The following is a 57,671-nucleotide window of genomic DNA, read 5'->3' as shown; positions in this document are numbered from 1 at the left end:
AGGGAAATGTGATATAAATGTAGAAAAGGAAACAAAGAACCTTGGATATTCTACATCCATATACGGGTAGTCATAGATGGAGGGATCCTATGCTGATTCAGTGCACGAAAGCGCTGCGTGAAGAAATGGAGATCAAGGATAAAGACTTGACTGCGGCGGACAGACCCCGGGACCGTTCCGACCTTCTTACGGGGTGGCATGCGAATGTGATCATGATAGAGGACCGTCCTGCTGTTTTGTTAATGAATGATGAATCGAGATATCCGATTGTTATCGGCGAGGTGGAAGAGGAAGATTTTTCGGAAATGCCGGACCTGATGGCTGAAGCGATACGAGAGGTTCTGCGGATGGAAGGAGTCCGGGAAGACGTGCTGGAGCGCTATATGTCAGAGGGCGGCGGCTTAGTTATCTCGAAAGCATCGGATCAACGTTGGATTGGGAAAATGAATCGTGCGGCGGTGGATGTGGAATTTGAGGGGTCTTTTATCGAAGAAGATCGAAAAATCCAGTGTCCTCTCAGCATGAAGGCACCCCGGATGATACAATCGGAAGGAGAACAGGACGTATTTTTCCCGGCGGAGCGGATGGTGGAGTGCCTTGGCCGTGTGTATGACACGGCGGAGGTGCTCGATGTGGAGCTGTATCAGCTGCATATCGAGCTGCCATTGGAGAAACATAACGTTTGGAGACGGGTGTATGTTCCTGCCACGTTTACGTTTGAACATCTCCATCAGGTCATCCAGGTCGTATTTGAATGGAAGGACTCGCACCTTCATCAATTTTTTGTACGAAGAGACGGTCAAAAGCCTATGACCATTGTCATGGACGGCGCGCTGGATATGCTGGATGTTATGGATACCGGCAAATCGGAAGTACGACTGGAACATATCACTCCACTGAAAGACATACTGCCGGATTACACAGACATCACCTACCAGTATGATTTCGGAGATGACTGGCAGCACACCATTACATTCGAAAAGACGCTTTCTTCCGCTGCACGGCGTGCCGTGTACGTGGAAGGGCAGGGGGACAGCCCGCCCGAAGACATAGAAGCAGAACGGGGATTGGAAAGCTATGTTATGGCAATGATAAAGGAACAGGAACCGGACGCCCCCCGTGCCTTCATCAATGAACGTCTCAGAAAAATACCCACATCATACACGCTGGCTTTGCTTTAAATAAAAAAGGGAGGGACGCCCCTATGTATGAACAGGAATTGACCGTAGATGGATTTATTCATGGAGAAAAAATAAAAGCCGAAACGTATGAAACGCGGGAAAATCCCGCTCATCCACAGCAGACGGCCGGCTTTTCCCCCGTCAATACAGAAGAGGATGCCGTTCGTGCGATTGACGCGGCGGATAACGCGTTTCTTGATTGGACAAACCGGCCGCTTGAGGACCGGATCGAGCGGATGAGAAAAGCGATTCAGAAAATAAAAGATGCCACGCCGGCGATCAAGGAGCTGTTATCGAGAGAACACGGCAAGCCGTTGTATGATGCGGAAGGCGAAATCGGCGTGTCACTCGCGTGGATGGAATTCGCGTGTGACAACGTAGAAGACGTACTGAAAAGTGAAGTGAACGAAGACGAAAACGGTAGAACCATCATCGCCCGCGACGGCATCGGTGTCGTTTCTGCCATTTCGCCGTGGAACTATCCGCTGTCCCTCTCTACCATAAAAATCGCACCGGCTTTGCTCGCCGGCAACACGATGGTACTTAAGCCAAGTCCTTACGCACCGCTTGCGGTGACAAAGGTCGCGGAAATGATCGCTGAAGAAATGCCGGACGGGGTGCTGAACCTTGTTCACGGGGATGCCGATGTTGGGAAGGAATTAACCTCCAATCCCAAAGTCGCAAAAATTGCGTTCACAGGAGGTACTGAAACAGCAAAACACATCATGAAAGCGGCGGCCGATACCATCAAAAATCTGACACTGGAACTTGGCGGAAATGATGCCGCGGTGGTGCTGAGCGACTTTGATGTGAACGATGAGCGGGCGATGCGGCGCATGGTCATTTCCAATTTTCTCACCGCCGGTCAGATCTGCATGATTGCTAAGCGGATCTATGTGGACCGCTCGATTTACGATCAATTTGTCAAAAAGTACAAAGAAGCGGCGGATCAGTGGATCAGAGTCGGCGATCCGTTTAACGAAAACGTCACGATCGGACCGATCAATAACAAGCAGCAGGTCGATCACGTGCAGAACCTGCTGGATCAGGCGGAAAATAACGGAGCCGAGGTCATAAAGCTCGGCACCATTCTGGATGAAGATGTATTCCATGAAGGGTATTTTATGCAGCCGACGATGGTACTCGGCGTTGATCACGAGGATCCGATTGTGGAAAAAGAACAGTTCGGACCGACCGTACCCATCCTGCCGTTTGACGGAGACGAACACGGTATTGAACTTGCCAACAGCAGTATCTACGGGTTGACGAGCTCGGTATGGGGGGAAGAAGAACATGCAGTGAAAGTCGCGCGCCGCATCCAGGCCGGCACGACCATGATCAACACCGCCGCCGTTCAGGGGCTTGATGTCCGGTACCCCTTCGGCGGTGTAAAACAGTCCGGCATCGGGCGCGAATACGGCAAAGAAGGCCTGCTCGCCTACACCGACACCCACGTCATCAATATCCCAAACAACGGCGACCTGCCGTATATCCCGGAATAACCGGTAACGCTCCTGTGCTGAGTAAGCACAGGAGTTTTTTTAAAAGGAAGAATGCCTCCGGCGTCCTGCAGAGACAGCTGAACGACAGAGCCAGCTTAGTTATGAATCGATTCCAGCGAAAAAGCGGCTGGATCGAGCGAATTCCTGTCGAAATCGGGCGAAACCATGTCGAAAACGGGCGCAAACCTTACGTTTTCGAGCGGAAAACAGCATGCTCATCTCCATCCTTTTTATGTATCACACCGGGCCCTCTTTGATTGTGCTGTCCTTATTCTTTGCTTTTTTTTCTCTGTACAAGAACCAGACTAATCAGCACAAAAATAATAGCAGAAACAATGCTGCCTCTAAGCAGAAGTAAGATATATTCCCCGAGGTTGGAGGTGGTCGTTTCCGTTACGGTTACGCCAGGAGACGGGGCCTTTCTTTCCACTTGCTTATAAGGCGTGAAGAGAATCATGACACATAAGCCGATGACAAACCCGTAAAGACTGCTTTTTAGTACTGTCCGCTCCAACATATCCACACACTCCTCTAAAAAAAAGAAAATAGTCTCTGGAAAAATTATCATAGGGATGATTGAATGTAAATGTGAGGTGATAGCGGTGTACATAAAGGGTCTGAATCATTTATTGTTTTCGGTGTCTGATCTGGAGAGGTCCATTCGTTTTTATCAAAACGTGTTTGAAGCAGTATTGCTGGTGAAAGGCAGGCACACTGCTTATTTCGACTTGAACGGAATGTGGCTCGCACTGAATGTGGAAGAAAATATCCCCCGCGGTGACATTCACGCCTCTTACACTCATACCGCCTTCTCCATTGAAGAGGCCGATTTTGACAAGGTGTACAAAAAGCTTCTGGATCTGGATGTCACGATGTTACCGGGGCGCGAACGAGATGATAGGGATAAGAAATCCATCTACTTTACGGATCCGGATGGGCATAAGTTTGAATTTCATACCGGAGCCCTGCAGGATAGATTGGATTATTATAAAGAAGAAAAGCCACATATGGAATTTTACATATAACCCGCGAGGAGGGAAGCATAATGTTATGTGCTGGACAATCCAGGTTTTTACTCTGTACTGTGTTTACGTTAGTTCTATTCGGAACTTTTAGCGGCGGTGCGTCAGCACAGGATTTGTACGAAGTGGATCTGCCTGAGGATGAATTTAAAAAAGTAGCTGTTGAACAATTACAGCTGTCTCATGTCCGAAAGGATTCTTTCTCCTTTTCGTCAGACTATACCTTTATCCATAACAACGGTGACAAAATCGACCCGCAAACAGCCAGTGCTTTAATAGAAGGCAGAGTGGGTTATAAAGAGGACGGAAATTTGATTGGTATCGGTATATCATACGACGGCAGAAAAACGGACTTTTTCTTCTCCAATGTTTCGGAGAATGAATATAATAAAGCTGCTCAAAAAAGCTTGACCGGGGAGAGCAGTGACAGCCCGCTGAACCATGCTTTAAAGGAAGCAGAAACATTCGCTGAACGTTCGAACGACCATTCAAATTTTGATGAAAAACAAGGGATTCAAGCAGCGGATAAACCATGTTGGAATGGTTGTGAATACAATGACAGCGATATGTTAGACGAGATCTTGAATTCGACCGGGCCACTTGGCTTGAGAGATTTTCCCCTGGTGAAATAGAAATTGGGAGGATAGCTTGAAAGCACACTCCTAAAGAAGGGTGTGCTTCATTTGTTACTGGAAAAGGATGTTATTCTGTTTGAGGGTTCTTTGTACTATGCATGTTTTTCTTGGTTTCAGGGGAGGAAACTGGATTGGGCTGGGGTAAAAAGTAATGCAGTACGGCCATGACAGGCAGTGATATATAAGCATTTCTAAACAGATGGATGGTTTCTGACAGTCCTAAATAAGAAATCACTATATTGTAATCGTGCACGGACAAAAGAGCAAGAGATGTCACGGTAAAGAATATACTTTGAAAAAGCTTACTCTTCTTTATCGTAAAAGCATACATTGAAAATGGTACGATAAAAAAGAGATAAGCCAGCAACACATGTGGAAGTTCCGTATAATAAATATCAAATCCGCTAGGAAATCCTTCAGGTACAAATTCAGCACCGTGATACATGGTGGTATAGTATTCATGCAGAAAAGGCATAACATGATCGAGAATCACCTGGATGCCGCAAGCAATAACTGTCAGACAAAAGATTCTCGCAACATTGGTGCCGGGGTATTCATAGGGCTTCCATTCATGCCGGTTCATTTTGATGCTCCTTTTCATACATACTGTTATTCCTCGTTTAAAACAAAGAAGCACTATACTCTTATTCCTATCTGAAAAGCAAATAATCTCTGGAAAAATTATCATAGGGATGATTGAATGTAAAGGTGGGGGAGTACTGCTGGATACAGGGGCTGAATCACTTTTTTGAGTTGAGTGTAACAAGCTCGGACGTTTGCAAGCGGTAAAGCATCTGTTTCGAGCGGATTCTTGTCGAAAACGAGCGAAACCATGTCGAAATCGGGCGGAAACTCAACGTTTTCGAGCGGAACACGAACACAACCGGCAAAGGAGTTCGAGCTATGGATACAACAGAAGAATCCACCGTCACAGCAGAGGGAAGGCTTGGCCTTCACGATGCGCTGGAGCATTTTCGTCTTCATACGATGAGAAAAATGGTGGTCATCGGCGTCATTGCTTTGATTCCTATTTATATCCTATTCCACCTGCAGTTTGCGATGGGGGTGATTGGTACGGCCGCCATCACCCTGTTGATTGAAGCGGCGGGTATGCTTGCAGGGTGGATGATCATAAAATATAAATTCAAAAAACAGAATCAAAGGAACTCCATGATGGAGGACGGAGTGACGTACATATTCCAGCAGGACGGCTTTCATGAAAAGAGAACAAAGGAACAGGCCTTCATGGAATGGCACCGGCTTCACGGGGTACGTGAGCGCCGTGACTTTTTTCAGTTATATCTCACGAAGGAGCGGGCTGTTGTCGTGCCGAAACATTTCTTCAAAGGCGAAACCGATATACAGCAATTGCGCGGCATCCTCCGTCACCAAAATGATTTGAAGAATATCAGGCTGCGCTGACATGCCTCCCCTGCGCCGCCTGTTACTCTCCAAGCTGCCTCTGCCGTATGATATCCATGCTTTCCATTAACCAGTGAATATAATTTTCTTCGCGGGACAAAGCTTTGGTTAAAACAAAATAATGCCCGAGTTCATCGGCATCCAAATCCTCAGCAGGGTTCTCCTCTCCGAAGTAATAAGCAAACTGTTCTTGCAGCATGTTTAATTTATCGGTGCGCAGGTTTAATTGATTTTCAAACAACGCAAGAAGATCTGCAGAGGGGATGTCTTTTAGAAAATAAAGCCGCAGCGCGAACACATCTTTCTCCGTTTCGAGATGATCATCCTGGGTTAAAAGCCACGTGTGCAGATCTTCTTTTCCTTTCTCTGTCAGGGTATACATCTTCTTCTCCAGCTTCTCCCCCGATAGCTCTATGTACGAAGAAATCAGCTCTTCCTCCAGCAGCTTCTTCAATTCCGTGTAGATCTGGCTGTGTTTGGCACTCCAGAACTGTCCGATCGCCTGTTTAAAGTCGGACGTCATATCATATCCACTTTTATCATCTTTTCTCAAAAGGCCTAAAATAGCATACTTCAGCACTCTTCGCGCTACCATGACTATTCCTCCGTTTCTACCTGCATTGACGGCATTATATCATAGGTGTAGAATAAATTATATAAAATCAAACATGTAAACAATGACATGTTTGATAATGAAAAGGAGGGCGCAGACAATGAAAGATCTTAACGAATTTCTTGGCAGTCATCTCATTTATACGTACGAAAACGGCTGGGAATATGAAATGTACATTAAAAATGAAGACACGATCGATTACCGCATACACAGCGGTATGGTGGGCGGACGCTGGGTCCGCGACCAGAAAGTCGATCTCGTAAAAATCGTCGACGGCGTGTTTAAAGTATCATGGACTGAGCCGACCGGCACCGACGTTTCCCTGAACTTCATGCCAAATGACAAACGCATGCACGGCATTATTTTCTTCCCGAAATGGGTGCATGAACATCCGGAGATCACCACGTGCTATCAAAATGATTACATTGATGTTATGAAAGAATCCCGTGAGAAATACGATACGTATCCAAAACACGTCGTACCGGAATTCGCCGACATCACATTTTTCCAAAACGAAGGCGTCAACAATGAAATTGTTGTTGCAGAAGCACCGTATGAGGGCATGACTGATGATATGCGCTCCGGCAGATTAACCTTCAAATAATAAATAACCGAATCAAAAAGGCTGTTCCATGTGTTTACCACAAAAGGAACAGCCTTTTTTTACAGATGAATTCCCTGCGGCAGCAGGATTCCGGTGAGAACGGTCAGCGCGAGGATAATGATGACAACCATCAGAAAAGGTTTCGGGGCATCGTCTTTTTTATAATGACTAAAATAAATTTCAATCAGCCCGATACTGATAATGCCGAGCGCAAGTTTGCCCAGCCCCCCGACGTTGACAGAAACCTGACCGAGCAGTATAAACCCTGTCATAATAGCTGCGAGATAAAGGACCCGGAGCAGGTTATGGACAATCAAAGCAATGTTGTTCATCTGCCGGCTGTACAGGTAATGGACGGCAGCGAAGAGCAAAATAACAACAGTAACCGCGCCCAGGTGGTAATGAATAATCATAGCGACCTCCGTATCGGCTCAGGATAACTCCATTGTAACGCGCCTGCGGAATGAAAAACATGAAATGCAATGAAAAAAGAACCAAAGACGACACGACGTACAAAAGGGCTCGATTGTTTTTATTGATTCTATTTTATCATCTACATAGGTAAAAAGAATGGCAGCCCTTTCATAAAATTAGAGATACAAGCACATATAGAGACTATGAAGAAGATATTCATAGATATACTATGAACAATTTGTAAAGTCTGCATGAAGAGATTTATGTGTACGAAAATTATGATATATGCCGTTTGAGGATAAACAAGCAATCGAGTAGAATGAAATCGGTTGTTAACAGAGATAGTAAAAAGGTCGATTATTTATAACTTCAAAAGTTAAAACAGCTTAGAAGGAGTGGAAGGACAAGATGTTTAAGAAAAATTGGAAGAAAATTGCCTTATCAGCAGGTTTATCGTTAACGATGTTGACGGCTGCATGTGGTCAGGATGAATCAGGAGAAAACGGCAGTGAAGGTTCAGGAGAAGGAAACGGCAGTTCAGGAGAAGAATCCGGCGAAAGTTCTGGTGATCAGACAGAATCTTCTGTAAATGTAGGAGAAGCCGTGGATTACACGATTACCGGTATCGAGCCGGGAGCCGGAATTACAGAATCGACAAGCAATGCCATCTCCGAGTATGACAGTCTTTCCGGCTGGGAGCAGAACTCTTCTTCCACGGCGGCCATGCTGTCAGAACTCAGAACAAGATACGAAAATGAAGAGCCAATTGTTATTACCGGCTGGAACCCGCACTACAAGTTCGCCCAGTTTGATCTGAAGTACCTGGAAGATCCGCAGAACGTGTACGGAGAAGCCGAAGAAATCAGAACGATAGCAAGAATGGGGCTGGAAGAAGACATGCCGGGAGCCTACAAAATCCTGGACCGTTTCCAATGGACACTGGAAGACTCTGAATCCTTCCTTCTTGAAGCACAGGAGAAGGATATCGAGACAGTGGCCCAGGAGTGGGTCGATAACAACCAGGGTAAAGTAGATGAATGGATCAACGGTGTAGAATCCGTAGACGGTAAGGAAATTGAACTGGCCCTTACTCCGTGGGATTCCGAACGCGCCTCCTCAGCCGTTGTTAAACTGGCACTGGAGCAGAAAGGGTATGACGTAACGCTCACACCAGTAGATCCATCTGTTGTGTTTGAGGCCGTTGCCAACGGAGATGCGGATGGTTCCACAGCACCCTGGATGCCGAAAACGCATGGCAGTTTCTATGAAGAACACGAAGATAATATTGTAGATCTCGGTCCTAACCTTGAAGGTGCTTTGACTGGATTAGCCGTTCCGACGTACATGGATATTGAATCCATTGAGGACCTGCAGCCGGCAGAGTAATAGAATAAGCAAAAGGCTCCATCCGTTTCAGCACGGATGGAGTTTTTTTAACCTGGATAGCACCTACTTTAGAGAGCGGCCGGTGCTGATTCAGCAAAGTCGGCAAGTGTACGCTGTTTCAGTTCTTCTTCCATTTTATCTTCGGCTGATACCATCACCTGCTTTACCATGCATTCCGGATTATCATTCAGGCAGCCGTCAAAAAGCGAGACAGGTCCTTCCACGGCATGAATGATATCAAGAAACGATATACTTTCCCATCCGCGCGGCAGACGGTATCCCCCTTTGGCTCCGGACGCCGATTCCACCAAACCCGCTTTAACGAGCTGGGTTAAAATCTTAGACAGATACGTCGGCGAAATCTCCATTTTCTCCGCCAGCGGCTGTACACCCAGCTGCTGTTTTGGGTCGGTCACCACAAAATACAGCATCGTATGCAGCGCATAATTGGTCGCTTTGGAAAACTTCATTTTCCCCACCCCTATAAAAGAGTTATTATATCTATAATAGATATAGATTTATTAAAAGTCAAATTCCAGATACGCTCAGTATTGTGATAAAATAGTATGTAACTGGAAAAAAGGGAGGCAGACGTTGAACATCTTACGGCAGGGTTTTATGATGTGGATTCCTTTTGCACTGCTTTGTCTTGGAGCAGGCTTTGCTGTTGAGCTGGCAGAAGGTTCGAAAATAGGAAATTCGGCTTATCCCGGCAGCGGCTTTATTGTAATGATCTGGTTCGCCGCCGTTCTTGGATATGCTTTCACCTTTCTGCCGCTTACGCTTATGGTTAACAGGACTATGAACCGTGTGATACCGCGGATGTTGATGTACACGGCTGCCGGAGCATTGGGAGGATATTGGTATTTTACCGGCGCCTACGCCCCTTATATCGATGCTTATGACCTGAGAAGCATGACCGCGGTTCTGTCCTTTGGAGCAGCAGGTATCCTGTACGCGCTTTTTGATCATTACCTTTTCAACCACCCGAAGGCGTTTCAGCAAAACCCGGATGTAAAAGAGGAGGAAAGAAATAGTGGCACGTAAGTCGAATCGCAGCATAATCATTCTGGAGCTTCTGCATCACGAGGATATGCAGAGCAGGGAACTGGCCAGGCGTCTCCGGTTGAAATCGATGAACCGGTTTAACGAAAGAAACCTGGATCGTAAGCTGCAAAAGCTTGAAGAAAAAAATCAGGTACGTTCCTATTGGTATGACGATCAGAAGCAGACCAGCGGAGCGGTGTATTACATGATAACGGTGGAGGGGCAGAAGACCCTCCGCAAAGAGGGGGAGAGAGGATCTCTGGTTATGGAAGTGATAGGGTACATACTGGAGGGATTAAGGGTCTGGCTGTAAGCGGATTACGGATTAAAAGATTCCGGAAGCATTTTTAATCCGTCGACTTCCGCGTCTTCTTCCACTTCAATCATAATACAGCGTTTCCCGTTGTAATTTACCTGCCGGACGTATTCGAGATCCTGCGGGCTGATAGAGATATTGGCGATTTTAGTGTTAATCTTGATCGACTTCGAATTGTATTTCGGGACGACACTGCTTGCTTTCAATTCGTGGCTGTCGTTATCCACAGCCCGCTGAAACGCTGTCTTCACCTGTTCGGGGTCAACATCTTCGCCGCTTTGTTTCAACACTTGTCCGACGTCTTTGTAGTCGAGAGTCGGCGCGGTTTCTTCTTCATTTTCTTCCACGACGCGGTGGATTTCCCCGTACACATTCGCGAGGGTGGAAGGGCTGACCTGTCCGCCTGTGACGTCTTTGATCACTTCTTCGAACACGGCTTTATCTTCTTTAGCCGTTACGATTGTTTCTCCATTTAACACCTCTTCGGTGAACCGGTAATCAGGGTCGTTGGCTTTTCCTGCCGCATAGAGAACACGGTTCACATCAGCCGCCCCGTCTGTGATGGATGGAAAAAGAAATCCCGACATCGGATGCTCCAGATCAATCACCGGATCGGTCGCAACGTTATACTTGAATTCTTTTTCAATATAATCGAACTGCATTTCCCGCTTCGGCTCTTCGGTCTGGTTGATGCTGCATAGAATAAAAGGGTTGGAATACATCGCATGCGTTCCGCCTTCTTCGCTGCCTTCGCTGCGGCGCCCCGCCGGGATGGCGTATTCCGCACGGATGAAGGTAATGACGATATCCTTGTCATACGTGTGGTTGTCCATCATCTTCTGCGTCATAAGAAGCATCTGTTCTTTCCAGTCTTCGGTCTCGGTGCTTAAGAGCCCTTTGTGCAGAATCAACTGGCTGGAATTCTCCACATCCCGCTGAAACTTCAACTCGAACAATTTTTCATCGAGCTGTCCGGTCAGGACTTTCTTGAAATTGTTCATGAAAAGTTCCTGCTGCTCACGGTCGAGCATCTCAAACGGCTGACTTTGGTGATGATAGATCTCGGACGTGTCTCTCATAATATAAACATGAAAAATCTCGGAAATTGTTAATGTATCATTGTCCACTTTGAACTGCCGGCGCAGGCCTGCTACGTCTTTTTTCTCCATTACGGTTCACTCCTCGGCTGCGTTGTCGTTCGCTGATGTTTTATTTTAACATAGAAGTAAAGCACACTGAATGCGGGCGCAATGAGGCAGGTTACGAGCGAATGTATGTTGATTGCGGGCGAATCCGTGTCGAAAGCAGGCGAAACGTTGTCGAAATCGAGCGAAATCGTTTATTCTACTACGGAAGAAAAGGAGAAAATCAATGACGGGAACGATCATACAATTATTTATTATCCAGCTTCTGCTGCCGGCGTTGTTTATCATATCGCTGTGGCGGGCGAAAATAACCAGCAAGTTGGAGTGGATCATACAGGGACTATTCATGACAACGTTTATCAGCTGGATCTTTTTGTCATCACCATGGTACTGGTCCGGTTACTACCTCCGTTTTGTCTGGCTGCTTCTACTGGTGCTGGCGCTTTTCTTTTCGTGGAAAAAAATCAGGACTATGCCGTTTCGTGCTGCATACTCCCGCAGTCAGAAAGGATCGCTTGTCGTCTACGTTCTGCTGCTGATTATTTTTGGTATGTATCACATCGGTATTATAAACGGATACAGTGCGGAAGAAGAAGCGGTGGAACTCGCCTTTCCGCTGCAGAATGGCACATATTACGTGAGTCACGGAGGCGCGGATACACAGATTAACTACCACAACGCACATCCGGCGCAGGAATTCGCCGTCGATGTCGTGGCTTTGAATACGCTGGGATCACGAGCGGCAGGATTGTATCCGGAAAATCTGGATAAATACACGATATACGGCAAAGAACTGCACAGTCCATGCAGCGGTGAAGTGACCGCAAGCCGCAGCACCCTGCCGGATCTCACACCCCCTGAGACCAACACCGATCAGCCGAGAGGCAATTTTGTGGAAATCGAGTGTACGGATCAAAATGCCGATATCCACATGGCCCACATGCAGGAAGGAAGTGTGCAGGTGGAAGAAGGGGAGACTGTGCAGGAAGGCGATCCAATCGGAGTCACCGGCAACTCCGGCAACACGAGCGAACCACATCTGCATATACACGCGGAACGAAACGGCGAAGGGGTGCCGATGACCTTCAACGGCCGCTTTCTCGTGAGAAACGATATAGTGTGGCTGCGATGAACCTGCTTTAGGTGTTTGCGGGCGGAATATTGTCGATTGCGAGCGAAATTGCGTGCTTTACGAGCGAAACCATGTCGATTGCGGGCGAAAATGGAGATGTTGCGAGCGTTCCGCTGATATATATAAACGCCGCCCCTCGTAAAAGGGACGGCGTTCTAAACCAATTTTATGCTTCCACCAGTCCATCTACGGCCTGCTGCAGGGAATTCTCTGCAGCATGGACTTCAATCAGGGTGGAGTTCGGATTTTTCAGTATCTGCTTTGCGTTCTGCCTGGTTTTATGGAACGTTTTCCAACTGTCTTTTGTATAGTCTTTATGGTTTCTGTCCTGCTGGGCGTCAAACAATTCCTGCAGTGAGGATTTATCGACGCTGATGTTATTTTCTCCAGTGATCACATCCATGCCGTCCAGCACAAAGCTGCCGCCTTTCACGACGATTTCGGCGCTGTGGGTTTTGTTTTCGAGTCCCCGCAGCACGTAGGACGTCTGTCTCGCGCCGGTAGCATGAATCCGGTGATCTTCCTCCATCAGGGTGCCATCCACGTACACGTCAATTAACGCATCCGGCGTGGCACCGAACAGGTTAAAGCCTGTACCTTCAAAATCAAACACCATGCTGTTTGTTTGTTCTTCCGTATCCGGGGTGCTGTAAATATTGACGCCGCGGTAATCCATATACGTTTCTTTGGCTTCATTGTCTCCAAGCGACACCTTCAACGTGTGTTGTCCTTCTTCGAGGTTGCGTACGGAATAGCGGATGCCGGTGTCGGAGTCGACAGTGTGACTCCCCATATCTTCGCCGTCGAGCTCCACCTGATAGGCGGTTTCTTCGCCGGTGCCTGCTAAATAGTCAATGCCGGTGCCGGTGAAATGGACAAGAATGTACGGATTGTCGTCAAAGTTTGCCCACGCATTGGTACTGTTGGCGCCCCAGTCGTTTTCCCCTTCACGGTAGGCATATACGGTGTTATCATTCCCGTCAATCGCTGATTCTTCCGATACGGCCGTGAAATCATCGGGAGCCAGGGTGTCCTTTGTCGTAAGCGGATGCTCCTCCGATGTTTCCACCTCAGCGTGGGTGAAGCTCGCATACCCGTCGTTTGCAACAACTTTCAACGTATGCTCGGTTTCTTCCAGGTTTTCAGCGGACCAGACCATCTGCTCTCTTTCGCTGTTATTCAGGTAGTCTGCCTCTCCGGCTGGTTCGCCGTCAAGGTAGACATCGGCGGTCCCGTTGGATGGATTCGTGATGCCGTACAACCTGATTTCATTTCCTTCAAATGTAATTTCAAATGATTCGCCGCCGGATCCCCAGGCATTTGTTCCATTGGAGGACCAATCGCCGGAATAGTAGACTTTATTTAATGTGCCCTGGGTGTCGGTCGTGTCCTGGTGGTCGATGTCCACGCCGTTCCAGACAGGTACATCGGTTTCTGTGGTCATCAATGTCCGGTTGAAATGATCATACCCGGTACGGCTGTAGGTCCAGTCGCCCACGTAACCGATTGGATTCACGTCGTCTTCGTTACTTTGGGCTTCCTCTTTCGAATCGTAGACATGCCCCTGTGCGTTATCTATCTTGTCTGATTCGTAGGCATAGTCGTCCAGCGCTTCGACTTTCAGGTTGTCAAAGAGTGTTTCATAATAACCGGAGCCAAGCGATACCCGTCCGGCCATGACCGTTTTTTCTTCATCGGTGTAGCTTGCGATTTCTTCTTCATCGAGATACAGCGTAAACGTATTTTCTTTTGCTTCCAGCGCTATATTGTGCCACTTGCTGCTATCAAAGCCTTCCACCGTTCCTTCTTTAACGACGCTTCCCATTTTCAGTATTTCATAGCTTCCATCCTCATACACTTTCGCGTTATAAGGAGCCTGGGAATCACCGCCGCCCGCTTTCACCTGACGGACGCCGATCAAGGCATAATTGCTTCTGTCCTCCGCTTTCGGGGTGTGGGTGTCGAGCAGAAAATCATATGATGCTTTGTAGTTCGCCCAGCGGTGGTCCCCGATATTGGTTGTCGGATTGCGATCGGTCTTTGCGCCGTCTGTGCCACCCCAGACCGCCCATTCCGCACCGATAATGTCAGGTGTTATCTTCTGCTGCAGCATGCTGCCGTGCTCGTCCGCCTGCGGAATCGTACGCTCCACCCGCTCAGCGCTGCCCTGTTCTTTTGGTTTTGTCGCTTCTTTTACGACCTCAAATGCGCCGGTTTGATCGGTGGTATAACGCGGGGTGCCGCCGCGCCGCTCCATGTAGTCTCTTCCTTCTTCATCGGTGCCGTATTCGTCATATTCAAAATCATCCTCGTAGGGAAGAGAAAGAATCGTGTTTTCAGAGGTATCAACCGGATCCGATTCATATTCGAAACCTTCTACCTCGGCCTGCTTGTCCAATGTTGAAATGGTTACGATCGAGTAGGGACTCACTTCCACATTGTACTGTCCATTTTCCGGGGTGACAGTCCCGGTATGCTGAAACCAGTTTTCATCAATCGCTTTGCCATCCTCTGACCCTTTTGTTTCCCAGACATGAACCGGGGCATTTTCCTTTCCATTTAACTGTTCTGCCTGAATCGTGTAGCGCCGGGTATCTTCTGTATTGTTGGCGAAAATAGTGGAGTAGTCGCCGGTTTCCGGGTCTTTGAGCGTCATATGATTACGCGTGGCCGTATCGACTTCGATACCACCGTCAAAAAATTCTCCGTTACTTGTCGTCGCGCCCTGGACGTACTGCCAGCGCTCATTTTTCTCTGTGGAGCGGTCGTCATGCTCGACAAAGTTCATAACATGGCGCACGCCCTGCAGACCACCGTCTGTTTCATAAAAACCGGACCAGGGGTCTTTCGCGCTGATTAAATGTTTTGGATTGTACGAAGCACCTTCGTAAAAAGCACTTACGGAAGGCTGAAAGTCAAAAGATACCGCATTCAGAGGGTTCTCACCGGCTCCTTCCCAGGAATAGGCGGAAATAATGCGGGACGTGACATCCACGATACCGTACTGTCCGCCGAGCCCGTTGTACTGCGGCTCCATGTTTTCCCGGTAGCGTGCGTTCACCATCGGGGCAACACCTTCGGAGATCCAGATGTCTTTTGGTTCTTTCCCGTTATCTTTCAGGGTGTTCTGAAGTTCTGTTAATGCATCCGAACCGGAAATTTCATAGTGGGTACTGATTACATCGATATCTTCCCGGAGGTCTTCATGATCGAGCAGTACCTGGCTGATAGAGGATGTATCCCGGTACCCGTCGGCGGCGACAAGTTTGATGTCCTCGTAATCCTCCTCATAATTGGGTTCCTCTTTTAAAGAAGAAGTGAAATACTGCAGCCATTCCTCGTCAATTCTTCCGTTGCCGTTCTGGGCCCGTTCATTCTGCGTCACACCGACATAATCGAGTTTGAACCCGTATTCTTCTTCCACGGCATCCATCGTGTCTTTATACCATTGGTATCTTTTTTCATAATTTTGATTGGCCACGCCTTCCCATGTCCACCGCGGTTCTCCCCAACGCAGGATTTCGGTTGTAATATTTTCATTGATCGATTTCGCATCGGCGGCGAACTGAAATCCAGCTCCGCGCAGGACATTGGCCGGTTCATCCTCATAACGTTTGGTGGCAGGCTCTGTTCCGGACGAAGAGTTCACATCCGCCCCCAGTTCCACTTTTACATGGGCAAGCCCCGCGCCGGTTTCGGGATCAAACAATTGGTGCATAATCTCCCAGTATGCTTCCGGATTTTCTTCCTTGTAGTCCATCAACAACCGTGTCGTGTTATTGGCAGAAACCGTGCCGAATCCTTTAAACCGGTGATCTTCATCGACATCATTCCCATTGATGGTAATGGTTTCCCTTTCTTCATCCGCCAGCGCTTCGTCACCTGTTGTCATGGTGGCGAGTCCCGGTAAAACGAAAAGAAGAGCCGCGGATGCCAGCTGTTTTTTTCCAATCATTAAATTCAAAACCCCTTTTTTCATTATTCTGCTGCGTTGACGTACGATCCTCCTTTCTACAGGTGTCCATATCGGTTATCATTGTACGTTGTTTTGTATGCGCTTTCATATAATTATTTTGCTTATTCTGAAAATAATTTGACTGTCTCGGCGGAGAACGACTACGTGAGATGGAGGAGAGTATCACGCCCGCGCTAATGTAAAATTCTGCTAAAAAGCAGTGCGCGGGAACGGTCGTGGTATTCCTGATGGTATGCTATACTATAGGAAAAAAAGAGGGGGGGCACGGTATGTATTGGGCGATACTTGCGGTGGTCGGGACTTCTTTCTTCTTTTCGTTTTTCTTCGGGGAATCGTCATGGACCGACTATTACCTACTGGCGGTATTTCTTTTCATGCTGATTATCTTTATCGCCACCTATATAAAAAGGAATAGAAAAAAACAGGCAGCAAAGACAGATCCAGATATCCGCAAATAAAACGCCGGCCCGCGCCGCCATACCGGGCCGGTTTTTATGGTTGGTGCAGAACAATACAATCCACTACGGTTATGGACACTGGTTATGTGAAAGAAAATGATAGTGTCCAATAAGGAAGGTTTACCGGACACTAAGATATAAAAAAACAGGAATAGTGGTTCCCGGGGGCAGGTGTGTAACCACTAATCACGCGAAAAAATGCGATAGTGTCCATTAAATGAATACCCTTCAGAAAAACACCTTTTCCACAGAAAGCAAAATTCTTTTCATTTCAGTCAAATCTGTTCCATGTGCTCATCGTTGAAACCGCATACAATATACCTATAGTTGAAACCGCTTACTAAAGCATGGGGGGGTGATGGATGTGGCAGAGAATGAAGCTACCACAGCATATCAGAGTAATACGCACAAACAGCAGTTGGGCCGCTTCAAAAGCACGAAGTTCAAAGAAAACTTCGCAGGCTATATGTTCGTGGCACCGATGTTAATCGGTACAACTGTTTTAATCATTATTCCTATTTTTATCGCGCTTGCTGTCAGTTTTACGGACTGGGTCTTTATCAGTGGGTTTCAGAGCGCGAACTTCGTAGGATTGGAGAATTTCAAGACGATGGCGCAGGACGCGCCGTTCATCCAGTCGGTGGTGAACAACATCTGGTTGATTCTGGCCGTGCCGCTGACGATGGCGCTGTCGCTGGTGCTCGCTGTCGTTATTAATAAAAACGTCTACTTTAAGGGATTTTTCAAGGTTATTTATTTTATGCCTTATATCTCCAGTATCGTAGCAATCGCCATTGTATTCCAGCTTTTGTTCCACCCGTCTTACGGACCGATTAATGAGTTTCTCATGTCGATCGGTATTGATAATCCGCCGAAGTGGCTGGCAGATTCCGACTGGGCGCTCGTATCAGTTATTATTATCACGGTGTGGACGTCGATCGGGTTTAACCTCATTATTTATCTTGCCGGACTGCAAAATATCCCCGCGGATTTATACGAAGCGGCGGAAATGGATGGCGCGTCGGCCTGGGTGAAATTCAAAAATATCACGGTACCGATGCTGTCGCCGACAACATTTTTCCTTTTAATCACAGGAATCATTTACAGTTTCAAATCGTTTGAACTGATTGTTGTTCTGACCGAAGGCGGTCCGGGGTATTCTACATCGGTGATTGTGTATTATCTGTATGAGCAGGCCTTTGAAAATCTGAAATCGGGCTACGCCTCAGCAATTGCGATTACACTGCTCGGCATGCTGCTTGTGATCACAGCCATTCAGTGGATCGGGCAGAAAAAATGGGTGAACTATTAAGGGGGTGAAAGGTATTGAATCGTCTGCGGAGACTGAATGCGAAAAAAGTTATTATTACCATTATCATGTTCGCGATCGGGCTGTTGTTTCTGATGCCGTTCATCTGGATGTTGTCCGCGTCGCTGAAGGCAGAAACCAACGTGTTCTCGTATCCGATTGAATGGATTCCTTCGGACTGGAAGTGGGACAATTACCGCCGCGTGTGGTTTGGGGAACAGCCTTTCATTCTGTACTACTGGAATTCCATCAAAGTAACGGTACTTACCACGCTGCTTTCTGTAACCGTTTCCGCGATGGCGGCGTACGGATTTTCCAAAATCCATTTTAAAGGAAGAAATGCGCTGTTTCTGATTGTGCTTGCCACCTTTTTGATTCCTGCGCAGGCCATCCTTGTGCCGCAGTTCATGATGTACCGGGTGCTCAACCTGTTCGATACGCACCTTGGGTTGATTTTGCTGAACAGTTTCAGCGTTCTTGGAACGTTTTTATTAAGGCAGTTTTTCTCCAGTATTCAGGATGATTATATTGATGCGGCGAAAATGGATGGAGCATCCCACTTCACGATCTTTTACAAAGTTGTTGTGCCGATGATGATTCCAGCTATTTCGACCTACGCCATTCTCCGGTTTATCTGGACGTGGAACGACTACCAGGGACCGCTCATCTTTTTGCGGTCGGACCATTTGTCGACGATTCAGCTCGCGATTGAGCGTTTCTCGACGAGCAGCGGGGAGTTGTACAGTTTAATTATGGCAGGGTCGGTGTCGGCCATTCTGCCGCTGATCATTATTTTCATCATCGGACAGAAATACGTTATTGAAGGAATCGCACGAGGGGGAGTAAAAGGGTAACCTTTTAACTATAATGAAGGAGGGAATTATAATGAAAAAATCACTGTTAACACTATCGGGGACGTTTCTACTTGCGGCACTTGCAGCATGTTCCGGAGGAGGAGATCAGGAAGCTTCTGATTCAACAGATGGCGGGGACGGTGGATCTTCCGGGGAGGAAGTCACCATCCGTCTCCACCATTGGTACAATGAAGAACAGGACAATTGGAATGAGGTCATTTCTTCATTCGAGGAGTCTCATCCAAATATTAACGTAGAATCGGTGACGCCGGAAAACAACGACGCCAACGAAACGATGCAGCAGATTGACTTGGCTGCGGCCTCAGGGGACCAACTCGATGTCATCATGGTCAACGATGCATCCAACTACGCCCAGCGGGTGAGTCAGGGCATGTTTGAACCGCTGAACAGTTATATTGATGAAGCAGGCTTTGATTTTGATGAAGAATACCGCGTCAATACTGCTGTGGACGGAGAGCGTTATGCGCTGCCGGGGAAATATAATATGCACTTTGTCATGATGAACCAGGATAAACTGGACGAAAATAACCTGGAACTTCCGACCGAATGGACGTGGAACGACTTCATGGATTATGCCGACCAGTTATCTGAAGGTGAAGGCGCCAATAAGATGTATGGCACGTACTTCCATACGTGGGTCGATTACGTCAAACTGGCAGCGTTTAACCAGCCGGAAAACAGCAATCTTGTAAAAGATGACGGCACAACGTCCAATATCGACAGCGAAAAAATCAGACAGTCGCTTGAAATAAGGCAGCGCGGTCATGAAGATGGATCTGCCGTACCGTACGACAACACGATTTCCCAGGAACTGTCGTACCGGGATCAGTTTTTCAACGAGTCCGCAGCAACCATTTTGACAGGCAGCTGGATGATCAGTGAAGCAGGCGGTATCGACGGCAGTCCGTCGCCGTTTGATGTATCATTTGCACCTTATCCAAAAGCTGAAGAAGGGGATCCGGTGACAACACCGGCCGGCGCGGACTTCCTATCCGTATATTCCGGTTCCAACAACAAGGACGCAGCGTTTGAATTCATCCGCTGGTACACGACAGAAGGTATCCAGGAACAGGGAAGATACCTGCCGGCCTATAAGAACGCGGATCTGCAGGAAGTCGTCGATAACCTTGTTCAGGCAAGTGCCGCTCCGGACAAAGTGGACACGGAATCTCTCATCAACGTTCTCGAAACGTCTGAAGCCGCACCGCTTAATATCCCTCCAACCTATATCGGAGAGGTGGAAGATGCCTACATGAGTGAAACGGATGCTTTCCTTCTCGGGGAACAGGATCTGGAGACAACGATACAAAATGCGGATGAAGCAGCACAGAAGATTATCGATAATAACGCGGAATAACAAAACGAAGGATGAGGGTCCATACGACCCTGATCCTTCCTCCTGTTTAGAGAGAAGGTGAACCATGCTGTTTTCACGAAAAAAAGGAGAACGGCTGCTGCCGTCTAAAGTCATGGATAGAAACTGGTGGAATAAGCGCCCGTCTCATCCGGCCTGGCAGGCACCTGCCGCAGAAGTGGCAAGTGAAGCCGGACAACTCATTAACCGCGGCACGCCACCGTTAACCGATGATTTATTCCGGTTGTTTGAAGAGACCGGGTCCCGGCAGGAATATGAAGCCGTTTATTTTCATAGAAGGCACCGGTTGAACACGTTTGCCTTCATGACGCTCCTCCATCCAGAAAAAAAACAGTACAAACAGGCTCTCCGGGAGGAAGTGGAAGACGTTTGTTCGGAATATTCGTGGTGTCTGCCTGCACACATCAAAGATGATGATCCGAATACGATTGATCTGTTTGCTGCGGAAACCAGTTTTGCGCTGAGTGAGATGAAAAGCATCCTCGGCACCGAACTTGGAGAGAGGCTCTGCCGGCGTATAGAGGAAGAAGTGCGTGGGCGTGTACTGCAGCCCTTTCTCAACCACACGTATCACTGGGAAACGGCAGATCATAACTGGGCGGCTGTGTGTGCCGGATCAGTCGGAGCGGCTGCGATGCACCTGCTTGAAAAAGGAGAGGTACTGGATGCGGTTCTTGAGCGGAATATGCGGACGATGGACTATTTTCTGAGCGGATTCAACGAAGACGGCGTGTGCCTGGAAGGCTGCCAATACTGGCAGTACGGCTTTGTATTTTTCGTGTATTTTGCCGATCTGCTGCTTGCAGAAACGAAAGGGCGGATCGACCTGTTCCAAAAGGAGAAAGTCCATCAGATTGCGCGTTTTCAGCAGAACGCGTTTTTATACCGTAATAAGGTGATTCCTTTTTCGGACTGCGTGCCGGAGCAGTCGGTACCTCTTGGATTGAGCCATTACCTGCACCAATGCTTCTGTGATGTAACGGTTCCCGATTACCATCTCCGAAAACCCTATACGGCTGATCACTGCGCGCGGTGGGCGCCGCTTCTGCGCGAGTGGATATGGCTGGATGAAACGCTCGAGGGCAGGGAGTGGGAAGAAAAAGACGAAGTGATGGATGCTTCCCAGTGGGTGGTGTCCCGCTTTCGTTCCGGAGAAGATCACTATGCATTCGCGGCAAAAGGCGGACATAACGATGAACCGCATAACCACAATGACGTCGGCCACATGATCATGATGAAAAACGGGGAGATGTTTCTGAAAGATCTGGGAGCGGGGTTATACCAAAAAGGATATTTTGACGAGAAAAGGTATACGTTTATCACGAATCACGCCCTTGGCCACTCCCTTCCGGTAATAAATGGAAGCTGGCAGACACAAGGGGCGGATAGAAAGGCTGTGCAGACAAAGACGGTGCAGGATGAATCACATCTTGTTTACGGGCTCGAGCTGAAAGATACGTACCCCGTTTCGGGTTTGACCTCCTTTCACCGGACATTCACCTGGTACAAAAAAGAGAAACCTATGCTTGAAATCCTGGATGCCTATGAACTTGAAACCCCTCCGAACGGTTTCACGGAACAGTTCATTCTTGGGGATCTTCCCTGGAAAGAAGAGGAAGAGGGAGTGATTGCTGCAGATGGCATGCAGATCCGCTATGACCCTGTTCAGCTGCGCCCGGTGATGACAAGGGAGCATTTCACTAATCACAGCGGCCGGAAAGAATTCTATCAATTATTGAAATTATATGTCCATTACCCTCCGCAAACAGGTATAATAAAGATAACGTTTTCATTTTCCTGAACAGGAGGCAGAGGGGTATCCGTATGAAAAGGGTCGTGAGTTGGTTCCGCAGCAGTTTTTCTTTTAAGCAGAAACTGTTCATCTGGGTTGTCATCTGTATGCTGCTGCCGATGGTATTCAGTGTTATCAACCTGAATATCTCCAGCTCCCAGATTTTACGGGAGCGTCTGATTCAAAGTGAGGAGAATGCATCCGAGCTGACGGAGGCGAATGTGTCCAATATGATGGATAACGTCATTCAGACGATGAACGACGCCACGTTCAATAACGATATCCAGCCGATGATCTCAAGTCTCCGCAATGAACCGCTGGGAGCAAGACAGATTCTTGAGATTAATAACCGCCTCAGTTCGTTGTCAAGAAATCATAATATTTCGCTCTCAATTGTAAGTGCGGATGAACAGCAGGTGATGTCAGGATCCGGCTGGAAACCGGCTTTTACGGAGGAGAAGCCGCTGTATAAAGATTTTCAAAGCCGGATGGAGGAATTCTCATCCTTTCAGGTGCGCTGGCTCGGACCTGCCGCTCTGCTCGGAGAGAGTACGTTTTCCGAAGAGTCTGTGAATTCTCCGCTGCTGCTTGCGCGCCGGTTGACGGACTATAACGGTGAGACGACGGCTTATTTGTTCGCGCGTATCAGTCGTACCGAGCTGGACCGGGCGCTTTTGGCAGATGAAGACGTGGGACGCCGTAATCTTCTTTTGGACCGTGAAGGAAGAGTGTTGTACGGAAATGAAGACTACGTGCCGGGGCAGGAATTTCCTTATGGAGATCAAGAGCACAACGGAGAAGAAACCTTCATCACATCTATGGAAGAAGGGAAAGACCACGTGCTCGTCAGACAGGGATTCGAGCAGCGTGACTGGAGTCTTGTCAGTTACGTGCCGTACCAGCAGGCCGCAAGCAGTCTCGACCGGGCTTACCAGCAGAATTTCTTCATCCAGGCAGGAGCGTTTCTGCTGTTTATCCTGATTATGCTGTTTGTGATCCACCGCTTTTTCCGGCCGATCCAGCGTCTTGTGTACACGGCGGAAAAAGTAGAGCAGGGGCATCTTGACATGCGCAACGAATTGCAGCGAAACGATGAAATCGGGAGGCTGTCGACGTCGTTTGACCATATGCTGGACCGGATCCAGGAAACCATCCAGGAGACCAAAACCGAGCAGGCGATGAAGCGCAAAGCGGAAATGGAAGTGCTGCAGTCCAAGATTCAGCCGCATTTTTTATTTAATATTTTAAATACGATCCGGATTCAGATGCTCAAAGACGGCAGCACCGAAAACGCGAAGCTGATCACCTCGCTCAGCACCCTGCTCCGCGCGATTTACCGCGGATCGGAATGGGTGACGCTCGAGGAAGAGTCCAAACAGCTGGAGGAGTACGTAAAGCTGATTAATCCAATGAGAAAGTATCCGGTGGAGCTTGAGCAGGAGCTGGATGCCGACACCTTGGGAGAAAAAGTCCCGCAGTTCATCCTGCAGCCTGTCATTGAGAATGCGTGTTATCACGGTCTTCCCGCCGCGCCGGGACGTATCAGAATACGGGCGTGGACCGAAGACACCATGCTCTGCATCGAGGTGACCGACAACGGCAAAGGACTCGAACCGGAAAAACTGGCAGGAATCAAGCGGGCGCTGTTTGTAAACAAAGAGGATATCGTCCGCGATTATATGAATCAGAAAAACAGCATGTTCGGCATTGGGTTGAAAAATGTATATGATCGAATGAAGTTAACGTATGGAACTGCCCTGTTTATGGACCTCGACAGTAAAGAGAGGGAAGGAACAACGGTATTCATGCGGTTTCCAAGAAGTCAAAGGGGGTTGATGGGTGATGAAAGTACTGCTGGCAGAAGATAATTACCAGATGCTTGAGTTTATGTATCAATGCGTGCCCTGGGAGGAACACGGACTGGAGGTAACGGCCCGATGTGCCACAGGGATGGAAGCATGGACATCGGCCCGTGAAGATATGCCGGATATGGTCATCACCGATATCAGCATGCCCGGGATGGATGGTCTCGAGCTGATCGAAAAGGTGCGCGCCGTCAATCCGGCACTCGAATCCATCATCATTACGTGCCACGATGATTTCGAGTATGCGAGAAAGGCGCTGCGGCTGTACGTTGGGGATTACATTTTAAAAGAAACCCTGGAACCCGGCATGCTGCTTGAAACCGTGCAGCAGCTGAAAAAGAAGCTGGAAGAACAGCAGGCGGACCGGACGCATATCGATGCGCTCCAGACGTTCGTGGAGTATTCAAAAAAGCCTCTGAAAAAGGAATGGATCCATTCGTTCCTGCACGGTACCGAAGAGCGTTCGGATGTATTGTCCCTATCGTTTGACACCTCCCGTTATGTCCCGGCGGCCGGACGGTTTATCGATGCGCAGGAGGAGGGAGCAGAATCCATCGTCGAGGCGGCCAGCCGTTTGGCGTTGGAGGAAGAGAACGGCGATTACGTCATCGCTTCTCCCGGTGAGATGTATTGGTTTTTCCCTTATAACCGCGCCATGACGGCAGAGGAAGTCTCGATGCAGCTGACGAAGATACAACGGTACGTCCAGCGCGAAACCGGGCAGTCGCTTGTCTTTGTGACAGGAGAGCACGCCGGCAGCTGGGAGGAGCTGCGGACGTCGCTTGAGCAGATGACCCCGTCGGTCGGCGGATGGTTTTACATTACGGAACCAGGTGTTTTCACCATGGATCAACTGACATTGAAATCCGGTCATGAAGATATTTTCATGCATTATACGACAGCATTATATGACCTGAAGAAAGTTATTACCGAAGAAGACGCGCAGGCTGCAGAGAACTGGCTGCAGTCATGGATGAACGAGATAAGGGATAAGGCATGGCATCCCGAACAGGTGAAAAGCTGGATTCATAAAATCCTGATCGATATCGATCTCAAATATCAGTCGCTGCAGCACTACAGTGACAAGCCGTCGTCCGTGCTGTACAGCGAGATCCATGCGCTGCGTCATATTGGCGAACTGGAGGCGTACCTGCGGGCGTATGTGCAGCAGAAAATGACGCTCGCAGCGCATCTCAGGGAAAGCTCGGACCGCCGGGAAATCTGGGAAGCGAAAAAGTACGTGGAAACGCATCTCGGCCAAAAAATCACGATGGAAGGGGCGGCCAACCATCTTCATCTCAATCCAAGCCACTTCAGCCGGATTTTTAAACAGGAAACCGGGGAGACGTTCGTCGAATATACGACGAAGAAAAAGATGGAACAGGCCGCGCACGATCTGTTGTATACGAATCATACGGTAGATGATATCGCCCTGTCCATCGGGTATGACAATACGAGTTATTTTGCCAAATTGTTCAGGAAATTCAGCGGAGTTCCGCCGAAACAATACCGAAAAGACAAATGAGGTGACGCATATGGAAGAAAATCAAATACAGTCGCGCCGGGATATGGAGGAGCTTCTGGAGCGTATTCTTGAACCGCTCGACTCTTATTTCAGCGAAGGAAAAGCAAGAATTCCTCTTGGTGCGACGAGTGCCCATTTCGGCTATGATATCGCAGAAATGGAAGCGTTCTCCCGGGTGCTGTGGGGACTTGTTCCGGCTGCAGCCGGCGGTGCGTGGGACGGCCGCTGGGAGTGCCACCTGGAAGGAATCAAAAACGGAACCAATCCGGAGCACCCTGAATTCTGGGGCTGGGTGCACGGCATTGATCAGCGGCTGGTGGAGATGGCGGCAATCGGGTTTGGTCTTGCCATGATTCCGGGAAAACTATGGACACCGCTTACGGAAACGGAGCGGCATCATCTTTATCAGTGGCTCGACCAGATTAATCAATACGATGTAGTGGACAATAACTGGCATTTTTTCCGTGTTCTTGTGAATACCGGATTTGACGCGGTCGGCATGCCGGTCGATGAGGAGAAACAGCAGGAATCATTCGACTTCATCGAGTCCTGTTATCAGGGAGACGGCTGGTATGCGGATGGACCGGTGGAGCAGTGGGACTATTATATATCGTTTGGCTTCCACTTTTACGGATTGTTGTATGCGGCGCTGCAGAAAGACAAGGATCCGGAGCGGGCAGAACTGTATAAAAAGCGCGCAGCGCGTTTTGCCGATGATTTTATTTATTGGTTTTCGGATGATGGCTCGGCACTGCCGTTTGGGCGCAGCTTGACGTATCGTTTTGCGCAGGTGTCGTTTTGGAGTGCGTGTGTGTATGCGGAGCTTCCGGAGGTGGACGTTGGTGTGGCAAAAGGGCTTATCATGCGGCACATCCGGTGGTGGATGGAGCAGCCGGTTTTCTCTGGCGATGGGCTGCTCACGATTGGGTACGCGTATCCGAACCTGATTATGGCTGAAAATTATAATTCCCCCGGGTCGCCGTACTGGGCGCTGAAAACATTTCTTGTGCTGGCGCTCCCGGAAGAGCATGCGTTCTGGCAGGTGGAGGAAAAGCCGATGCCGCAGCTTGAGCGGGTGAAAAAGCTTGCTGCGCCGCGGATGACGATGATGAGGGAAGGCAGTCATGTGTTCAGTCTTGTGTCGGGGCAGTATTTGTCCACCGAACACTCGCATAATGACAGCAAGTACGCGAAGTTCGCCTACTCGACCCGGTTTGGATTTCACGTGCCTAAGGGAGTGTTCGGCCCGGAGCAGGGAGCGTTTGATTCAATGCTTGCCTTCAGCGAAGAGGATGGGTATTACCGCGGACGGCGGCGGACCGAGGTGACCGATTGGGAGGACGGCGTGCTGTATTCGCACTGGAAGCCGTGGCGTGATGTTGATGTGGAAACGTGGCTGCTGCCGGCGTGGCCGTGGCAGGTGCGGGTGCACCGGATTCATGCCCGGCGGCCGCTTGATGCCAGAGATGGGGGCTTTTCGGTGCCGATCGATGTGGACGGACAAAAGCCGCTGCCGGATATACAACCGGACATAGAAGAGAACGATCACGTACTGTCTGTGGAGCTGCCCGCGGGAATCAGTGTGGTCGCGGACTTAAGTGGGGAACGTCTTCTGGAAGCGGGCCGGACCGAGCCGAATACGAACCTGCTGTATGCCGCACCGGCCGTACTGCCTGCCGCCGTGTCACGTCTCTCCGGAGAGGACGGCCCGGTCTGGTACGGCACCGCCGTGTATGCCGGCAGCCGCATGCCCGGCAGCGTTCCGGAAATGATCCGCCCATCCGGCGAATCAGCGGAGGTTGTGTTTAACGGGAAGACAGAAGCGACACTGAGATCGAGATTGGAGGAGTAAGGCAATGTGGAAAACAGGAGTGTGTTCCGTGACGTTTCGGGAGAAGTCGGTGGATGAGATCATAGAGCTGGCCTCGCAGGCCGACCTTCACAGTATCGAATGGGGCGGCGATGTGCACGTTCCGCCTGGTGACACGTCGGCTGCCGCCCGCACGGCCGAGAAAACGAAGGATGCGGGTCTGGACGTTTCCTCTTACGGATCCTACTACAAGGCTGGTGTAGAACAGGATACCCCGTTTCGTACTGTGCTGGACACTGCCTCTGCTCTCGGTGCTCCGTCCATCCGGATCTGGGCAGGCGTTAAAGGCTCAAACGACATAGAGCCGGAGGAGCGGCAGCAGGTCATCCGCGATATCCAGGACGCTGCTTCGCTTGCGAAGGATAAAGGGATCGGCGTGCATCTTGAGTATCACGGAGGAACGCTTACTGATACTGCGGAGAGCGCCCGGCATCTGATGGAAGAGCTTCATCATCCGAACGTTCAGCTCTACTGGCAGCCGGCGGTCGGACTGTCGCTTGAAGAAAGGCTCGATTCCATTGAAACGGTGAAACCGTGGATCAGACACGTCCACGTTTTCTTCTGGCGCGGCACGACCCGCTACCCGCTTGAGGACGGGCAGGAGGAATGGAACGCTTATTTTCAGCAGATTCCAGACAGCGGGGACCGCTATGCCATGCTCGAATTCGTGCAGGACGACGACCCGGAGCAGTTTCTGCGCGATGCCGCCGTCCTGCACAAACTGCTTACACCGGACCGGCCCTGATATTGGCAGAGAGCTGTTACCGGATGAGTGCCGATAAAATCGAAATGCCGCCGATGGTTTGAAAAAATACCGATATTCCGGCAGGAACCGCCGATATAGCTAAAAACCGGCTGACTCGATCAGCCGGTTTTTTTGATGAGAGAGCCGTTTTTTTCAGCTTTCCAGTGAGGAAGCGGATATTCCTTTGCCGCCCAGGGGAGTGAACGGGCCTGTTTTCTCGACTCCGGCCAGGATCGGCCGGGCTTTTTTGATTAACGTTTGGCTGACGTCCATTGATAACGAAGCCTGATGCGCTTCTTCGCTGGACCACACTTCATATACGTAGAGGACGTCCGGGTTATTGTCATCGGAATTGATAATGTATAACTCGCACTCCTCCAGCTTTTTCATTTCCTTCGAAGCCTCCAGCAGCAGTTCTGCCAGTGTATCGCGTTTTCCGTCTACAACTGTAAATGTATTGCACAATCCGAAGCGGCGCATGGTCATTCCCCCCATCCCATATATATCTTCCAAGACTCTTCTATACGTACAGGGACTATTCCTTTTTTTACATGAAAGGGATAGCATGCCGCTGAGGAAGCGTTGTAAGATAAGAGAAGGAGGAACGAACCTCACTTTGAACCCTGCAACCGGAACGGATGATAGCACATGGCGGTATTATTTCAGATTCTGCTTCAAATTATATTTCCCGTTTTCTTTTTACTGGGGGTGGGCGCCCTGCTGCACCGCCTGCTTCAGTTCGACATGAAAACATTATCGCGGCTGTTGACATACCTTTTTCTCCCGACGGTTATTTTTGTGAACATTTATCAAAACGACATGACACCGTCGCTGCTGCTTGAAATCGGCGGGTTTCTTTTGATTCAATTTTTGCTGCTCGGCTCGCTTGCTCACGTGACGGCAAAAGGAATGAAAATGGACAAGAAGCTTGCCGCGACGTTCAAAAACAGTGTCGTGCTGAACAATTCCGGCAATTTCGGCCTGCCGGTCAGCCAGCTTGTCTTCCAGGCGAATCCGGTCGGCGCATCGGTGCAGATTATGGTCATGATGTTTCAGAATATCATCACGTACACCTACGGCCTCATGAACGCGGCATCCACTGAGGGAAAAGGCACGATGAACCTCAAAGAAATTCTGAAGACCCCGATTCTGTATGCGCTCGTGCTCGGTTTTCTGTTTTACGGCTTTCAGATTCCGATCCCGGGCTTCATCTGGACACCGATTGAAAATATCGCCGACGCGTTTCTCGCCGTAGCGCTTCTCACGCTCGGCGCGCAGGTTGCCTATCCGAAGCTGGAGAACTTTTCGGCCGCTTTTTTTCTGGGACTTACCGGAAGGCTCATCGTCGCGCCGTTGACCGCGCTTGCTGTCATTTCGCTCTTTGGCATAGACGGCACGATTGCGCAGGCGCTCTTTATCGCAAGCGCCTTTCCGATGTCCCGCAACAGTGCCCAGTTCGCGCTCATGTATGACAATTACCAGGAATACGCCGCCCAGGCCGTGCTCATCTCCACCCTGATCAGCAGCGTCACCGTCACGATTGTCATCTACGCATCGCGGCTGTTGTTCTAGATTCACCTATCGATGTGTTTGCCCTGGGGAAGCCACACTTACAATCCGTCTCTTCCCCGCTCTTTTTCGAGAGCACCATGGAGCATAGTATATTAAGAAAGGTTCATAAAGACAACATTATTAAATTTCAATCCAATTAAAATGAAACTGTACATTTTCATGCCTGTTGATTTACCATATAAAGGAATGGGAAAGGATTCTATGAAGAGGGTGCATCTGTGATCAAAGCATGTATCCCCCCTTCTTTTTCGTTGGACGGAGCCGTCTGCTCAGGCTCCAGCGGGAGAAGCGTCAGCCGAAGATCACCGGAGGCTCATACGAGGTGAGTCAGATCGGCGCCCGGCAGGACGTGCCGAACTTAGCCGATCCTCCTTTACCACCATATAGCTGAGGCGACGCCCTGCGGCTAAGGAGACACTGGGAGAACGACCGAAGGGAGTTCGAGCAGATGTCGCTCTTGTGCCCGGAGGGTGAAAGCGGGCAGGAAAGGCGTAGTCCAACGAAACGCTTCCTATATTTGCATAATCAACAGCCGTGGTACATTTTAATTATTTCTATTATAAACAATTGCTATTACTTAATAATGTGTTTGAGAATTAATTGAAAATCGATGTAATGAAAAACAAAGTTATTCATGCTTTATTGTTATGAAGTATCCAATCAAATGTTTTGAAATAAAGCAAATAGTATAATGAAACGAGCTATCTGATATAATGAAATAAAGGTGGTGATTCTTGTGTGGGAACAGCAAAACGTAGAATCCAAACGAAAATACGGCTGGGTTGATAAATGGGCGGCGATGACCGGAGAACGGGCAAGAATAGATGCCAAAGCTAACAACACGTATATAATATATGAGCAGCACGGACAACTTGTAAAAGAATTTCCTGACGGTAAAATTATTCCGTTTCATAATGAAGGTGAAGCGTAATGGATTCGCGTCGACCAGTGTTTTTCGTATTTGCAGGGAATAACGGTAGTGGAAAAAGCACGTTTCGCAATTTAATCATCGACAAAATCGGTCTTGATATTAATATCGATGCTGATGCTGTTGCACGAAGGTTAGATACAAAAAATCCAGAGGCGAAAAGGATTGCTGCAGGAAAAGAAGTCATCAAATCGGTGAAAGAATACATGAAAGAAGGTAAAGATTTTTCAATCGAAACAACACTTGCGGGCAAAAATGCACTTAGGCAGATAAAGGCAGCGAAAGAAAATGGGTATGAAGTGACCATGTTTTACATTGCACTGAGTCATGTTAATCAAAATATTGAGAGAGTTGCAATGAGGGTGAAAAATGGCGGACATCATATCCCGGCTGAAGATATCTTCAGGAGAGAAAAAACTTCTTTGAAACACCTTTATGAATGTGCTGTTCTTATCGATAATCTTATTCTAATTGATAACAGTAATGATAACGGAGAAAGTGTGTTGGAAATCAATAAAGGCAAAATAAGTTTTGAGGTAGATCGGTTGCCTGAGTGGGCGCTGCCTGTATGGGAGCAATTTCAAAAAAAACCGCCAACAGAGCGATAAACCGAATTTCTATTTATTTAGAATAGGTTTGTTTACTATTAACTTATTATTAATGTTTTTATTTACAAGTTCAATGTTAAAACTCTAAAGTTGCATAATCAGTAACAGGAATATCCAATAGAATTAATATTTTACTTTGGAGCTTACATATCTCCTTAGGCAATCATCAGCTCTTTTTCAAGAGACGGCAGAGACACGCCCTTTTGGGCTTTCTGATAAACATAGAGCAGGAGAGAACGGCGCCTTTCCTTGTCAGCCCGCCATTATCCTGTAGTGAATTCCTGCTGGTCATGCTGCATGATGAACGTGTAGGCAAGTTGAAGCACCAACATGTAACGCTTTATAGCGAAAAGGGATCGCAGCCTGTAATCCCCCATATAAAGTTTGTCCTTCGTTTCCTGAAAAAAGGTTTCGATGTTCCAGCGTTCAGCGTAGAAATGCAGGATCTTTTGGGTGGTTAAGCTGGAATCTGTACAAGGGATGAACTCTGCAAGTTTGACCCATCGAATTTCCGGATTTAATTGGGCCCGAATGACAGGAAGAAATCCTCCGGCAGAATGAGTTGTTGTTCCGAATGATTATACATGGATCGCCGCCTCCATGTGCAAGGGTTTTGATGCCATATGTTATGATTTCCTTGCGCCTATCTTCGACATAAGAAGGCAAAATCCTTGCGGCATCAGCAGATTTATTGGATTCAGCAGACCCTGAATAGACCGCGGTCACCGATATTTTATTCATAGATTTTTTAACCTTATATGATGAAAGAATACAAGCACTCCCTTTCCCACCGGCATATTCTGCTGGGAAAGGGGGTGACAGATCGTGAGAGAACAGTGCTGGTGTCACCATCACAGCCGCAAGCCGCAATGCGGATGTGAAGATAACCTGGGCAAACTGGGCTATCATGGTCATGGCTGTAAATCCAGGCGGGACTGCCTGCTGGAATGCAGCCGGCGGTTAAACAAATGCCTCGAATCATGCAAGTCCTACGACGAATACGGGTTGGAATGCTGCGTGCAGGATGCCATTCGGTGTTTCGACCGATGTTTTTATTAGATAGAATAAAGGAATCAGGCGGTATAAGGTTTTGTCTCCTTATGCCGCTTTTCATAGAAAACATAAATAGGATTATAATTTTTTAATAAGGGAGAGGGAGCTTATGAAGGATGTGCGTTGGGGAATCATTGGCTGCGGGGATGTGACAGAGAAGAAAAGCGGGCCCGCCTTTCAGACGACGGCGGACAGTTCGCTGGCTGCGGTAATGCGGCGGAACGGGGACCTTGCGCGAGATTACGCGGAGCGCCACGGAGTGCCGGTGTGGTATGACAAGGCAGAAGATCTGATTCAGGACGAGAACGTAAACGCCGTTTATATTGCCACCCCGCCCGGTTTTCATAAAGAATACACGATGATGGCGGCGGAGGCGGGCAAACCGGTGTATGTCGAAAAACCGATGGCGCGGTCCACCCGCGAATGCGAAGAGATGGCAGCGTTCTGCGCCGAAAAGCAGGTGCCGCTGTATGTTGCGTATTACCGGCGCACGCTCCCGCGTTTTCTCAAAGTGAAAGAGCTGCTGGACGCCGGCGCAATCGGCGAGGTCCGTTTTGTCACGATGCAGCACACGCAGCCGATTGCCGAGAAAGACGAGAACGGGGAATGGCCGTGGCGTCTGCAGCCGGAGGTGAGCGGGGGCGGGCTGTTTTTCGACCTCGCGTCACACACACTCGACCTGTTCGACTACCTGCTCGGACCGGTTCGCGATGTCACCGGATTCGCCCGCAACCAGGCCGGCGCCTATCCGGTCGAAGATACCGTGAGCGGCGCGTTCTTGTTTGAAAACGGCGCGGCCGGCACCGGCATCTGGAATTTTTCTTCCTATAAAAAAGAAGACGTGAACCGGATCGTCGGCACAAAAGGCGAAATCATCTTCTCCTCATTTGATGAAAAACCGGTGACGCTGATGACCGGGACGGAAACGAAGGACTATATCATCGAACAGCCGCAGCCCATTCAGCGCTATCTGATTCAGGCGGTGGTCGAAGAGCTGACCGGCAAAGGAACGACAGCCCCAAGCACCGGAGAAACAGCGCTTCGCACGAACCGGGTGATGGATGAACTGGTGAAAGGTTTCTATGGTAACAATCCGTGATGAATGTCAAACGTAACGTCCCAATGAGAACTTTCTCCTTCATTATTTTTAGAAGAAGTGAACATTATGTCGATGCAGGGGTTGTGTATTTTTTAAAATAAACGAATAAACTTCCAAAGAAAATGGCTCCTGTGATTCTGGTGAACAGGCTGAATGTAACTCCTGTATCATATCCAAATACGGCAATCGTTTGATTGATATGGAATCCAAAAAGAAGGTGTACCAGACAGTAGATTCCGGTGATACAGATGATTGTTTTCCACACGGTTTTCATTACAGATGATCCATCCATTGTTTCCATTCGTCTTTCACATCGTCCTCGTCGATCAGCGTCACGCGTTCCCCGACGCGGACGAAATGGTTTTCTTCTTCGCTTTTCATCAAATATATGTTCTCAAACGGGGTGTGGATGATTTCGTTGATCGGGATGTTCTGTTTTTTTGAGAAATCGTGGATTCTGATGAAAGTTTCGTGGTCAACGGGCTTTCGGTCCGCTTGATCCGGGATGGCGGCATCAATATACTCCTGCATTATTCGATGGGTGTGGGAGTGATCCATCCCATTTTTCACCGCGCCTTTGACTACAAAATAAAAAATAATGAAAAAAAGAATCCAGAGAAAGATAAACGTAAAAAGACCCATATCCTGCCTCTCCTTTGTCATGTGTTTCAAATTCCCTTCCAATTATAACAGGACTATCCATCGTATACATAAAAAAGAACAAAAAGCCGGCTGAACGGTGGAATCAGCGGGCTTTTTCATGTGACCTGCTCCGCTTGTAAGGTGGTGGATTTGGCATGTATTCCGCTTGATTCGGCATGTAAATCCGTAAGTTTGGCATGTACCAGGAACGCCGGATTGTATTTGGGCGTGCTTGGCATGTATTCGACAATGTTTGGCATGTACCTGTCCGGAAACGGCATGTAAACGAAGAAACCGGCTCATAAAAGGAGACTCTCCTATTACGCTGCGGTTATTTTTCCAACTGTTCGTATTGTTATATTGTAAACCTTATAGTATATTAGGTTTACAATATACATGAAGAATGGAGGACATACGATGAATCAGTGGATGGAACTTGCGGATAAAGTGTTGGAGGGCGGCAGGCCAACGACAGCGGAAAGCCTGGCGGTACTGGACTGCCCGGATGACGACATACTGCCGCTTATGCACGCGGCCTTTCTCATAAGAAAAAAGCATTTCGGGAAAAAAGTGAAGCTGAATATGATCTTGAATGCCAAATCAGGGCTCTGCCCGGAAAACTGCGGGTACTGTGCGCAGTCCGCTGTGTCGACCGCTCCGGTGGATACGTACAGCATGGTCTCAAAAGTGACGCTGCTGGAAGGAGCCAAACGCGCGTATGAGCAGAATATCGGTACATACTGTATGGTGGCAAGCGGACGCGGCCCCTCAAATAAAGATATCGATCATCTCGTGGAGGCTGTCACAGACATAAAAAACACATACGGCATGAAAATATGTGCCTGTCTCGGGCTGTTAAAACCGGAACAGGCCCGGCGTCTCAAGGAAGCCGGAGTAGACCGCTATAATCATAATGTGAATACGTCGGAAAACAACCATTCCGCCATCACCACGTCTCATACCTATGAAGACAGAGTAGATACCGTCGATACTGCCAAACAAGCCGGGATGTCGCCGTGCTCGGGAATCATTGCAGGCATGAAGGAATCAAAACAGGATCTGGTGGATATGGCGGAAAGCTTAAAAGAGCTCGATGCGGATTCGATTCCAGTCAACTTTCTGCACGCAATTGACGGCACACCGCTCGAAGGCGTCCATGAACTGAATCCGTTGTACTGCCTGAAAGTACTGGCGCTGTTCCGCTTTATCAATCCGTCCAAAGAAATCCGCGTCGCCGGAGGACGCGAAGAAAATCTCCGTTCCCTGCAGCCGCTTGCGCTCTATGCCGCGAACTCCATTTTTATCGGAGACTACTTAACCACCGAAGGACAGAATAATACAGAAGATCACAGAATGCTTGCCGACCTCGGCTTTGAGGTGGAAAGCGTCGAAGAAATGAAAGCGTCCATGCAGCAGTGATAAGCTGAGACATTAAGAGTTTGCTAAAGCAAGCCGGCTGCCCCTCGGTTCAGCCGGCTTGCTTTTTCGCTCGTAAAGAGATGGATTTGGCATGTATTCGCGTTGATTCGGCATGTAAATCCGCAAGTTTGGCAGGTACCCGGGGCGCCGGCTTGTATTTGGTCTTATTTGGCATGTATTCGACAAGCCTTGGCATGTACCGGCCCGCAATCGGCATGTATTTCAGAAAAGCCGGATCACAAAACATAGAAAAAGAGGACGAGACGTGTCGTCCCATCCTCTTAAGTGCAAGCCGAAGCTGTACACCGCTATTAACCATATTCTACTACATTACCTGAGAGGATTCTACCAAATAAATCCCCCCTCCTGTTTATCCCGCGCTGAGAGTGGCGTATACTGGATGATAGAAAAGGAGGGGCGGTGTATGCAGGAAGATTGTCGGAAGGTACTGCTTACCTTTTCGAAAACATATGTGGAACTGTCGGAGCTTGAACAGCTGCTGTCGCCGGTGGCATCGACCTATGAAGCGTTCGCGGGTCTCGTTCAGGAGCTGGAGGACGAGGGTGTGCTGACGATGGTGAAAGCACAGGGGCGCAACGGGCGCACGCCGTCGGTGGCGTTCAAATACCGGCTGCACAAGCCGGCCCTCGCCAAAGGGTTTCACGATGAATTGAAGAGAAAGCGGCATTTGTTCCACCCGGCGTTGTCGCTCGAAGCGTATTTCCGTCTCGGTCCGGAAACATGGGAGAACGATCGGCCGTTTCTGGAGAAAATTGATGCTTACCTCCGGCAGTACGGACTCCCCGGGGACGAGGTGCCGGCCCCGGAGCGGAGTGTGGCGCTCGTCGGGGATGAGAAGTGGCTGAGTGAAGGCCGCGGCCGGGAAGTGCTGGAGCGCTGCGGTTTATGGAACAAGATGGGCGTTCTGCCGGTGTCTGACCCGCTCATGTTCGCCGTGCATCCGGACTGTTCCACGTTTACAGAGCATTTTCATTTGATTGTCGAAAATAAAACCACTTATCAGGCGCTGTTGGAGGTGCTGCCAAATACATGCTTTTCTACGTTGATATACGGATCCGGCAACAAAATCACGAAAAGCATCGAGCAGCTGGAGCGGCAGTTCCCGCTGCCGGGTTCGCATCATCTCTATTATTTCGGGGATATCGATCTGGAAGGGGTGGCGATCTGGCACCGCCTGCAGAAGCAGCGGCGCGTGGATCCGGCACTTTCCTTCTATCACGCCTGTCTTGCAAAAGACCCGCTGCATAAAGAAACGACGCAGCGCCGGCGCGATGAAGCGGTGCAGGCCTTTTTGTCTCATTTTGACGAAGAGAACCGGGAATGGATCGATACGTGCCTGCACAGCGACCGCTATTATCCGCAGGAAGTGCTGAACACGAAGGAACTTCAGGAGATTTGGAGGCAGTGGTCATGGACTATTACGACGCTCAGGACGTAGCCGCCGGGTACCGCGACCGGATGCGGCGGCTGGCTATCTTTGATCCGCTGTATGAGCTCGACCGCCGGCAGCAAAAAGACGAAGACGGCACCGTCGTGGATATGAAAGGGCTCGGTCTGCTGACGCTGCTGTTTTTCTTTGAGGAGAAACTGATGCGCAGCAGCCGAACAGGGGAAAAAGACCTCGCCCACTTTCTCAAGCGCACGGCAGACGCGTCGTACCGCTTTTCAGAGGAAGGGTGGCAGAAACTCGCGCGTTCGCTGATCCAGACGTTCCGGCCGGCCGACGGGAAGAAGAAAGTGTACACGTTTTTCAACTGGGAAACCGAGCAAAACGATTCGGTCGAGTATTCGCTCCTCAAAGATAACAAATTCGACGCCGCCACCAACACCCAGTACTATACGCTTGCCGAGCAGGGGCTGGAATTGATTTTTGCGACGAAGGAGTTTTACAGTGAATTCCAGCTTTCCATCAATCAGCTGATGCTCCGTAAGCAGCTTGAAAAAGGGGAGTTTCGGAGTGCACTGAAGCAGATCAATGAAATGCGGATTGATGTGGACACGCTCACTGACCGGATGGCGGTGCTGCGCCACGAAGTGCAGCGCAATATCGTATCGGAGGAGACGTTCGACCGGTACAAAGAACTGCTTGAAGACATTCAGTCGCGCCTGGAGCGCGAGCAGGAGGAGTTCCAGGAGCTGCGCGGCTTTGTGCAGGAAACCCGGGACCGTCTGTATGAAAAAGATTACCACCGCCAGGAGAGCCGCGCGTACGCCTACGTGCTCGATATCGCCAAAGAGCTCGAGCACGTGCATTATGAACACTCGCGCCTGCTTGAGCAGAGTATCAATCTGAAAAATCATACGCTCCGGGCGGCGCAGGAATCGTTGTATTCGGTCGGGATGGAATCGTTTAATTTCGAGCAGGACATCGGGGCGGAACTGTTCGGACCGCCGCTGCCGCTTGAAGCCGTAGAAGGTGTGCTCCATCCGTTTCTCGGCGTGCAGCAGACCAAGCAGTGGTCGCCGCTCTCGGTATTTGCCGAGCAGCGCGTGCAGGACGCGGACGAAAAGCCGCGCACCGCCCATTTTGAAGAACCCGGGGAGGAAAAAGAAACGTCCCGGGATACCGAAACCGTGCGGCAGAATTACGCCGTGCTCATGAAAAAGCTGCTCGAAGCGTCAGAGCGCGGCATCCACACGCTTGAAGAAATCATCGAGGACGCGGTGGAAAATGGAGAAGGGCATCTGCTGGAAGACCGGACGTTTTACGACTTCTGGATGCTCCTTCATCAGCGGTCTCCGCTTACCAGCACAGCTCCCCCCGACGGGTCGGAGGAGCACCGGCACGTGCTGGATGATGCGCTGCCGCTCCTTGGCGGGAGCACCTTACATGTCTTGGAGCGCCCGAAGATTTTAAGGCCCTCGGGCCGTTTCTCGATTCAGGATATGACTTTTACACTGGAGGTTCGGACTGATGTATGAAGAAACGAAAATCATGGAGGCTTTTCGGTTGTATGCGGTGCTTGCGCGTGATGGTTACGGCGGCCGGGAGGAGAGAAATACATATCAGGCGGATGATAATGTGCGGGCGCTGGTGGATTCGTTTGCGGCGCATGTGGACTGCGCGGTCATCGTTGCGGGGGAGCGGATTCATATGATTCCGCAGGTTTCGTTGTCGCCGTTTCATATGAAAAATGAGGAGATCAAGCGGCGGTATCTGCGTGCGGGTGCGACGAATGTGGATTTGTATTTGATGTATGTGTGTGTGATTGTTTTTTTCGGGTTGTTTTATGACAGCTATCAGACCTCAGAGCCGACCCGGGATTTTGTGCGGCCGGATTTGTGGACGGATGCGGTGCAGGAGCGGATCCAGGGGCTGCGCGGTCATAATGAGGAGACGCTGAAGACATATGAGTCTGATTTTGCCTATAACTGGCGCGCGGTGATGGAGAAGTGGGAGGATATGAATGATGTGAAAGAGGGCGCGAAGCAGCAGAGCGGCAATACGATCAGCCGGCTCAGTTTCATCGATACGGTGCGCCGGTTTCTGATGGATCAGGAGCTTGCGGAGGATATCGGCAATGAGGAGACGGCGCTGACGGAGAAGGCGAAGACGATTGTGCAGCGGTTTTTCCGGGAGGAGGAGTATAACCGCGGGATTTTGTCGTTTTTGTATCAATGGGAGAGGGAGGATGACGATGCCGGCAATCAGTAAGATCCGTTTTACCAATGTGGTCTATGAAGAAGGCTTAAAACGGTATAACGATGAGTGTTTTTATTTTGACGGCTACAACGGTGCGGTCGTGCTTGAAAACGGCGGCGGGAAGACGGTGTTTCTGCACACGATGCTGCAGGCGGTGCTGCCGCATGCCTCTCTTGGCGACCGGAAGATGAAAGAAACGCTCCAGCTCGACGGCGCTCCCGCCCATATCGCGGTGGAGTGGCTGCTGTCGGAGTCTGCTCCGCGGCGCTACGTTGTGACGGCGGTCAGCTTGTATCAGGGAAACAATGAGCTCGATTCGCTCCGATACGTGTATGAGTACAGCGAAGGGGACAAGCATGACATTCACGGTCTGCCGTTTGTCCACAAAGACAGCCGCCGCCCGTCGGACCGCGGCGAAATCGCGGATTATTATCAGGGGATGGCGCGCGAGCAGATGAATGCCCATACGTTTCAGACGATCCGGGAGTACAAAAGGCATCTGGAGGACCACTATCAGATTATTGCGAAAGAATGGGAAAGCATCGCCAAAATTAACGGCGGCGAGGGCGATGTGGAGCAGTTTTTTGCCGAATGCCGGCAGACGAATCAGCTGTTCGACCGGCTCTTGATTCCGGTTGTGGAAGACGCGATGGCGGGGTTTGAACGGAACACGTTCGCCGATACGTTTGAAGAACACCGCGACAATTTCCGGGCGTACAAAGAACTGCGCGAACGGATTGAAGAGAACCGGATGATTGAAAACGAGCTGGAGAGCTACGTGCAGGTGTTTGAAGCGCTGCATGAAGAAGAGCAGTCGTATGCACGCGCCAAAGGGTATGCCAAAGCGGTGGCGGAACTGACAGCGGCGCGCCGCAGCGACAAAGCCCGCGAGCTCCGCGCCAACGAAAGCCGCTGGCAGGAATGGCAGGAGCAGCAGCATGATCTTGAGCGGAGGCAGGACGCGCTTGCTGTCCGGAAGCTGGAGCAGACAAAACAGCAGCGCTGCGGGGAGTGGGAAGAGGCGGATCTGTCGTACCGGCAGGCAGCTGAAGCCCTGGCCCAGGCGAAACGGCGGTACTTTTCCTACAAGCTCGCCGAAGCGAAAGTATCATTTCAGCAGCAGGAAGAGCGCGAAACGTATTATAAGGCTAAAATCGACTCCCTTGATGAGCAGGCGGACATGCAGGATCTGAAGGAGCGGGCGCAGCAGAACAGCTCGGAATTCCGTGGATACTTCCAGCAGGAAGAAGAGCGTCTCGACCGCCTTGTGCAGGAGCTTGACACCCAGTGCCGGCCGCTCGAGGAGGAACTTGAACGGCTCGAGGAGCGGATGAACGGAATACAGGCTGCAATCCATGAGGAGGAGAAGCAGTACCATACGAAAGAAGGCAGCATCCAGGGCTCGAAGGCGGAGCAGCAGCGGATCCAGAGCCGCATTCTGGCGGACCCGGAGCAGGAGTCCGTTGCCGCTCGGCTGAAAGAATGGGAGCAGCAGTACCGGGAAACGGACGAGAAGCGGAATGCGCTCATCACCAGCAGCCGCCGCCTGAAAGAGGAGAATGAATCCGCTGACGCCGAACGCCGGCACGTGCAGGAAACCCTTGAAACCGCGCGGGCCCGGCACGTCGAGCTCGACACGCGGAAGAAGACGTTTGATACCGAACACGACCGCATGCTCGCCTCGCTGCAGCAGCTGCGCTATCAGTGGCGCAGCATCACGTCCGTCTACTACAGTGAATCCCAGATCCGCGAGCAGTTCGCCGAACAGATCGACAAACGTCACCGGAACCGGGAAGACGCGCTGCTTAGAGAACGCGCGGCGCGCCGTTTTACCGATGACTACAGCGAACAGGACCATTTTTTCGCCGATGCGTATCTTGCGTCGCGTCTGGAGGCATGGAACGCGCAGTTTGACCTTCTTGAAACCGGAACCTCCTACCTGCAGACGCTGCCGGACGAAACGAAGGAGCAGGCGCAGCACTATCTGTTCTGGCCGGTGACGCTGATTACGACGAAACGGGACAAATCCGCCGTTTACGACAAGCTTGCTTCCGTGAAAAAACAGCTTCAGTTTCCGGTGTTTCTTTTTACCCAGGAGGAAGCCAAGGCAGCTGCGGAAGGCGGGGAAACCGGCACCACCGGCATCGTTCCCGACCACTGGCGGACGAACCTTGGGACGGCGTCGTTTCAGGCGTGGAAAGACGATATAGAGAAGCAGGCCGACGCGGCAACCGAGGTGCGCCGGCAGCAGGAAGAAGAACTTCGGCACTGGCAGTACGCGCAGCAGGATCTCGAACAGTTTCTCGCGAACTATTCCTATGAGAACCGGCGCGGGATAGAGGAGGAGTTGTCGGAACAGACGGAGGTCCTTGAAGAGTCAGGCCGCCGGCACGAATCGCTGACCAAACAGATAGAGGAACAAACCAGGCAGATCGAGCTCGAACAAAACGAAAGCACCGAACTGCTTGGCACGCTGCAGGGGCTGGAACAAACGATCCAGGAAGCCCTCCGGCATGACGCGCTGGAAAAAGAGATGGAAAAAGAACAGAATGCCCAGCAGAAACTCGCGGCATCACTTGCCGAGCGGCGGGTGGAACAGGAGCGGGTCCAGCACGATATCAGCCGCTGGCGTGAAGACCTTCAGGAGCACCGCGATGAGCAGAAAGAATACAGACAGAGCCGCTCCCGGCTCCGGGATGACCCGCGGTACAAAGAAACCGCTGATGCCGGGCCGGTGTTCACCGGGAAGTCGCGCGCGCTGTTGGAGCAGGAATACGAGGACATCCGCATGCAGCAGCACAATATCTCGCAAAGCCGCGGCGAATGGGAAGCCGAGCGCCGCAGTGCCGAGGAGCAGAAAGAAGCGGCCGGACGACAGATTCAGGAACTGCGCCTGGAGCACGACGATCTCGACGAACACGCGGAACCGCCGCTTTTTACAAGCGAAGAGCAGGACCGGCTTTTTCAAACGTACCGGACGAAAGAAACCGAAGAGCAGGCCGCGCGTTCGCGTATGGATAAGGTGAGGGAAACGTGGGTCAAAGCAGATCAGTCGTACCAGGATGCCTGGCGTGAGTTTCAGCAGCGGTTTCATGACCGGGAACCGGATTCGTTCGATACACCGCTTGAGGAGGCGGCCCGGAAGCTGGAAGAAGAAAAGGAACAGGTGACCAGCCGCAAAGCCTTTCTCGCGCAGGAACAGTCCCGGATCGAAGCCCGGCTTCAGGCACTCGATGAAGCATCGCGCGAGCTTGAAAAATTCCAGGAGGCGCACCATTTCCAGGGGCCGTCGGTGGAAGCCGCCGTTTTGAGTGAGAAAGAAACCGAGCGGCTCGAACACGATCAGCGCCGCATCATCCAGGAAACGATAGACGCCCTGAAGCGGACCGACACCAGCGTGCAGAAAAAGAAAAAGGACCTGCAGCAGGCTGCTTCGGCTTTCATCCAGTTCTGCCGCGATCACGTGCAGGACGTGAAGCTGCAGCAAAAAGCCATTAAAGGCATTGAGCAGAAACAGTCGTATGAGGAAGTGCTTCAGTTCCGCCGCAATATGAAGCAGGCACTTGAGCATGCCATCCGTATCAATGAAGAAACGATCCGTACGTATGATAAGCAGTTCGAACAATTCATCGCCCAGATGCACACCCACTTGAGCGCCGTCAAACAGGAACTCGAAATGATTCCAAAGAAAACACGGGTGAAAACCGGGGAGGACTGGAAGCAGATCTATACGTTCACGATTCCGGACTGGGAAGAAGATGAAGGTCGGGCGCGCCTGCGCCGGCACGTCGAATGGATCATCGAGCAGCTCGAGGCAGAGCGGTACCAGACCGCCGATGGAGGCCCTGACACGACGCGGATGCGAAAAGACATCGAAACGTGGCTGCAGTCCAAGCAGCTGCTTCAGCAGGTGTTTAACGGCCAGCCGATGAAAGTCACCTGCCGCAAAGTTACCAACGACACCCGCGTCACGACGAGCCGCTACTCGTGGGAGCAGTCCAACAACTGGTCCGGCGGCGAGCGCTGGAGCAAGAATATGACGCTGTTTCTGGGCATCCTGAATTATATTGCCGAAAAGCAGAAACATATCGAACCGCACATGAAACGGCACCGTTCCGTGATTCTTGATAACCCATTTGGAGCTGCTTCGAATGACCACGTGCTCCACCCGGTGTTTTTTATCGCGGAACAGCTCGGATTTCAGATCATCGCCCTGACCGCCCATGCGGAAGGGAAATTTCTACGCGATTTCTTTCCCGTTATCTACAGCTGCCGCCTGCAGCCCGCTGTTGACCCGGCCAAGCAGATCATAACGAAAGAAAAGCACCTGCACCAGGCGTACTTTCAGGATCACGACCCCCAGGCCCTGCAGCGCCTCGGAGAAGTGGAGCAGTTGTCGTTATTTGAATAAGAAACAAAGAACAGGCCGGCTGGACGCGCTCCAGTCGGTTTTTTGATGTGTTCTGTTCTTGGCTGGGTCGAGTGGAGTGGAGTCGAGTTGAGTTGGCTGGTAACGGGGAGGGTTTGGCATGTATTTGGGGTGATTCGGCATGTAAAGGCGCCGGTTTGGCATGTACCCGAGGCGCCGGCTTGTATTGGGGTGTGTTTGGCATGTATTCGACAATATTTAGCATGTATCGGCCCGCAATCGGCATGTAACGCCGAAGAACAAAGCGGTTGCCGGCGTGCTCCCGGCCGTATTCTTGTCGAGTGCCCGTCAAGCGGACAAAAGTCGGCGGCAGCACAGTGCAAACGTAAAGTGAAACTCTTCATAAGACAGTTTGAGACAGCCGGAGACTGGTCAAACGTAACTGGGCATGAGTCATAACGACGTTTATTGGAGAAAAGTACAGCTAAACGTAAGTAGGAGAAAATATAGGGACAAAATCTGCATGATCTAAAAATCAGCCGCATGTCTCCACAGACACAGCGGCCGTAATGTTTTTCGTATGGTGAAACACTCAGGTCTTATTTCCTTTTCACCTTATACCAAGCCTGCCGCAGTAGACCGTAGAAATCCAGTTGGTTTCCGATGATGTCTGCGAGTTTCCTCGCGAGACCGGTCATGATAATCACGGAACCAAGTACGATGATGAAATTCCCTATAAACTCCAATGCGCGGCCTCCTGTTTTCTATTACTCTGATGCGGCACTTGTCTTTTTCCATTTCATATAGCTGTGCCCGATTTCGATGGCGGATGCAATGATAAACAAAGCAGCCAGAATGAGAGTGGCGTTCATTGTCATGCCGGGAACGAAGTATAATCCCACGAGGATAACCATTCCAACCGGCATAGTCCATAATGACCGTATCATTCTTCTGCGGTAACTCAACCGGTAATAAATGATAGCTTTTCCGGAATCGACTTTTCCGTATTCCTCATTTTTCACTTTCGCTATGGTGTGGTACATCCAATGGGCCGCTAATACGATGAAACCCATCACGATATAAAGGAACCAAGTTGCAGCGGTCATCGGTATCCTCCTTTTGCAGTGAGTTTATGAAAAAAGAGATACATGCCGATGGAATTTCCTTACGTTTATGATATCATAAACCAAATGCAGGTCAATGCACGCGGCGGTAGGCGGGTGTCACATTCTCTTTTGTTTCACATATGGTGATAAAAAAACAGGAGGGTATTGATATGATGAGAGATCCGTATACCGAGCAGCCTGCGGCGGAACCGCAGTATTTTTTCAACTTGAACACGAACCGTTTGTTCACGAGAAACGAACAGAATTACATTAACCGGCTGGGCCGGGATAATCTGAATACGCTCGGGGATATGTCGCTCCTCGATATTTATCTGAGTAATGGGCATGTGGTGGAACCGCATTATCATCAGAACGCCTCGGAGCTCGTGTACTGCATTTCCGGGGCGGCCGAGGTGTCGCTGATCAATCCGTTCACCAATGAAAGGACCACGGTCCGGATCATGCCGGGGGAAGTGGCAAGTGTGCCGCAGGGCTGGTGGCACTGGGAAATCGCCCAGGAAAACAACACCCACCTTCTTGCCATGTTCGACGCACCGTACCCCGAATACATTCTCTACTCCGACCTGCTCGCAAAAACCCCGGCGGATGTCATGGCGCAAACGTACTGCGTCGATCCCGAGACCTGGGAGGAGGCTATTGCGCCGCTGCAGGGCGAGACGATCATCATCGGACCGACCGATGCATGCGCCCAGCAGCAACAACAACAGCAGGTTCAGGGCACCATGCAGCAAAACAACAAACCCGCCCAGCCGCAGTCGCTACCGTACCACGAACCGTACTACGTTTACCCGTATCAGCGCTATCCGTATTATTAATAAAAAAAAGGTCAGACATCAGGCGCTCTGCCTGCCGTCTGACCTTTTGTATCATCATTGTTTATACCCCGGAGTAAGCCATGAATCCGCCATCGACCGGTACGGTGACGCCGGTGATGAATGTGGAGTAGGCGGGATCTGCGAGCCACAGAAGCGTGCCGGATAAGTCATCGGGCTGTCCGAAGCGGCCCATCGGCGTCTGATTCATGATTTTTTGGGAGCGGGGAGTCATTTGATCATTCTCATCCATCAGCAGCGAATAATTCTGCTTGGTGAGAAAAAAGCCGGGAGCGATCGCGTTGCAGCGGATGTTTTCTTTCGCCATATGCACAGCGAACCACTGCGTGAAATTCTCGACCGCGGCTTTGGCTGCGCTGTAGCCGGGAACCTTGGTCATCGGGCTTGGGGCGCTCATGGATGAAATGTTGATGACCGTGCTTTGTTCATCGTGGATCATATGCGGAAGAAAGACCTGTGTGGCCAGGACCGCGCCGGTGAAGTTCACCCGGAATACGTGATCCAAGCCTTCTTCGGTGACATCGAAAAAAGAGCTGGTTTCTGCATCTTCGACGTCTTTCATACTGAACTCTTCATTGGTGGTTTTGGCTTCCGGGTGGTTTCCGCCGGCGCCGTTAATGAGAACGTGGTATTTGTCATAATGCTGCTGGATTTTTTTGTTCGTTTCTTCAATGTTCTGCTTTTTCGTCACATCGCAGGCAAAGGCAACCGCTTCCCCGCCCTGCTCGGTAATCTGATCGACAGTCTTCTGCGCGTTTTCTTCTTTTCTGCTGAGAACGACGACTTTCATTCCCTGCGCTGCCAGCGTTTCCGCCATTTTGCCGCAGAGAACGCCGCCTCCTCCTGTAACAACCGCTACTTTCCCGTTCAGTGTTTCGTGATTCATGATTGTCCTCCTTTTTTTCTGCGTGGAATCAGTGTTTGTTTAACGTGTCCCAGCTGCCGTGCAGATACATAATGCCGAGAGCCCGGTCATAAAGGCCGTAGCCCGGACGGCTGTTTTCCTTCCAGAGGTGTCTGCCGTGATCGGGACGTATAACACCCTGAAAACCGATATCATGATAGGCTTTTAAAATATCAAGAACAGGGACCGATCCGTCGTCTTCGCGGTGCGACGTTTCAATAAAGTCTCCATTATCAAAGCGCTGCACGTTTCTCACGTGGGCAAAGTGTATTCTATCCTGGAAATCGTAAATCATTTGAGGTACATCATTGCCGCTTGAGGATCCGAGTGCTCCGCTGCACAGGGTCAGCCCATTATATGTGCTGTCCACCATGCCGGTAATTGTCTCCAGATGCTCATAATTCGACACGATGCGGGGAAGCTGAAAAACTTCCCACGGTGGATCATCGGGATGCACCGCAAGCGCAATATCATACTCTTCACACGTCGGAATAACCTTTTCGAGAAAATACTTCAGGTTCTCCTGCAGCATTTCTTCGGTGACGTGCTCGTACTGTTTGATGGTAGATGAAATGTGATGCAGCCGCGAAGGCTCCCAGCCCGGCATCGTAAACTCAGGGTTCGCCAGCACCTTGTTAATAATATCTTCCGGCGTGGCGTGTTCCACCTGTTCGTTTTCATAAAACAAAGCGGTCGATCCGTCGTTTAATTCTTTGTGAAGGTCGGTTCGTATCCAGTCAAATACAGGCATGAAATTATAGCAGACCGTTTTCACCCCTTCGGCCGCCAAATTCTGCAGCGTTACTTTATAATTTTCGATGTATTGTTCTCTGGAAGGAAGGCCGAGCTTAATATCTTCATGTACGTTGACGCTTTCGACGACGTCAGCCTTGAATCCTTTGGATGTGATATTCTTTACTTCTTCCGCGATTTCATCTCTCTGCCACACTTCCCCGGCTTCTTTCTGATGCAGAGCCCATACAATCTGGGTTGTATTTGGTATCTGCCGGATGTCTGCCAGAGAGATGCTGTCATTATCTTCGCCAAACCAGCGGAACCCCATTTTCATTGACTGTCACCTGCCTTTGCTTGAACTGATTATGGCTTTTATGCTAACATACTTGTATACAAGTATCCATAGTTTATTTCATTTCATTCCTGTTTTTCACATCTTCTGAAATAAGCCTGAACGAAAAGAAGACGAAGCCCTGTCCGGCACATTTGTTTTATACTCTATGATGTTTCTGTATACTGGTACAAAAAGAAGTAAGGTGGACAATAGAAAATTATGGAAAACAATTCCCCGCAACATGTTTCCGTTAGAAGTTATGTCTATGACAAGTTAAAAAACGACATTATGAAATTAATCTATAAGCCGGGCCAGCGGATTACGGAAAATGTCGTATCCGATCACCTGAATGTGAGCCGGACACCGGTAAGAGAAGCTTTCTTAAAACTATCAGAGGAAAGATTGATTGAAGTTTATCCCCAGAGAGGGACGTACGTGTCTCTTATCAACAAGAAACTCGTCGAAGAGTCGGTGTTTATCAGAGAAAATCTGGAGCTTGCCATCGTCAAACTGGCGCTGCGTCAGTTCGATGAATATTATATGTCCATGATGGAAAAAAACCTGGCGAAGCAGAAAGAATACGTGGATTCCCCGGAATACGTTCAATTATTTGATCTGGACCAGGAGTTTCATGAAATCTTGTTCGCCGGCGTGGATAAATTTTATTCCTGGAGTATTATTGAGAACTCTATGGTGAACTACAACCGAATCCGGATGCTCAGCTTAATATCTTCGGTGAACTGGCAGCTCTTAATCAACCAGCATGAAGAAATATGTAACGCCATTAAGGAGAATGATGAGGAAAAGGGAATTGCTGTGATGAAAGACCACTTAAGCCGACTGACGATTGATATTGAGAAGATAGAAGAAAAATTTCCGGACTATTTTTAAAAAAAACTAGCTACTTGTATACAAGTATGTTAGTATTTTAAAAAATACATTCTCTAATTATCAGGAGGGTAACAATGCTTAAAGTTGGTGTTATAGGTGTCGGGGCGATTAGTTCGTCGCATGTAGAGGGGTATTTGGAAGTGGATGAAGAGATTCAAATCGCGGCTTTATGCGATTTGTATGAAGACAAAGCGGAAACGATTAATAAAAAATATGAACTGAACGCATCGGTGTACACAGATTACGACAAGATGCTGGAAAACGAAGAACTGGATCTCGTATCCATCTGCACACCACCGTTTACCCACAGCGATATAGCGATTAAAGCAATGGAGCACCGCACGCATGTGCTGGTGGAGAAACCGATGGCTTCTTCCCTCGAAGAATGCGACCGGATGCTGGAGGCAGCTGAGCAATACGAAGTGATTCTGTCAGTCATCGCGCAGAACCGTTTCAAAAATCCAATGATGAAATTGTCGAAACTGCTCTCCGACGAGACCATTGGAAGCATTAATCACACGCAGATTGATTCGCACTGGTGGAGAGGGTTCAACTACTACGACTTGTGGTGGAGAGGAACCTGGGAGAAAGAAGGCGGCGGCTGCACACTGAATCACGCGGTCCATCATATCGATATTTTCCAGTGGCTCCGCGGCGCACCGTCTGAAATATCGGCATTTATGTCCAACACCGCTCACACCAACGCAGAAGTGGAAGACTTATCGATTGCTATATTCCGCCACGAGGACGGAGGACTGTCGCAGGTAACAAGCTCGGCGGTGCATCACGGAGAAGAACAGAAGCTGATATTCCAGGGAGACAAAGCAAAGCTTGAAGTCCCATTTGATGTAAAAGCCTATACCCAGCTCGAAAACGGCTTTCTGGAGACGGACGAAACACTCCAGCAGTCGATCACTGAGACCTATAATCAGCTCGAACCGCTGCGGTATGAAGGCCACACCGGCCAGATTCACGACGTGATACAAGCCGTGAAAGGGAACAAGGCTCCTCTTGTTACCGGAGAAGAAGGACGCAAAACACTGGAAATCATCATGGCGATTTACGAAGCCGCGACAGAAAAGAAACATGTAACGCTGCCGCTCACCAAAGACAGCAGCTTCTATTCCAGAGAAAGCCTGCTGAACCATGCCCCGCATTTTTATGAGAAACAAAACAGTGTCGACAATTTCCAGAATAACGAGATTTCTGTACACGGCGACTACGAATAATACAACGAAGGAGGGCACGCAAAAAATGAGTAACAACGATGGAATGAATTACGCGCCGAAAGGCAAAAGCGAAAAAGTAGTGCAGGACGGGGAGTTCAAGGTTGGAATCGTCGGCCTTGACCACGGGCACATTTACGGCATGAGCAACGGGCTGAAAGAAGCAGGAGCGCAGTTGACCGCGGTGTACGATGAAGACAGCGAAAAAGTGGAAGCGTTTATCCAGGAGCACCCCGAAGTAAAAAAAGCGGATTCTGAAAGTAGTGTACTGAACGACGCTGACATTCAAATGGTCGCCGGGGCGAAAATTCCATCCCAGCGCGGCGACCTCGGACTGAGAGTGCTGGATGCCGGAAAGCATTACTTCACGGACAAAACCCCGTTCACGACGAAAGAGCAGCTGGATAGAGCGCGGAAGAAAGTCGACGAGACCGGACTGCGCTGGTTTGTGTATTACAGCGAAAGACTGCACGTGGAAAGTGCCGTCTATGCCGGCGACCTTATCAAAAGCGGCGAAATCGGCGACGTAGTGCAGGTACTTGGTACAGGTCCGCACCGCAGTAACATTGCTTCAAGGCCCGAATGGTTCTGGCAGAGAGAACATTACGGCGGCATCCTCTGCGACATTGCCAGCCACCAGGTGGAGCAGTTTCTGTTCTACGCTGGGGCAGATGATGCCAAAGTCATCCACAGTAAAGTAGGGAACTACGCGCATAAAGACTATCCGGAATTCGAAGACTTCGGCGATGCCACGCTCACAGCAGACAATGGAGCGTCCAATTATTTCCGCGTCGACTGGCTCACACCGGACGGCCTTGGAACGTGGGGTGACGGCAGAACCATTATTCTTGGAACAAAAGGCTATATTGAGCTGAGAAAGTATGTGGACATTGCGAAGTCCGCGGAAGAAGATCATGTTTACGTCGTCAACGACAAAGAAGAGAGATACGAGAATGTGTCCGGTCAAATCGGCTATCCCTTCTTTGGCGAAATGATTCTGGACTGCCTGAATCAAACGGAAAAGGCGATGACGCAGTCCCACATTTTCAAAGCAGCCGAACTGGCACTGGATTCGCAGGAACAGGCGCTTAAGATCAATTAAGGCGGCCTCGTGCTGTCATGCCGGGCAGGCGGGAAAACATGCACATTGAATCCTTCTTCCCGTCTGGGCACGGCTTGTTTATTTTTTCACTTTATCATTTGTAAGCGTTTTAGATTTCGGGTTGGAAGTACATATCCGCGCATCATACATCACAGCATTTGCTGAGAGGAGAAAGGGGTCGGCCACCATGAAATGGTTAGCAGGAATGAAAATCATCCTTCTTGTCCTTGTTCTTTCCGCCTGCCAGACCGCGCAGGGGGAGAAGGACACGTCTACGTTAATACTGGCACACAGCCATCCAACGAGCCATCCCATTCACAAGGCGATGGAAGTACTGAAAGAGGAAGTAGAGGAGAAAACAAACAATGAACTGCATTTAAAAATATACCCTAACGGCAACCTTGGATCGGAACGGGAAGTCATCGAAAGAACCCAGATCGGCACCGTAGATGTCGCGAAAGTCAGTGTGAGCAGTCTCGAAAGCTTTGAACCTTCGTACGCGATTTTCAGCCTGCCGTACCTGTTTGAGAACAAAGAGCAGTTTCACCGAGTGATGACAAGCTCCGCCATCACCGAAGAACTGTATAACAAAACGATAGACAGCGGGTTCCGGGGACTGTCGTACTACAGCGGAGGCGTTCGGAATGTGTATACTGCCGACCGGCAGGTTCAAACCCCTGAAGACATGCAAGGGTTGAAAATCAGGGTTCAGGCCAGTCAAACGAGCGTTCAGATGATTAACGCGATGGGCGGCGTACCGACTCCGATGAGTTACAGTCAGGTGTATACCGCCCTGCAGTCCGGCGTAATCGGTGGCGCGGAAAACAACGCCACGGCCCTGACAAGCAGCAATCACGGGGAAGTCGCCAAGAATTATTTCTACACCGAACACTCCATCGTACCGGACATGCTGATCATCAGTGATAAAACCTATAATCAGCTGTCAGACGAACACCGCCGGATTCTGCAGGAGGCTGCGTCAACGTCCACCAACCATCATAGAGAGCTGTGGCAGAAAGCGGTCAATGATGCAAAAGAAACCGCCAAACAAGAAATGAACGTGAACTTCCAGGAAGTGAACAAACAGGCCTTTATTGAAGCGGTGCAGCCTATGCATGAACAGTTCAAAAACGACCCCGCCACCTCTGACATTTATCAAACCATAAATGAGGTGAAGTAATATGCAGATGGTCAAACAATCCGTAGATAAACTTCTTTTTGGTATCAATGTACTGCTGCTTGTAACGATGACTGTGCTATCCATTTATCAGGTATTTACCAGATACTTTCTGGATGTACCGAGCACCATCAGTGAGGAAATGGTTCGTTTCTTATTAATATGGTTTGCGCTCTTTACGACAGCCTATGTGTTCGGGCAGCAAAAACATATCGCCATCACGGTACTGCTTCAACGCTTCACGGAGCGTATGCAGCTAGTGATTTTCAAACTGATTCAAGTCTTTTGGTTTCTGCTCAGTACAGGTTCTCTCATCATCGGAGGAATTATTCTGATCACGTATACCACCCAGGAGACCTCAGCGGCCCTTGGCATAAGCATGATGTATGTTTATCTGGCTCTGCCGTTATCGGGACTGTTTATGGCTTTTTATTCGCTGTGGTACCTGGCAATGCCCGCTGCTACCACGGAGGAAATGGAGGGAAATGAATGACGACAGCACTCGCTGCAACTCTACTATTCGGCTCTTTAATTGTTTTACTATTGATAGGAACACCTATCGCGCTTGCGACGGCGTTAAGCGCCATTTTCACAATGCTGTGGATTCTTCCCTTTGATCAAAGCTTAACAACCGCGGCGCAGCAGCTGGCGGTAGGTGTGGATAATTTCACGATTCTCTCCATTCCATTGTTTGTGCTGGCCGGTATCATTATGAATAACGGTGGCATCGCCTTTAAGCTCATAAACCTGGCGAAATTATTTGTCGGCCGGCTGCCCGGTACGCTGGCCCACACGAACGTGGTCGGGAATATGTTGTTTGGCTCGATCTCGGGCTCGAGTGTGGCTGCCGCAGCTGCGATGGGTAAAATTATAACCCCTATGGCCAAAAGGCAGAACTACCCCGTCAATTATATAGCGTCCGCCAATATTGCCTCGGCCCCGGCAGGACTTCTAATTCCGCCGAGTTCGATGCTGATTGTGTATTCCCTTGTAAGCGGTGGGACCTCGATTGCGGCGCTGTTTATTGCCGGATATATCCCCGGGATTTTGTGGGGACTGGTGGTTATGACCATCGCTTATTTCATTGCCAAACGCAACGGCTACGCGGTGTCAGAAAAAATAAGCTGGAAAGATAGAGCATTTATCGTACTGGACGCCATTCCGAGCCTGCTTCTTATTGTTCTTGTCATTGGTGGTATCGTCGGCGGTATCTTTACCGCGACAGAAGGTGCTGCGGTAGCGGTTGTCTATGCGACAGTGCTTGCTCTGATCTACAGGGAAATAAGTATCAAACAGATTGATGTCATTTTTAAAGAAACATTTGAAGTGACCGGGATGATCCTGTTTTTGATTATCAGTTCGTCCCTGTTTTCCTTAATGATGTCGTACCTTGAGATTCCAAGCGGCATCAGTAACGTGATGCTCTCTATCAGCGATAATCCGATTATTATTCTGCTGATCATGAATCTGCTCCTGTTGTTTATGGGAACCTTTATGGATGTGACACCGGCGATTCTTATTTTCACCCCGATTTTCTTCCCGGTGGCAGCGGACCTTGGCGTGGATCCGGTTCACTTTGGTATCATCATTGCGTTCAACCTGTGTATCGGAAGCATCACGCCGCCGATCGGAAGTGTATTATTTGTCGGGACGAGCGTGGCAAAAGCCAATTTTGAAAAAGTCATTAAAACAATGGTGCCCTATTTTGTGATTCTTATCGTGATGCTTCTGATCATCACATTCTTTCCGCAGCTGAGTCTATTTCTGCCAGATCTATTCGGCCTGCTGTAACCCACCATCGGAGGTGTTTAAATGAAATCTTTTATGAACGACCGTTTTTTGATTCATAACGACAAAGGCTATCAATTGTACAAAAACGCAGCAGAAGGACTGCCGATTCTCGATTATCACTGTCATCTGCCTGCAAAAGAAATATGGGAGAATGAACCGTTTGCCAATTTGTCCGACGTCTGGTTCACCGGAGACCATTACAAGTGGCGGGCGATGAGAATGTACGGCATCGAAGAACGTTTCATTACCGGGGATGCCTCCCCTTATGAGAAATTCGAGGCTTACGCGTCTGTCATGCCGAACCTGCTCGGGAATCAACTGTACCACTGGTCCCACATGGAACTGAAACGGTACTTCGGTGTCGACCGAGAATTAAACGCATCCAATGCTGCCGGCATCTGGGAAGAAGTGCAGCGAAAACTCGAGCAGAACGCGCTCGCGCCGCGGGACGTCATTCAAATGGAAAACGTGCAGATGATCGGCACGACCGACGATCCAGTCGATTCTCTCGCGTACCACGACCTCCTGGCAGAACATGAGTCGTTCGACGTATCGGTGCTGCCTACGTTCCGACCGGACAACGTGTTCAAAACCGGAACGGCGTTTAATGAATGGGTCGACCAGCTGGAAATCGTGACGCAGAGCACTATATCAAGTGCAGCCGCGCTTGAGCAGGCGCTGCTTGAACGGATGACCTTTTTTCATGAAAGAGGATGCCGTTCCTCCGACCACGACATCGTGCAGCTCGTCTGGGCGGACTGCACGAAAGAAGAAGACGAAGCCATTTTCGAGCGCCTTCGGAGCGGACAGTCCATCAGCGAAAAACAGCAGCACCAATGGTTCTCCTGGATCATGAGCTTTCTAGCCAGGCACTATCATGAACACAACTGGGTGATGCAGCTTCATATCGGCGTGCTGCGCGACGCCAATCAACGTGGAACTGCAGAAATCGGGAAAAACGCCGGGTTCGACGCGATCAATGAACTGAATACCGCCGAGCATCTGACGCACCTGCTCAACGATTTGAATACAGACAGGAAGCTGCCAAAAACCATTCTGTATTCCGTGAACAGCAAAGATTTCGACGTGCTGAGCACTATCGGCTCTTCTTTTTCCGAAGAAGGTCTGGCCGGCAAAGTCCAGCTCGGTGCGGCCTGGTGGTTCCATGACCACGTCGAAGGCATCAAAAAACAGCTGCAGACCGCTGCCAAGATCGGCCAGCTCGGCGCGTTCAACGGCATGCTGACCGACTCCCGCAGCTTCCTGTCCTACACAAGGCACGATTATTTCCGCAGAATACTCTGCAGTATGATCGGCGGCTGGATTGAAAACGGAGAACTGCTGGACAATGATCCGCAGTGGGAGACTATCATCCGAAATATCTGCTTCAACAACACGAATCAATTTTTTGATCTGAGGTTTGAAAAACGGCAGGATTCATAAGGCATGGCATGGAATACACACAAAGCGGAGGCGGGCGCCTCCGCTTTCTTATTCAGCACCAACGAACAAGTTAGGAGTAGCGTAATGAGTATATACAGTATTTTGTTATCCGCGTTCCTTGCTCCATTTGTGTTTGCAGTGATGGGAAGCGGCCTGCACAGCCTGCTGCAGTCCGGAGCCAATAGTGCCCTTACGTATGGATTGCTGCTCGTCTATTCCTGCCCGGTCTATTTGATACTGGGGATCCCTATCTCTTTCTGGATTCATAGAGGGATCGGAGCAAATAGGGGTCTAGGGGTGATTCTTCACACCGGAGCGGGCGCTGCTGCAGGAAGTATCAGCCTGATTTTTGTCGCTGGACCGGTATGGGCCGGAACACTGCTCGGCGCTGCCGCAGCCCTTGTGTTTGTCCTGCTGCAGGTACTGGTCGAAGTGTTATCGGGGAGAAAAAGGGGAACAGCAGCACCGAGGCGCCGATAAATTCCCGAATACCGATAATTAGTTGTCGCACCGCTGATCACAGGAGGATAAAAGATGCAGCAAAAAGAGAAAAAACGATACAGCAAGGTGCTGAGTCTCATGCTTCGGCATGAGCCGGAAGCCTTTGGCATTACCCTGGATCACCAGGGATTCACGCCGCTGGAGGACGTGGTGCATGCGCTCCGCCGCAAGGGATCTTTTCCGCATGCAACGAAGGAAGAGATTCATACCATCGCCGCCGACAGCGACAAACAGCGGTTTGAAATCGTGTCCGGCCACATCCGTGCAAGATACGGCCACTCCGTGAATGTGGAGCCGCACGACAAAGAGACGCCTCCCCCTTACCTTCTGCACGGCACGCATGTCGAGGCCCTGCCCGCCATCCGCAGGGAGGGTATCAACCGGAGAAACCGACGCTACGTGCATTTGAGCGAACACGAGGACTTTGCCCAGCTCGCCGGACAGCGGCGCGGGCAGGCAGTACTGCTGACCATCGACACCACTGCTGCCGAAAAAGCAGGCGTCGCCTTTTTCCGCGCCGGCAGCGGCGTATGGCTCAGCACCAACATCCCGCCGCATTGCGTAGTGGAGGAGAAAAGGGTGTAACATCCGGGACGCCGATATGTCCCAGCAAACCGCCGATACAATAAAAAAACATCCAAATTAATTTGGATGCATTACCTGCGGCTCTTTCTTTTTTTTTCATAAAATCATGCATCAGACGACGGGTTTCCTCCCGTTCTTTTTCCGATTCAGGAGGATAAGCATAGATGCCTTGATGTGTAGAATCAATAATATCCGTTAGGTTCCCGATGGTCCATTTTTTGTGCTTGAACCTAGAATGCATCAGGGTCACCTCCACCTATATGTAAGTATACTCTCATTAATTAAATCATGAGTTACTGGTTTTCGAGTCCGTTCCTCCAAACTTGCTCGAACGCTTTATCGATAGAGAAAACGTGAACGATGGAGAAGACGAGTATGCTGAATAAAGTCAATTCCGGCATTGGATATGAATAAGAAAAACGCCGCAAATGATTTTTGAATTCGGTGATACGGGCGCAATGGCAATAATATATCTCAATTTTCTATTTATTCTTTTATTTACCCTCTTTCAAGGAAAAGCAATGTGTTAAAATCAGAATAAATTATATTCATGATTTAGGACTTAGATGGAGCTTTAGATAAACACAGATGATAATGAAAATATCATTCCGGGAAGTGATTTGATTGCAAAGGCCGGCTTGGATAGGATACGTATTTTCCATCTTTTTAGGATTTATAGGAGTGCATTGTTTTTACTATGAAAAATATATAAGAGGCACCATATACCTTTTACTTACAATGCTCCAACTTTCATTTATCCCTATGATATTAGGGTGGATAGACATGATATACATACATAGATGGAGAAAAAAATGTCTGAGAAATGACAACATCGTAACCTTGTATAAATCATACCATACAGATCCTGAACTTTTACTAAAAAGATTGGAAAGACAAAACTCTAAGAAGAAAGTATCAATGAAGAAAGAAAAGAGAAACCAAGAAAAACCAGTAGTAAGACATCCATCCATTTTTTATTCTGAAACTGATATCATTTTACCAACATACAATCACCTCGAGACACCTGCTTCAATTATTCAATCTGTGCAGCAAGCACAAAAAGAAAATAGAAAATCTTCGTCATCAAAGGGTATTACCATTACCTATCATACCTCTTCAAATGATTTTATAAGACAGATTGTAATATCAAGTGCAACACTCTTTAAGTTTTGGGGGAGGCGTCAAGATATCGTGGAATACCGGAGTGAAACGAGGATATGCCGCGAAAGGTCTTGACGGCTTATCTGCTTCCCACCCTTGGAAGCGGCGTTCAAAGCGACGATAGATCGTTTTGAACGGCTTAACCATAAGGGTGGGAAAGGAGAGCCCTCCCCAAAAAAGCAGCTCATGACAGCTTCGTGTAAAATGTTAGTTACCACACAAACAAATCACGGAGGTGCTGTCATGAGCTATCAACACCTTAGCACATTTGAACGCGCACGTATAGAAACCCTGCAGG

The 57,671-nt window shown here is 49.6% G+C and carries 54 protein-coding genes and 1 pseudogene; 40 read left to right on the top strand and 15 right to left on the bottom strand.

What is annotated here, in order from left to right:
- The first annotated feature begins 89 nt into the window (after positions 1–89).
- Both BM058_RS11895 and BM058_RS11890 read left to right on the top strand, forming a co-directional pair.
- A complete protein-coding gene (locus BM058_RS11895) occupies positions 90–1,181 on the top strand; it encodes a plasmid pRiA4b ORF-3 family protein (RefSeq protein WP_090927272.1) in 1,092 nt (363 codons plus the stop codon).
- A 23-nt stretch (positions 1,182–1,204) separates the two neighbouring features.
- Positions 1,205–2,683, top strand: coding sequence for an aldehyde dehydrogenase family protein (locus BM058_RS11890; RefSeq protein ID WP_090927271.1), 1,479 nt, complete (start codon positions 1,205–1,207; stop codon positions 2,681–2,683).
- 268 nt (positions 2,684–2,951) lie between these two features.
- Here the strand turns inward: BM058_RS11890 and BM058_RS11885 are convergent, their stop codons facing one another.
- Positions 2,952–3,200 carry a hypothetical protein gene (locus BM058_RS11885; RefSeq protein ID WP_090927270.1) on the bottom strand — a complete coding sequence of 83 codons (249 nt, stop codon included), beginning with the start codon at positions 3,198–3,200 and terminating at the stop codon, positions 2,952–2,954.
- 55 nt (positions 3,201–3,255) lie between these two features.
- Between BM058_RS11885 and fosM the strand changes: the two genes are divergently transcribed.
- Together fosM and BM058_RS11875 are read left to right on the top strand one after the other, a co-directional pair.
- Positions 3,256–3,708 (top strand): FosM family fosfomycin resistance protein, encoded by a 453-nt coding sequence (fosM, locus tag BM058_RS11880; RefSeq protein ID WP_407690179.1) that lies wholly within the window; start codon positions 3,256–3,258, stop codon positions 3,706–3,708.
- Between the two features lie 20 nt (positions 3,709–3,728).
- Positions 3,729–4,337 (top strand): hypothetical protein, encoded by a 609-nt coding sequence (locus BM058_RS11875; protein WP_090927268.1) that lies wholly within the window; start codon positions 3,729–3,731, stop codon positions 4,335–4,337.
- A gap of 70 nt (positions 4,338–4,407) precedes the next feature.
- Here the strand turns inward: BM058_RS11875 and BM058_RS11870 are convergent, their stop codons facing one another.
- A complete protein-coding gene (locus BM058_RS11870; RefSeq protein WP_090927267.1) occupies positions 4,408–4,923 on the bottom strand; it encodes a hypothetical protein in 516 nt (171 codons plus the stop codon).
- Positions 4,924–5,243: 320 nt separating this feature from the next.
- On the opposite strand from BM058_RS11870, the gene BM058_RS11865 reads away from it, so the two are divergent.
- Positions 5,244–5,762: a YcxB family protein gene (locus BM058_RS11865; RefSeq protein WP_090927266.1), complete on the top strand. Its 519-nt coding sequence runs from the start codon at positions 5,244–5,246 to the stop codon at positions 5,760–5,762.
- Between the two features lie 22 nt (positions 5,763–5,784).
- Here BM058_RS11865 and BM058_RS11860 read toward each other — a convergent pair whose 3' ends face one another.
- A complete protein-coding gene (locus BM058_RS11860; protein ID WP_090927265.1) occupies positions 5,785–6,357 on the bottom strand; it encodes a PadR family transcriptional regulator in 573 nt (190 codons plus the stop codon).
- A 118-nt stretch (positions 6,358–6,475) separates the two neighbouring features.
- Here BM058_RS11860 and BM058_RS11855 point away from each other — a divergent pair, with 118 nt between their 5' ends.
- On the top strand, positions 6,476–6,979 hold the full coding sequence (locus BM058_RS11855; protein WP_090927264.1) for a phenolic acid decarboxylase: 504 nt from the start codon (positions 6,476–6,478) through the stop codon (positions 6,977–6,979).
- A gap of 59 nt (positions 6,980–7,038) precedes the next feature.
- On the opposite strand, the gene BM058_RS11850 is transcribed toward BM058_RS11855, so the two are convergent.
- The gene (locus BM058_RS11850) at positions 7,039–7,392 is read right to left on the bottom strand and encodes a DUF1516 family protein (protein ID WP_090927263.1); all 354 of its coding nucleotides are present in this window, start codon (positions 7,390–7,392) and stop codon (positions 7,039–7,041) included.
- Positions 7,393–7,801: 409 nt separating this feature from the next.
- Between BM058_RS11850 and BM058_RS11845 the strand changes: the two genes are divergently transcribed.
- The gene (locus BM058_RS11845) at positions 7,802–8,779 is read left to right on the top strand and encodes a glycine betaine ABC transporter substrate-binding protein (protein WP_090927262.1); all 978 of its coding nucleotides are present in this window, start codon (positions 7,802–7,804) and stop codon (positions 8,777–8,779) included.
- A 68-nt stretch (positions 8,780–8,847) separates the two neighbouring features.
- Here the strand turns inward: BM058_RS11845 and BM058_RS11840 are convergent, their stop codons facing one another.
- Positions 8,848–9,249, bottom strand: coding sequence for an Rrf2 family transcriptional regulator (locus BM058_RS11840; RefSeq protein WP_090927261.1), 402 nt, complete (start codon positions 9,247–9,249; stop codon positions 8,848–8,850).
- A gap of 124 nt (positions 9,250–9,373) precedes the next feature.
- On the opposite strand from BM058_RS11840, the gene BM058_RS11835 reads away from it, so the two are divergent.
- Both BM058_RS11835 and BM058_RS11830 read left to right on the top strand, forming a co-directional pair.
- Complete coding sequence (locus BM058_RS11835) at positions 9,374–9,826, top strand: hypothetical protein (protein WP_090927260.1); 453 nt, start codon at positions 9,374–9,376, stop codon at positions 9,824–9,826.
- Positions 9,816–10,139, top strand: coding sequence for a helix-turn-helix transcriptional regulator (locus BM058_RS11830; RefSeq protein WP_090927259.1), 324 nt, complete (start codon positions 9,816–9,818; stop codon positions 10,137–10,139). The genes BM058_RS11835 and BM058_RS11830 overlap by 11 nt, the downstream gene beginning before the upstream one ends.
- A gap of 5 nt (positions 10,140–10,144) precedes the next feature.
- Here BM058_RS11830 and BM058_RS11825 read toward each other — a convergent pair whose 3' ends face one another.
- Positions 10,145–11,311 carry a DUF4317 domain-containing protein gene (locus BM058_RS11825; RefSeq protein ID WP_090927258.1) on the bottom strand — a complete coding sequence of 389 codons (1,167 nt, stop codon included), beginning with the start codon at positions 11,309–11,311 and terminating at the stop codon, positions 10,145–10,147.
- Between the two features lie 202 nt (positions 11,312–11,513).
- Between BM058_RS11825 and BM058_RS11820 the strand changes: the two genes are divergently transcribed.
- Positions 11,514–12,419: a M23 family metallopeptidase gene (locus BM058_RS11820; RefSeq protein ID WP_090927257.1), complete on the top strand. Its 906-nt coding sequence runs from the start codon at positions 11,514–11,516 to the stop codon at positions 12,417–12,419.
- Positions 12,420–12,585: 166 nt separating this feature from the next.
- Here BM058_RS11820 and BM058_RS11815 read toward each other — a convergent pair whose 3' ends face one another.
- On the bottom strand, positions 12,586–16,374 hold the full coding sequence (locus BM058_RS11815) for an S-layer protein (RefSeq protein WP_090927292.1): 3,789 nt from the start codon (positions 16,372–16,374) through the stop codon (positions 12,586–12,588).
- A 290-nt stretch (positions 16,375–16,664) separates the two neighbouring features.
- On the opposite strand from BM058_RS11815, the gene BM058_RS11810 reads away from it, so the two are divergent.
- The 9 genes from BM058_RS11810 (at position 16,665) to BM058_RS11770 (ending at position 28,209) form a co-directional block, all read left to right on the top strand.
- The gene (locus BM058_RS11810; RefSeq protein WP_090927256.1) at positions 16,665–16,853 is read left to right on the top strand and encodes a hypothetical protein; all 189 of its coding nucleotides are present in this window, start codon (positions 16,665–16,667) and stop codon (positions 16,851–16,853) included.
- A 358-nt stretch (positions 16,854–17,211) separates the two neighbouring features.
- The gene (locus BM058_RS11805) at positions 17,212–18,165 is read left to right on the top strand and encodes a carbohydrate ABC transporter permease (RefSeq protein ID WP_090927255.1); all 954 of its coding nucleotides are present in this window, start codon (positions 17,212–17,214) and stop codon (positions 18,163–18,165) included.
- A 14-nt stretch (positions 18,166–18,179) separates the two neighbouring features.
- Entirely contained in the window at positions 18,180–19,016 is an 837-nt protein-coding gene (locus BM058_RS11800; RefSeq protein ID WP_245736966.1) for a carbohydrate ABC transporter permease, read from the top strand.
- A gap of 31 nt (positions 19,017–19,047) precedes the next feature.
- Positions 19,048–20,394 (top strand): ABC transporter substrate-binding protein, encoded by a 1,347-nt coding sequence (locus BM058_RS11795; RefSeq protein WP_177195537.1) that lies wholly within the window; start codon positions 19,048–19,050, stop codon positions 20,392–20,394.
- A gap of 64 nt (positions 20,395–20,458) precedes the next feature.
- Positions 20,459–22,213 carry a heparinase II/III family protein gene (locus BM058_RS11790; protein ID WP_090927253.1) on the top strand — a complete coding sequence of 585 codons (1,755 nt, stop codon included), beginning with the start codon at positions 20,459–20,461 and terminating at the stop codon, positions 22,211–22,213.
- A 23-nt stretch (positions 22,214–22,236) separates the two neighbouring features.
- Positions 22,237–24,072, top strand: a complete 1,836-nt coding sequence (locus BM058_RS11785) for a cache domain-containing sensor histidine kinase (RefSeq protein WP_090927252.1) — start codon at positions 22,237–22,239, stop codon at positions 24,070–24,072.
- Positions 24,047–25,594 carry a helix-turn-helix domain-containing protein gene (locus BM058_RS11780; protein ID WP_090927251.1) on the top strand — a complete coding sequence of 516 codons (1,548 nt, stop codon included), beginning with the start codon at positions 24,047–24,049 and terminating at the stop codon, positions 25,592–25,594. Before BM058_RS11785 ends, BM058_RS11780 begins: the two co-directional genes overlap by 26 nt.
- Positions 25,595–25,604: 10 nt before the next feature.
- Entirely contained in the window at positions 25,605–27,446 is a 1,842-nt protein-coding gene (locus tag BM058_RS11775) for a DUF2264 domain-containing protein (protein WP_177195536.1), read from the top strand.
- Positions 27,447–27,450: 4 nt separating this feature from the next.
- The gene (locus BM058_RS11770; protein WP_090927249.1) at positions 27,451–28,209 is read left to right on the top strand and encodes a sugar phosphate isomerase/epimerase family protein; all 759 of its coding nucleotides are present in this window, start codon (positions 27,451–27,453) and stop codon (positions 28,207–28,209) included.
- A 153-nt stretch (positions 28,210–28,362) separates the two neighbouring features.
- On the opposite strand, the gene BM058_RS11765 is transcribed toward BM058_RS11770, so the two are convergent.
- The gene (locus tag BM058_RS11765) at positions 28,363–28,689 is read right to left on the bottom strand and encodes a putative quinol monooxygenase (RefSeq protein WP_090927248.1); all 327 of its coding nucleotides are present in this window, start codon (positions 28,687–28,689) and stop codon (positions 28,363–28,365) included.
- A 168-nt stretch (positions 28,690–28,857) separates the two neighbouring features.
- On the opposite strand from BM058_RS11765, the gene BM058_RS11760 reads away from it, so the two are divergent.
- The 3 genes from BM058_RS11760 (at position 28,858) to BM058_RS11750 (ending at position 31,317) form a co-directional block, all read left to right on the top strand.
- Complete coding sequence (locus BM058_RS11760) at positions 28,858–29,781, top strand: AEC family transporter (protein ID WP_090927247.1); 924 nt, start codon at positions 28,858–28,860, stop codon at positions 29,779–29,781.
- A 736-nt stretch (positions 29,782–30,517) separates the two neighbouring features.
- The gene (locus BM058_RS11755; protein WP_090927246.1) at positions 30,518–30,712 is read left to right on the top strand and encodes a hypothetical protein; all 195 of its coding nucleotides are present in this window, start codon (positions 30,518–30,520) and stop codon (positions 30,710–30,712) included.
- Positions 30,712–31,317: a zeta toxin family protein gene (locus BM058_RS11750; protein WP_090927245.1), complete on the top strand. Its 606-nt coding sequence runs from the start codon at positions 30,712–30,714 to the stop codon at positions 31,315–31,317. Before BM058_RS11755 ends, BM058_RS11750 begins: the two co-directional genes overlap by 1 nt.
- A gap of 263 nt (positions 31,318–31,580) precedes the next feature.
- Here BM058_RS11750 and BM058_RS18880 read toward each other — a convergent pair whose 3' ends face one another.
- On the bottom strand, positions 31,581–31,799 hold the full coding sequence (locus BM058_RS18880; protein WP_407690180.1) for a transposase: 219 nt from the start codon (positions 31,797–31,799) through the stop codon (positions 31,581–31,583).
- A gap of 680 nt (positions 31,800–32,479) precedes the next feature.
- Between BM058_RS18880 and BM058_RS11740 the strand changes: the two genes are divergently transcribed.
- Positions 32,480–33,469, top strand: a complete 990-nt coding sequence (locus BM058_RS11740; RefSeq protein ID WP_090927243.1) for a Gfo/Idh/MocA family protein — start codon at positions 32,480–32,482, stop codon at positions 33,467–33,469.
- Between the two features lie 64 nt (positions 33,470–33,533).
- Here BM058_RS11740 and BM058_RS11735 read toward each other — a convergent pair whose 3' ends face one another.
- Together BM058_RS11735 and BM058_RS11730 are read right to left on the bottom strand one after the other, a co-directional pair.
- Positions 33,534–33,743, bottom strand: a complete 210-nt coding sequence (locus BM058_RS11735; RefSeq protein ID WP_090927242.1) for a hypothetical protein — start codon at positions 33,741–33,743, stop codon at positions 33,534–33,536.
- Positions 33,743–34,111: a hypothetical protein gene (locus BM058_RS11730; protein WP_090927241.1), complete on the bottom strand. Its 369-nt coding sequence runs from the start codon at positions 34,109–34,111 to the stop codon at positions 33,743–33,745. Before BM058_RS11730 ends, BM058_RS11735 begins: the two co-directional genes overlap by 1 nt.
- 417 nt (positions 34,112–34,528) lie before the next feature.
- On the opposite strand from BM058_RS11730, the gene bioB reads away from it, so the two are divergent.
- The 5 genes from bioB to BM058_RS11700 all read left to right on the top strand — a co-directional run bounded on the left by bioB (position 34,529) and on the right by BM058_RS11700 (position 43,605).
- Complete coding sequence (bioB, locus tag BM058_RS11725) at positions 34,529–35,530, top strand: biotin synthase BioB (RefSeq protein WP_090927240.1); 1,002 nt, start codon at positions 34,529–34,531, stop codon at positions 35,528–35,530.
- Positions 35,531–35,954: 424 nt separating this feature from the next.
- A complete protein-coding gene (locus BM058_RS11715) occupies positions 35,955–36,989 on the top strand; it encodes a Wadjet anti-phage system protein JetD domain-containing protein (RefSeq protein WP_090927238.1) in 1,035 nt (344 codons plus the stop codon).
- Entirely contained in the window at positions 36,962–38,473 is a 1,512-nt protein-coding gene (locus BM058_RS11710) for a replicative DNA helicase (RefSeq protein ID WP_090927237.1), read from the top strand. The genes BM058_RS11715 and BM058_RS11710 overlap by 28 nt, the downstream gene beginning before the upstream one ends.
- On the top strand, positions 38,466–39,206 hold the full coding sequence (locus tag BM058_RS11705) for a DUF6063 family protein (protein ID WP_322787883.1): 741 nt from the start codon (positions 38,466–38,468) through the stop codon (positions 39,204–39,206). The genes BM058_RS11710 and BM058_RS11705 overlap by 8 nt, the downstream gene beginning before the upstream one ends.
- Positions 39,190–43,605, top strand: a complete 4,416-nt coding sequence (locus BM058_RS11700) for a hypothetical protein (RefSeq protein WP_090927235.1) — start codon at positions 39,190–39,192, stop codon at positions 43,603–43,605. The genes BM058_RS11705 and BM058_RS11700 overlap by 17 nt, the downstream gene beginning before the upstream one ends.
- Before the next feature lie 557 nt (positions 43,606–44,162).
- On the opposite strand, the gene BM058_RS18290 is transcribed toward BM058_RS11700, so the two are convergent.
- Positions 44,163–44,309 carry a hypothetical protein gene (locus BM058_RS18290; RefSeq protein ID WP_177195535.1) on the bottom strand — a complete coding sequence of 49 codons (147 nt, stop codon included), beginning with the start codon at positions 44,307–44,309 and terminating at the stop codon, positions 44,163–44,165.
- A 21-nt stretch (positions 44,310–44,330) separates the two neighbouring features.
- Positions 44,331–44,669 (bottom strand): hypothetical protein, encoded by a 339-nt coding sequence (locus tag BM058_RS11695; RefSeq protein WP_090927234.1) that lies wholly within the window; start codon positions 44,667–44,669, stop codon positions 44,331–44,333.
- Between the two features lie 173 nt (positions 44,670–44,842).
- Here BM058_RS11695 and BM058_RS11690 point away from each other — a divergent pair, with 173 nt between their 5' ends.
- Complete coding sequence (locus BM058_RS11690) at positions 44,843–45,505, top strand: cupin domain-containing protein (RefSeq protein WP_090927290.1); 663 nt, start codon at positions 44,843–44,845, stop codon at positions 45,503–45,505.
- Between the two features lie 61 nt (positions 45,506–45,566).
- Here the strand turns inward: BM058_RS11690 and BM058_RS11685 are convergent, their stop codons facing one another.
- Positions 45,567–46,409 carry an SDR family oxidoreductase gene (locus BM058_RS11685; protein ID WP_090927233.1) on the bottom strand — a complete coding sequence of 281 codons (843 nt, stop codon included), beginning with the start codon at positions 46,407–46,409 and terminating at the stop codon, positions 45,567–45,569.
- 28 nt (positions 46,410–46,437) lie between these two features.
- Positions 46,438–47,496 (bottom strand): mannonate dehydratase, encoded by a 1,059-nt coding sequence (gene uxuA, locus BM058_RS11680; RefSeq protein WP_090927232.1) that lies wholly within the window; start codon positions 47,494–47,496, stop codon positions 46,438–46,440.
- Positions 47,497–47,715: 219 nt separating this feature from the next.
- Here uxuA and BM058_RS11675 point away from each other — a divergent pair, with 219 nt between their 5' ends.
- The 11 genes and pseudogenes from BM058_RS11675 (at position 47,716) to BM058_RS18625 (ending at position 57,448) form a co-directional block, all read left to right on the top strand.
- Positions 47,716–48,387 (top strand): GntR family transcriptional regulator, encoded by a 672-nt coding sequence (locus BM058_RS11675; protein ID WP_090927231.1) that lies wholly within the window; start codon positions 47,716–47,718, stop codon positions 48,385–48,387.
- 74 nt (positions 48,388–48,461) lie between these two features.
- On the top strand, positions 48,462–49,616 hold the full coding sequence (locus BM058_RS11670; RefSeq protein WP_090927230.1) for a Gfo/Idh/MocA family protein: 1,155 nt from the start codon (positions 48,462–48,464) through the stop codon (positions 49,614–49,616).
- Positions 49,617–49,641: 25 nt separating this feature from the next.
- Entirely contained in the window at positions 49,642–50,715 is a 1,074-nt protein-coding gene (locus BM058_RS11665; RefSeq protein WP_090927229.1) for a Gfo/Idh/MocA family protein, read from the top strand.
- Positions 50,716–50,902: 187 nt separating this feature from the next.
- Positions 50,903–51,895, top strand: a complete 993-nt coding sequence (locus tag BM058_RS11660) for a TRAP transporter substrate-binding protein (RefSeq protein WP_090927228.1) — start codon at positions 50,903–50,905, stop codon at positions 51,893–51,895.
- 1 nt (position 51,896) lies between these two features.
- Positions 51,897–52,385, top strand: coding sequence for a TRAP transporter small permease (locus BM058_RS11655; RefSeq protein ID WP_090927227.1), 489 nt, complete (start codon positions 51,897–51,899; stop codon positions 52,383–52,385).
- Complete coding sequence (locus BM058_RS11650; RefSeq protein WP_090927226.1) at positions 52,382–53,683, top strand: TRAP transporter large permease; 1,302 nt, start codon at positions 52,382–52,384, stop codon at positions 53,681–53,683. The genes BM058_RS11655 and BM058_RS11650 overlap by 4 nt, the downstream gene beginning before the upstream one ends.
- Positions 53,684–53,704: 21 nt before the next feature.
- Entirely contained in the window at positions 53,705–55,126 is a 1,422-nt protein-coding gene (uxaC, locus tag BM058_RS11645; protein WP_090927225.1) for a glucuronate isomerase, read from the top strand.
- Between the two features lie 84 nt (positions 55,127–55,210).
- Positions 55,211–55,606: a hypothetical protein gene (locus BM058_RS11640; protein WP_090927224.1), complete on the top strand. Its 396-nt coding sequence runs from the start codon at positions 55,211–55,213 to the stop codon at positions 55,604–55,606.
- Positions 55,607–55,660: 54 nt separating this feature from the next.
- Complete coding sequence (locus BM058_RS11635) at positions 55,661–56,212, top strand: RNA 2'-phosphotransferase (RefSeq protein ID WP_090927223.1); 552 nt, start codon at positions 55,661–55,663, stop codon at positions 56,210–56,212.
- Positions 56,213–56,836: 624 nt separating this feature from the next.
- A pseudogene (locus BM058_RS18875) lies at positions 56,837–56,989 on the top strand (NINE protein); the annotation flags it as partial.
- Between the two features lie 141 nt (positions 56,990–57,130).
- Positions 57,131–57,448 (top strand): hypothetical protein, encoded by a 318-nt coding sequence (locus BM058_RS18625; protein WP_245736964.1) that lies wholly within the window; start codon positions 57,131–57,133, stop codon positions 57,446–57,448.
- Positions 57,449–57,671 lie beyond the last annotated feature (223 nt).

It is taken from the genome of Salibacterium qingdaonense (assembly GCF_900114715.1).
GTDB classification, from domain to species: Bacteria; Bacillota; Bacilli; order Bacillales; family Marinococcaceae; genus Salibacterium; species Salibacterium qingdaonense.
Note: the sequence above shows the minus strand (reverse complement) of the source record. Positions and strands in the feature narration are given on the sequence as shown.

What these genes read in the sequence shown, in the direction of transcription:
- BM058_RS11685 (WP_090927233.1), bottom strand. Translation starts at nt 46,409, where the DNA reads ATGAATCACGAAACACTGAACGGGAAAGTAGCGGTTGTTACAGGAGGA.
- BM058_RS11670 (WP_090927230.1), top strand. Translation starts at nt 48,462, where the DNA reads ATGCTTAAAGTTGGTGTTATAGGTGTCGGGGCGATTAGTTCGTCGCAT.
- uxuA (WP_090927232.1), bottom strand. Translation starts at nt 47,496, where the DNA reads ATGAAAATGGGGTTCCGCTGGTTTGGCGAAGATAATGACAGCATCTCT.
- BM058_RS11715 (WP_090927238.1), top strand. Translation starts at nt 35,955, where the DNA reads ATGCAGGAAGATTGTCGGAAGGTACTGCTTACCTTTTCGAAAACATAT.
- BM058_RS11640 (WP_090927224.1), top strand. Translation starts at nt 55,211, where the DNA reads ATGAGTATATACAGTATTTTGTTATCCGCGTTCCTTGCTCCATTTGTG.
- BM058_RS18625 (WP_245736964.1), top strand. Translation starts at nt 57,131, where the DNA reads ATGAAGAAAGAAAAGAGAAACCAAGAAAAACCAGTAGTAAGACATCCA.
- BM058_RS11665 (WP_090927229.1), top strand. Translation starts at nt 49,642, where the DNA reads ATGAGTAACAACGATGGAATGAATTACGCGCCGAAAGGCAAAAGCGAA.
- BM058_RS11895 (WP_090927272.1), top strand. Translation starts at nt 90, where the DNA reads ATGCTGATTCAGTGCACGAAAGCGCTGCGTGAAGAAATGGAGATCAAG.
- BM058_RS11730 (WP_090927241.1), bottom strand. Translation starts at nt 34,111, where the DNA reads ATGGGTCTTTTTACGTTTATCTTTCTCTGGATTCTTTTTTTCATTATT.
- BM058_RS11655 (WP_090927227.1), top strand. Translation starts at nt 51,897, where the DNA reads ATGCAGATGGTCAAACAATCCGTAGATAAACTTCTTTTTGGTATCAAT.
- BM058_RS11765 (WP_090927248.1), bottom strand. Translation starts at nt 28,689, where the DNA reads ATGCGCCGCTTCGGATTGTGCAATACATTTACAGTTGTAGACGGAAAA.
- BM058_RS11690 (WP_090927290.1), top strand. Translation starts at nt 44,843, where the DNA reads ATGAGAGATCCGTATACCGAGCAGCCTGCGGCGGAACCGCAGTATTTT.
- BM058_RS11815 (WP_090927292.1), bottom strand. Translation starts at nt 16,374, where the DNA reads ATGATTGGAAAAAAACAGCTGGCATCCGCGGCTCTTCTTTTCGTTTTA.
- BM058_RS11760 (WP_090927247.1), top strand. Translation starts at nt 28,858, where the DNA reads ATGGCGGTATTATTTCAGATTCTGCTTCAAATTATATTTCCCGTTTTC.
- BM058_RS11820 (WP_090927257.1), top strand. Translation starts at nt 11,514, where the DNA reads ATGACGGGAACGATCATACAATTATTTATTATCCAGCTTCTGCTGCCG.
- BM058_RS11750 (WP_090927245.1), top strand. Translation starts at nt 30,712, where the DNA reads ATGGATTCGCGTCGACCAGTGTTTTTCGTATTTGCAGGGAATAACGGT.
- BM058_RS11865 (WP_090927266.1), top strand. Translation starts at nt 5,244, where the DNA reads ATGGATACAACAGAAGAATCCACCGTCACAGCAGAGGGAAGGCTTGGC.
- BM058_RS11860 (WP_090927265.1), bottom strand. Translation starts at nt 6,357, where the DNA reads ATGGTAGCGCGAAGAGTGCTGAAGTATGCTATTTTAGGCCTTTTGAGA.
- BM058_RS11825 (WP_090927258.1), bottom strand. Translation starts at nt 11,311, where the DNA reads ATGGAGAAAAAAGACGTAGCAGGCCTGCGCCGGCAGTTCAAAGTGGAC.
- BM058_RS11780 (WP_090927251.1), top strand. Translation starts at nt 24,047, where the DNA reads ATGAAAGTACTGCTGGCAGAAGATAATTACCAGATGCTTGAGTTTATG.
- BM058_RS11875 (WP_090927268.1), top strand. Translation starts at nt 3,729, where the DNA reads ATGTTATGTGCTGGACAATCCAGGTTTTTACTCTGTACTGTGTTTACG.
- BM058_RS11810 (WP_090927256.1), top strand. Translation starts at nt 16,665, where the DNA reads ATGTATTGGGCGATACTTGCGGTGGTCGGGACTTCTTTCTTCTTTTCG.
- BM058_RS11740 (WP_090927243.1), top strand. Translation starts at nt 32,480, where the DNA reads ATGAAGGATGTGCGTTGGGGAATCATTGGCTGCGGGGATGTGACAGAG.
- bioB (WP_090927240.1), top strand. Translation starts at nt 34,529, where the DNA reads ATGAATCAGTGGATGGAACTTGCGGATAAAGTGTTGGAGGGCGGCAGG.
- BM058_RS11635 (WP_090927223.1), top strand. Translation starts at nt 55,661, where the DNA reads ATGCAGCAAAAAGAGAAAAAACGATACAGCAAGGTGCTGAGTCTCATG.
- BM058_RS11775 (WP_177195536.1), top strand. Translation starts at nt 25,605, where the DNA reads ATGGAAGAAAATCAAATACAGTCGCGCCGGGATATGGAGGAGCTTCTG.
- BM058_RS11855 (WP_090927264.1), top strand. Translation starts at nt 6,476, where the DNA reads ATGAAAGATCTTAACGAATTTCTTGGCAGTCATCTCATTTATACGTAC.
- BM058_RS11705 (WP_322787883.1), top strand. Translation starts at nt 38,466, where the DNA reads ATGTATGAAGAAACGAAAATCATGGAGGCTTTTCGGTTGTATGCGGTG.
- BM058_RS11890 (WP_090927271.1), top strand. Translation starts at nt 1,205, where the DNA reads ATGTATGAACAGGAATTGACCGTAGATGGATTTATTCATGGAGAAAAA.
- BM058_RS11885 (WP_090927270.1), bottom strand. Translation starts at nt 3,200, where the DNA reads ATGTTGGAGCGGACAGTACTAAAAAGCAGTCTTTACGGGTTTGTCATC.
- BM058_RS11735 (WP_090927242.1), bottom strand. Translation starts at nt 33,743, where the DNA reads ATGAAAACCGTGTGGAAAACAATCATCTGTATCACCGGAATCTACTGT.
- BM058_RS11840 (WP_090927261.1), bottom strand. Translation starts at nt 9,249, where the DNA reads ATGAAGTTTTCCAAAGCGACCAATTATGCGCTGCATACGATGCTGTAT.
- BM058_RS11650 (WP_090927226.1), top strand. Translation starts at nt 52,382, where the DNA reads ATGACGACAGCACTCGCTGCAACTCTACTATTCGGCTCTTTAATTGTT.
- fosM (WP_407690179.1), top strand. Translation starts at nt 3,256, where the DNA reads ATGATTGAATGTAAATGTGAGGTGATAGCGGTGTACATAAAGGGTCTG.
- BM058_RS11785 (WP_090927252.1), top strand. Translation starts at nt 22,237, where the DNA reads ATGAAAAGGGTCGTGAGTTGGTTCCGCAGCAGTTTTTCTTTTAAGCAG.
- BM058_RS11845 (WP_090927262.1), top strand. Translation starts at nt 7,802, where the DNA reads ATGTTTAAGAAAAATTGGAAGAAAATTGCCTTATCAGCAGGTTTATCG.
- BM058_RS11850 (WP_090927263.1), bottom strand. Translation starts at nt 7,392, where the DNA reads ATGATTATTCATTACCACCTGGGCGCGGTTACTGTTGTTATTTTGCTC.
- uxaC (WP_090927225.1), top strand. Translation starts at nt 53,705, where the DNA reads ATGAAATCTTTTATGAACGACCGTTTTTTGATTCATAACGACAAAGGC.
- BM058_RS11695 (WP_090927234.1), bottom strand. Translation starts at nt 44,669, where the DNA reads ATGACCGCTGCAACTTGGTTCCTTTATATCGTGATGGGTTTCATCGTA.
- BM058_RS11805 (WP_090927255.1), top strand. Translation starts at nt 17,212, where the DNA reads ATGGATGTGGCAGAGAATGAAGCTACCACAGCATATCAGAGTAATACG.
- BM058_RS11660 (WP_090927228.1), top strand. Translation starts at nt 50,903, where the DNA reads ATGAAATGGTTAGCAGGAATGAAAATCATCCTTCTTGTCCTTGTTCTT.
- BM058_RS11870 (WP_090927267.1), bottom strand. Translation starts at nt 4,923, where the DNA reads ATGAACCGGCATGAATGGAAGCCCTATGAATACCCCGGCACCAATGTT.
- BM058_RS11700 (WP_090927235.1), top strand. Translation starts at nt 39,190, where the DNA reads ATGCCGGCAATCAGTAAGATCCGTTTTACCAATGTGGTCTATGAAGAA.
- BM058_RS11710 (WP_090927237.1), top strand. Translation starts at nt 36,962, where the DNA reads ATGGACTATTACGACGCTCAGGACGTAGCCGCCGGGTACCGCGACCGG.
- BM058_RS11795 (WP_177195537.1), top strand. Translation starts at nt 19,048, where the DNA reads ATGAAAAAATCACTGTTAACACTATCGGGGACGTTTCTACTTGCGGCA.
- BM058_RS11770 (WP_090927249.1), top strand. Translation starts at nt 27,451, where the DNA reads ATGTGGAAAACAGGAGTGTGTTCCGTGACGTTTCGGGAGAAGTCGGTG.
- BM058_RS11675 (WP_090927231.1), top strand. Translation starts at nt 47,716, where the DNA reads ATGGAAAACAATTCCCCGCAACATGTTTCCGTTAGAAGTTATGTCTAT.
- BM058_RS11790 (WP_090927253.1), top strand. Translation starts at nt 20,459, where the DNA reads ATGCTGTTTTCACGAAAAAAAGGAGAACGGCTGCTGCCGTCTAAAGTC.